Annotated in this window: 50 protein-coding genes (1 of these 50 only partly in view); 27 read left to right on the top strand and 23 right to left on the bottom strand. The window is 74.0% G+C overall.

Annotation, left to right across the window (positions count from 1 at the left end; translation table 11 throughout):
• From ACWGSR_RS18755 to ACWGSR_RS18730, 6 genes are all read left to right on the top strand, one after another.
• Positions 1-205: the 3' end of a hypothetical protein gene (locus ACWGSR_RS18755; protein ID WP_376232545.1), read on the top strand. It extends 215 nt beyond the left edge of the window; only the last 205 of its 420 coding nucleotides appear in the window; its start codon lies beyond the left edge, outside the window; the stop codon is at positions 203-205.
• A gap of 240 nt (positions 206-445) precedes the next feature.
• Positions 446-1,246 (top strand): TIGR03084 family metal-binding protein, encoded by an 801-nt coding sequence (locus ACWGSR_RS18750; protein ID WP_376232544.1) that lies wholly within the window; start codon positions 446-448, stop codon positions 1,244-1,246.
• The gene (locus ACWGSR_RS18745) at positions 1,246-2,946 is read left to right on the top strand and encodes an acyclic terpene utilization AtuA family protein (RefSeq protein WP_453567572.1); all 1,701 of its coding nucleotides are present in this window, start codon (positions 1,246-1,248) and stop codon (positions 2,944-2,946) included. Before ACWGSR_RS18750 ends, ACWGSR_RS18745 begins: the two co-directional genes overlap by 1 nt.
• 46 nt (positions 2,947-2,992) lie before the next feature.
• Positions 2,993-4,597: an acyl-CoA carboxylase subunit beta gene (locus ACWGSR_RS18740; protein WP_453567570.1), complete on the top strand. Its 1,605-nt coding sequence runs from the start codon at positions 2,993-2,995 to the stop codon at positions 4,595-4,597.
• A gap of 8 nt (positions 4,598-4,605) precedes the next feature.
• Complete coding sequence (locus ACWGSR_RS18735; protein ID WP_453567568.1) at positions 4,606-6,552, top strand: ATP-binding protein; 1,947 nt, start codon at positions 4,606-4,608, stop codon at positions 6,550-6,552.
• Complete coding sequence (locus ACWGSR_RS18730) at positions 6,549-7,682, top strand: acyl-CoA dehydrogenase family protein (protein ID WP_453567566.1); 1,134 nt, start codon at positions 6,549-6,551, stop codon at positions 7,680-7,682. The genes ACWGSR_RS18735 and ACWGSR_RS18730 overlap by 4 nt, the downstream gene beginning before the upstream one ends.
• Positions 7,683-7,746: 64 nt before the next feature.
• Here ACWGSR_RS18730 and ACWGSR_RS18725 read toward each other — a convergent pair whose 3' ends face one another.
• Positions 7,747-8,553 carry a sporulation protein gene (locus ACWGSR_RS18725; RefSeq protein WP_453567564.1) on the bottom strand — a complete coding sequence of 269 codons (807 nt, stop codon included), beginning with the start codon at positions 8,551-8,553 and terminating at the stop codon, positions 7,747-7,749.
• Between the two features lie 9 nt (positions 8,554-8,562).
• Positions 8,563-8,793: a hypothetical protein gene (locus ACWGSR_RS18720; protein ID WP_453567562.1), complete on the bottom strand. Its 231-nt coding sequence runs from the start codon at positions 8,791-8,793 to the stop codon at positions 8,563-8,565.
• A 223-nt stretch (positions 8,794-9,016) separates the two neighbouring features.
• Between ACWGSR_RS18720 and ACWGSR_RS18715 the strand changes: the two genes are divergently transcribed.
• The 4 genes from ACWGSR_RS18715 (at position 9,017) to ACWGSR_RS18700 (ending at position 13,395) form a co-directional block, all read left to right on the top strand.
• Positions 9,017-10,603: an AMP-binding protein gene (locus tag ACWGSR_RS18715; protein WP_376232532.1), complete on the top strand. Its 1,587-nt coding sequence runs from the start codon at positions 9,017-9,019 to the stop codon at positions 10,601-10,603.
• On the top strand, positions 10,600-11,325 hold the full coding sequence (locus tag ACWGSR_RS18710; protein ID WP_376232530.1) for an enoyl-CoA hydratase family protein: 726 nt from the start codon (positions 10,600-10,602) through the stop codon (positions 11,323-11,325). The genes ACWGSR_RS18715 and ACWGSR_RS18710 overlap by 4 nt, the downstream gene beginning before the upstream one ends.
• Positions 11,313-11,891 (top strand): TetR/AcrR family transcriptional regulator, encoded by a 579-nt coding sequence (locus ACWGSR_RS18705; protein WP_376232529.1) that lies wholly within the window; start codon positions 11,313-11,315, stop codon positions 11,889-11,891. The genes ACWGSR_RS18710 and ACWGSR_RS18705 overlap by 13 nt, the downstream gene beginning before the upstream one ends.
• Positions 11,892-12,351: 460 nt before the next feature.
• The gene (locus ACWGSR_RS18700; protein WP_376232527.1) at positions 12,352-13,395 is read left to right on the top strand and encodes an isopenicillin N synthase family dioxygenase; all 1,044 of its coding nucleotides are present in this window, start codon (positions 12,352-12,354) and stop codon (positions 13,393-13,395) included.
• On the opposite strand, the gene ACWGSR_RS18695 is transcribed toward ACWGSR_RS18700, so the two are convergent.
• Positions 13,374-14,474, bottom strand: a complete 1,101-nt coding sequence (locus ACWGSR_RS18695; protein WP_030208616.1) for a citrate synthase 2 — start codon at positions 14,472-14,474, stop codon at positions 13,374-13,376. The two genes, ACWGSR_RS18700 and ACWGSR_RS18695, sit on opposite strands and share 22 nt — an antisense overlap.
• 275 nt (positions 14,475-14,749) lie before the next feature.
• Here ACWGSR_RS18695 and pdxH point away from each other — a divergent pair, with 275 nt between their 5' ends.
• Both pdxH and ACWGSR_RS18685 read left to right on the top strand, forming a co-directional pair.
• A complete protein-coding gene (pdxH, locus tag ACWGSR_RS18690; RefSeq protein ID WP_376232569.1) occupies positions 14,750-15,379 on the top strand; it encodes a pyridoxamine 5'-phosphate oxidase in 630 nt (209 codons plus the stop codon).
• Positions 15,380-15,779: 400 nt separating this feature from the next.
• The gene (locus ACWGSR_RS18685; protein ID WP_376232525.1) at positions 15,780-17,114 is read left to right on the top strand and encodes a PAS domain-containing protein; all 1,335 of its coding nucleotides are present in this window, start codon (positions 15,780-15,782) and stop codon (positions 17,112-17,114) included.
• Between the two features lie 159 nt (positions 17,115-17,273).
• Here the strand turns inward: ACWGSR_RS18685 and ACWGSR_RS18680 are convergent, their stop codons facing one another.
• Positions 17,274-17,624, bottom strand: coding sequence for a winged helix-turn-helix transcriptional regulator (locus ACWGSR_RS18680; protein WP_453567560.1), 351 nt, complete (start codon positions 17,622-17,624; stop codon positions 17,274-17,276).
• A gap of 77 nt (positions 17,625-17,701) precedes the next feature.
• On the opposite strand from ACWGSR_RS18680, the gene ACWGSR_RS18675 reads away from it, so the two are divergent.
• Entirely contained in the window at positions 17,702-18,601 is a 900-nt protein-coding gene (locus ACWGSR_RS18675; protein WP_453567558.1) for an NAD(P)-dependent oxidoreductase, read from the top strand.
• 43 nt (positions 18,602-18,644) lie between these two features.
• Here the strand turns inward: ACWGSR_RS18675 and ACWGSR_RS18670 are convergent, their stop codons facing one another.
• A complete protein-coding gene (locus ACWGSR_RS18670) occupies positions 18,645-19,400 on the bottom strand; it encodes an SIS domain-containing protein (RefSeq protein WP_376232520.1) in 756 nt (251 codons plus the stop codon).
• Between the two features lie 162 nt (positions 19,401-19,562).
• On the opposite strand from ACWGSR_RS18670, the gene ACWGSR_RS18665 reads away from it, so the two are divergent.
• Positions 19,563-20,252 (top strand): metal-dependent transcriptional regulator, encoded by a 690-nt coding sequence (locus ACWGSR_RS18665; protein WP_030208665.1) that lies wholly within the window; start codon positions 19,563-19,565, stop codon positions 20,250-20,252.
• 579 nt (positions 20,253-20,831) lie between these two features.
• Positions 20,832-21,743 (top strand): alpha/beta fold hydrolase, encoded by a 912-nt coding sequence (locus tag ACWGSR_RS18660; protein WP_376232518.1) that lies wholly within the window; start codon positions 20,832-20,834, stop codon positions 21,741-21,743.
• Positions 21,744-21,773: 30 nt separating this feature from the next.
• Here ACWGSR_RS18660 and ACWGSR_RS18655 read toward each other — a convergent pair whose 3' ends face one another.
• Positions 21,774-22,007: a DUF397 domain-containing protein gene (locus tag ACWGSR_RS18655; protein ID WP_453567556.1), complete on the bottom strand. Its 234-nt coding sequence runs from the start codon at positions 22,005-22,007 to the stop codon at positions 21,774-21,776.
• On the bottom strand, positions 22,004-22,822 hold the full coding sequence (locus ACWGSR_RS18650; RefSeq protein ID WP_453567554.1) for a helix-turn-helix domain-containing protein: 819 nt from the start codon (positions 22,820-22,822) through the stop codon (positions 22,004-22,006). The genes ACWGSR_RS18655 and ACWGSR_RS18650 overlap by 4 nt, the downstream gene beginning before the upstream one ends.
• Positions 22,823-22,903: 81 nt before the next feature.
• On the opposite strand from ACWGSR_RS18650, the gene ACWGSR_RS18645 reads away from it, so the two are divergent.
• The 3 genes from ACWGSR_RS18645 to ACWGSR_RS18635 all read left to right on the top strand — a co-directional run bounded on the left by ACWGSR_RS18645 (position 22,904) and on the right by ACWGSR_RS18635 (position 24,869).
• Entirely contained in the window at positions 22,904-23,314 is a 411-nt protein-coding gene (locus ACWGSR_RS18645; protein WP_376232513.1) for a hypothetical protein, read from the top strand.
• Between the two features lie 168 nt (positions 23,315-23,482).
• Complete coding sequence (locus ACWGSR_RS18640) at positions 23,483-24,367, top strand: hypothetical protein (RefSeq protein WP_453567552.1); 885 nt, start codon at positions 23,483-23,485, stop codon at positions 24,365-24,367.
• A gap of 64 nt (positions 24,368-24,431) precedes the next feature.
• Complete coding sequence (locus tag ACWGSR_RS18635; RefSeq protein ID WP_453567550.1) at positions 24,432-24,869, top strand: GNAT family N-acetyltransferase; 438 nt, start codon at positions 24,432-24,434, stop codon at positions 24,867-24,869.
• A gap of 32 nt (positions 24,870-24,901) precedes the next feature.
• Here the strand turns inward: ACWGSR_RS18635 and ACWGSR_RS18630 are convergent, their stop codons facing one another.
• A complete protein-coding gene (locus ACWGSR_RS18630) occupies positions 24,902-25,762 on the bottom strand; it encodes a TetR/AcrR family transcriptional regulator (protein WP_376232510.1) in 861 nt (286 codons plus the stop codon).
• Positions 25,763-25,931: 169 nt separating this feature from the next.
• On the opposite strand from ACWGSR_RS18630, the gene ACWGSR_RS18625 reads away from it, so the two are divergent.
• Positions 25,932-26,984 carry a hypothetical protein gene (locus ACWGSR_RS18625; protein ID WP_453567548.1) on the top strand — a complete coding sequence of 351 codons (1,053 nt, stop codon included), beginning with the start codon at positions 25,932-25,934 and terminating at the stop codon, positions 26,982-26,984.
• 62 nt (positions 26,985-27,046) lie between these two features.
• Here ACWGSR_RS18625 and ACWGSR_RS18620 read toward each other — a convergent pair whose 3' ends face one another.
• The 3 genes from ACWGSR_RS18620 to ACWGSR_RS18610 all read right to left on the bottom strand — a co-directional run bounded on the left by ACWGSR_RS18620 (position 27,047) and on the right by ACWGSR_RS18610 (position 30,368).
• The gene (locus tag ACWGSR_RS18620; protein WP_376232506.1) at positions 27,047-28,687 is read right to left on the bottom strand and encodes a transporter; all 1,641 of its coding nucleotides are present in this window, start codon (positions 28,685-28,687) and stop codon (positions 27,047-27,049) included.
• Positions 28,687-29,604, bottom strand: a complete 918-nt coding sequence (locus ACWGSR_RS18615) for an ABC transporter ATP-binding protein (RefSeq protein ID WP_376232504.1) — start codon at positions 29,602-29,604, stop codon at positions 28,687-28,689. The genes ACWGSR_RS18620 and ACWGSR_RS18615 overlap by 1 nt, the downstream gene beginning before the upstream one ends.
• A gap of 74 nt (positions 29,605-29,678) precedes the next feature.
• Positions 29,679-30,368 (bottom strand): bifunctional DNA primase/polymerase, encoded by a 690-nt coding sequence (locus tag ACWGSR_RS18610; RefSeq protein WP_376232503.1) that lies wholly within the window; start codon positions 30,366-30,368, stop codon positions 29,679-29,681.
• 258 nt (positions 30,369-30,626) lie between these two features.
• Here ACWGSR_RS18610 and ACWGSR_RS18605 point away from each other — a divergent pair, with 258 nt between their 5' ends.
• Both ACWGSR_RS18605 and ACWGSR_RS18600 read left to right on the top strand, forming a co-directional pair.
• On the top strand, positions 30,627-32,009 hold the full coding sequence (locus tag ACWGSR_RS18605; protein WP_376232502.1) for a transcriptional regulator: 1,383 nt from the start codon (positions 30,627-30,629) through the stop codon (positions 32,007-32,009).
• Between the two features lie 132 nt (positions 32,010-32,141).
• Positions 32,142-33,548 (top strand): hypothetical protein, encoded by a 1,407-nt coding sequence (locus ACWGSR_RS18600; RefSeq protein WP_376232501.1) that lies wholly within the window; start codon positions 32,142-32,144, stop codon positions 33,546-33,548.
• A 51-nt stretch (positions 33,549-33,599) separates the two neighbouring features.
• Here ACWGSR_RS18600 and ACWGSR_RS18595 read toward each other — a convergent pair whose 3' ends face one another.
• Complete coding sequence (locus tag ACWGSR_RS18595) at positions 33,600-34,883, bottom strand: ABC transporter substrate-binding protein (RefSeq protein WP_453567544.1); 1,284 nt, start codon at positions 34,881-34,883, stop codon at positions 33,600-33,602.
• Between the two features lie 288 nt (positions 34,884-35,171).
• Between ACWGSR_RS18595 and ACWGSR_RS18590 the strand changes: the two genes are divergently transcribed.
• Positions 35,172-35,615, top strand: coding sequence for an SCO4402 family protein (locus ACWGSR_RS18590; RefSeq protein ID WP_366376439.1), 444 nt, complete (start codon positions 35,172-35,174; stop codon positions 35,613-35,615).
• Positions 35,616-35,674: 59 nt separating this feature from the next.
• The gene (gene purU / locus ACWGSR_RS18585) at positions 35,675-36,526 is read left to right on the top strand and encodes a formyltetrahydrofolate deformylase (RefSeq protein WP_366376313.1); all 852 of its coding nucleotides are present in this window, start codon (positions 35,675-35,677) and stop codon (positions 36,524-36,526) included.
• Between the two features lie 4 nt (positions 36,527-36,530).
• Here purU and ACWGSR_RS18580 read toward each other — a convergent pair whose 3' ends face one another.
• Entirely contained in the window at positions 36,531-37,844 is a 1,314-nt protein-coding gene (locus ACWGSR_RS18580; RefSeq protein ID WP_453567542.1) for a maleylpyruvate isomerase N-terminal domain-containing protein, read from the bottom strand.
• Positions 37,841-38,422 carry a sigma-70 family RNA polymerase sigma factor gene (locus tag ACWGSR_RS18575; protein ID WP_376232495.1) on the bottom strand — a complete coding sequence of 194 codons (582 nt, stop codon included), beginning with the start codon at positions 38,420-38,422 and terminating at the stop codon, positions 37,841-37,843. Before ACWGSR_RS18575 ends, ACWGSR_RS18580 begins: the two co-directional genes overlap by 4 nt.
• 539 nt (positions 38,423-38,961) lie before the next feature.
• Here ACWGSR_RS18575 and ACWGSR_RS18570 point away from each other — a divergent pair.
• Positions 38,962-39,414 carry an ATP-binding protein gene (locus ACWGSR_RS18570; protein ID WP_376232493.1) on the top strand — a complete coding sequence of 151 codons (453 nt, stop codon included), beginning with the start codon at positions 38,962-38,964 and terminating at the stop codon, positions 39,412-39,414.
• A gap of 144 nt (positions 39,415-39,558) precedes the next feature.
• On the opposite strand, the gene ACWGSR_RS18565 is transcribed toward ACWGSR_RS18570, so the two are convergent.
• Both ACWGSR_RS18565 and ACWGSR_RS18560 read right to left on the bottom strand, forming a co-directional pair.
• Positions 39,559-40,551, bottom strand: a complete 993-nt coding sequence (locus ACWGSR_RS18565; protein WP_453567540.1) for a GlxA family transcriptional regulator — start codon at positions 40,549-40,551, stop codon at positions 39,559-39,561.
• 100 nt (positions 40,552-40,651) lie between these two features.
• On the bottom strand, positions 40,652-41,089 hold the full coding sequence (locus ACWGSR_RS18560) for a hypothetical protein (RefSeq protein WP_453567538.1): 438 nt from the start codon (positions 41,087-41,089) through the stop codon (positions 40,652-40,654).
• A 70-nt stretch (positions 41,090-41,159) separates the two neighbouring features.
• On the opposite strand from ACWGSR_RS18560, the gene ACWGSR_RS18555 reads away from it, so the two are divergent.
• A complete protein-coding gene (locus ACWGSR_RS18555) occupies positions 41,160-41,759 on the top strand; it encodes a TetR/AcrR family transcriptional regulator (protein WP_376232567.1) in 600 nt (199 codons plus the stop codon).
• Between the two features lie 93 nt (positions 41,760-41,852).
• A complete protein-coding gene (locus tag ACWGSR_RS18550) occupies positions 41,853-43,160 on the top strand; it encodes an MFS transporter (RefSeq protein ID WP_453567536.1) in 1,308 nt (435 codons plus the stop codon).
• A gap of 83 nt (positions 43,161-43,243) precedes the next feature.
• Here the strand turns inward: ACWGSR_RS18550 and ACWGSR_RS18545 are convergent, their stop codons facing one another.
• From ACWGSR_RS18545 to ACWGSR_RS18525, 5 genes are all read right to left on the bottom strand, one after another.
• Positions 43,244-46,894 (bottom strand): hypothetical protein, encoded by a 3,651-nt coding sequence (locus ACWGSR_RS18545; protein WP_453567534.1) that lies wholly within the window; start codon positions 46,892-46,894, stop codon positions 43,244-43,246.
• 336 nt (positions 46,895-47,230) lie between these two features.
• Complete coding sequence (locus tag ACWGSR_RS18540) at positions 47,231-48,427, bottom strand: flavin-containing monooxygenase (protein WP_376232486.1); 1,197 nt, start codon at positions 48,425-48,427, stop codon at positions 47,231-47,233.
• A 90-nt stretch (positions 48,428-48,517) separates the two neighbouring features.
• The gene (locus ACWGSR_RS18535; protein ID WP_453567532.1) at positions 48,518-50,569 is read right to left on the bottom strand and encodes a protein kinase domain-containing protein; all 2,052 of its coding nucleotides are present in this window, start codon (positions 50,567-50,569) and stop codon (positions 48,518-48,520) included.
• 324 nt (positions 50,570-50,893) lie between these two features.
• Entirely contained in the window at positions 50,894-51,145 is a 252-nt protein-coding gene (locus tag ACWGSR_RS18530; protein WP_376232482.1) for a DUF397 domain-containing protein, read from the bottom strand.
• Positions 51,142-52,005 carry a helix-turn-helix domain-containing protein gene (locus tag ACWGSR_RS18525; RefSeq protein WP_376232481.1) on the bottom strand — a complete coding sequence of 288 codons (864 nt, stop codon included), beginning with the start codon at positions 52,003-52,005 and terminating at the stop codon, positions 51,142-51,144. Before ACWGSR_RS18525 ends, ACWGSR_RS18530 begins: the two co-directional genes overlap by 4 nt.
• Positions 52,006-52,095: 90 nt before the next feature.
• Here ACWGSR_RS18525 and ACWGSR_RS18520 point away from each other — a divergent pair, with 90 nt between their 5' ends.
• On the top strand, positions 52,096-52,506 hold the full coding sequence (locus ACWGSR_RS18520) for an ATP-binding protein (RefSeq protein WP_453567530.1): 411 nt from the start codon (positions 52,096-52,098) through the stop codon (positions 52,504-52,506).
• Between the two features lie 22 nt (positions 52,507-52,528).
• Here the strand turns inward: ACWGSR_RS18520 and ACWGSR_RS18515 are convergent, their stop codons facing one another.
• Positions 52,529-54,829, bottom strand: a complete 2,301-nt coding sequence (locus ACWGSR_RS18515) for an FG-GAP repeat domain-containing protein (protein ID WP_453567528.1) — start codon at positions 54,827-54,829, stop codon at positions 52,529-52,531.
• A 170-nt stretch (positions 54,830-54,999) separates the two neighbouring features.
• Complete coding sequence (locus ACWGSR_RS18510) at positions 55,000-55,506, bottom strand: mycothiol transferase (RefSeq protein ID WP_453567526.1); 507 nt, start codon at positions 55,504-55,506, stop codon at positions 55,000-55,002.
• Positions 55,507-55,521 lie beyond the last annotated feature (15 nt).

Below are 55,521 nucleotides of genomic sequence, written 5' to 3'. Positions count from 1 at the left end.
GGTCCTCTGGCTCGGCATGCGGATCACCGGGGAGCGGAAGGTCGGCCCGATGGTGCTGGTGGGGACCGTCGGGTGGGTCGTCGCCGTCGGGAACGGCATCGGCTCGATCGACGACCGGCCCGGCGCGATCCTCCCCCTGGACTCCCTCCTCCTCGTCGTCGGCGTCACCGCGTTCGCCTCGCTGATACGGCGGCACCGGGTGTAGCCGCGCCTCCGCCTCTTCCCCGAGCCCCGCCTCTTCCCCGAGCCCCGCCTCTTCCCCGAGCCCCACCTCTTCCCCGAGCTCTCCCTCTCCCCCCCAGCCCCGCCTCTTCCCCGAGCCCTCCCTCTTCCCCAAGCTCTTTCCAAAACTAAAGCAAGCACGCTTGCTTGTTTCTTTCCCCGCTGCCATGCTCCTCCGCGAAGGCCCGTGACCGGGACCGCCCGTCCCCGAGGGGAGCGCACCGTGTCCGACCCCGTCGTCCTCCTCGACGACCTGCGCGACGAGAGCGAAGAACTCGACCGTCTCGTCGGTGAGTTGAGCAAGGAGCAGTGGGAGGCTCCGACCCCCGCCCCCGGCTGGACGATCGCCCATCAGATCGCCCACCTCGCCTGGACCGACCGGGCCGCCCTCCTCGCCGCCACCGACGCCGAGGCCTTCGCCGCCGAGACGGAGAAGGCCCTCGTCGCCCCCGACCGCTTCGTCGACGAGGGCGCCGAGGAGGGGGCGGCGCTGCCGCCCGCCGAACTGCTCGCCCGCTGGCGCGCCGACCGCGCGCGGCTCCAGGAGGCCCTGCGCACCGCCCCGCCCGGCACCCGCTTCCCCTGGTACGGGCCGCCGATGAGCGCCTCGGCCCTGGCCACCGCCCGGCTGATGGAGACCTGGGCGCACGGCCAGGACGTCGCCGACGCCCTCGGGGTCGTCCGCGCCCCGACCGCCCGCCTCCGGCACGTCGCCTGGATCGGCCACCGCGCCCGCGACTACGCCTACTTCGTCCGGGGCGAGCAGCCCCCCGCCGAACCCTTCCGCGTGGAACTCGTATCGCCCGGAGGGGAGTTGTGGGCGTACGGGCCCGAGGGCGCCGCCCAGAAGGTCACCGGGCCCGCCCTCGACTTCTGCCTCCTCGTCACCCAGCGCGCCCACCGGGACGACACAGCCCTCGTCGCCCACGGCCTCGACGCCGCGCACTGGCTGACCATCGCCCAGGCATTCGCCGGACCCGCGGGAGCGGGGCGCCCGGCCCGCACCGCGCCCGGGGAGGGCTAGTGGTCCTCCGCATCGGCAACGCCTCCGGCTTCTACGGCGACCGCTTCGACGCCGTCCGCGAGATGCTCACCGGCGGCGGCCCCGGCGGTGAGCTGCACGTCCTCACCGGCGACTACCTCGCCGAGCTGACCATGCTCATCCTCGGCCGCGACCAGCTCAAGGACCCGGCCGCCGGGTACGCGAAGACCTTCCTGCGCCAGATGGAGGAGGGCCTCGGCCTCGCCCACGAGCGCGGGACCCGGATCGTCACCAACGCCGGCGGCCTCAACCCCGCCGGACTCGCCGACGCCCTGCGCGCCCTCGCCGACAAGCTCGGCCTGCCCGTACGGGTCGCGCACGTCGAGGGCGACCGGCTGCCCGCCCGGGACGGCGCCCTCGCCGCCAACGCCTACCTCGGCGGCGCCGGCATCGCCGCCTGCCTCGCCGCGGGCGCCGACGTCGTCGTCACCGGCCGCGTCACCGACGCCGCCCTCGTCACCGGGCCCGCGCAGTGGCACTTCGGCTGGGGCCCGGAGGAGTACGACCGGCTCGCGGGCGCGGTCGTCGCCGGGCACGTCCTGGAGTGCGGCACCCAGGCCACCGGCGGCAACTACGCCTTCTTCCACGACCACGACCCCGCCCTCCTGCGCCGCCCCGGCTTCCCCGTCGCCGAACTGCACGACGACGGCTCCTGCGTCGTCACCAAGCACCCCGGCACCGGCGGCCTCGTCGACGTCGGCACGGTCACGGCCCAGCTCCTCTACGAGACGGCGGGCGCCCGGTACGCCGGGCCCGACGTGACCGCGCGGCTCGACACCGTACGGCTCACGCGGGAGGCCCCCGACCGGGTCCGGATCGAGGGCGTCCGGGGCGAGGCCCCGCCGCCCACCCTCAAGGCCGGGCTCAGCCGCCTCGGCGGCTTCCGCAACGAGGTCGTCTTCGTCCTCACCGGCCTCGACGTCGAGGCCAAGGCCGCGCTCGTGCGGGACCAGATCGAGGACGCCTTCGCCCGGGGCGCGTCCCGCCCCGCCGAGGTGCGCTGGGAGCTGGCCCGCACCGACCGGCCCGACGCCGCCACCGAGGAGACCGCGAGCGCCCTGCTGCGGCTCGTCGTCCGCGACCCCGGCCCCGACGCCGTCGGCCGCACCCTGACGGGGGCCGCCATCGAACTGGCCCTCGCCAGCTACCCCGGCTTCCACGTCACCGCCCCGCCGGGCAAGGGTTCCCCCTACGGGGTCTTCGAGACCGTGTACGTGGACGCCGCCGAGGTCCCGCACACGGCGGTGCTCCCCGACGGGACCCGTCAGGGGATTCCCGTACCGGTACGGACCCGCGCCCTGGAACCCGTACCCGAGCCGGAGCTTCCGGAGCCGCCGCCGGCCGACGGGCCCGTCCGCCGCGTTCCCCTCGGCCGGATCGCCGGGGCCCGCAGCGGCGACAAGGGCGGCGACGCCAACGTGGGCGTGTGGGTGCGCACGGAGGAGGAGTGGCGCTGGCTCGTCCACGCCCTCACCGTCGAACGGTTCCGCGCGCTGCTGCCCGAGACGGCGGACCTGCCCGTCGTCCGGCACGTCCTGCCGAACCTGCGGGCCCTCAACTTCACCGTCGCCGGGATCCTCGGCGAGGGCGTCGCCTCCCAGGCCCGCTTCGACCCCCAGGCCAAGGCCCTCGGCGAGTGGCTGCGCTCGCGCGAGATCGACGTACCGGAAGGGCTGCTGTGACCTTCGCCCGCCCCGTACCTCGTCACGTCCCCCGAGAGGAATCCCCGTGACCGTCCTCGCCTCCGCCCTCGACACCGGCGGACCCGACTACGCCGACGCCCGCGCCGCCATGCTCGACAAGCTCGCCGCCCTCGACGCCGAGCACGCCAAGGCCCTCGCGGGCGGCGGCGAGAAGTACACGGCCCGGCACCGGAAGCGCGGCAAGATGCTCGCCCGCGAGCGGATCGAGCTGCTGATCGACCCCGACAGCCCCTTCCTGGAGCTGTCGCCGCTCGCCGCCTGGGGCAGCGACTACACCGTAGGGGCCTCCCTGATCACCGGGATCGGGGTGATCGAGGGCGTCGAGTGCCTGATCACCGCCAACGACCCGACCGTGCGCGGCGGCGCCTCCAACCCGTGGACCCTGAAGAAGGCCCTGCGCGCCAACGAGATCGCGTACGCCAACCGCCTCCCCGTCGTCTCCCTCGTCGAGTCCGGCGGCGCCGACCTGCCCTCCCAGAAGGAGATCTTCATCCCGGGCGGGGCGCTCTTCCGCGACCTCACCCGGCTCTCCGCCGCCGGGATCCCCACGATCGCGGTCGTCTTCGGCAACTCGACGGCCGGCGGCGCGTACGTCCCCGGCATGTCCGACCACGCCGTCATGATCAAGGAGCGGTCGAAGGTCTTCCTCGGCGGACCGCCCCTGGTGAAGATGGCGACGGGCGAGGAGAGCGACGACGAGTCCCTCGGCGGCGCCGAGATGCACGCCCGGACCTCCGGCCTCGCCGACCACTACGCCGTGGACGAGGCCGACGCGCTCCGCCAGGCCCGCCGGATCGTCGCCCGCCTCAACCACCGCAAGGCGCACCCGGATCCGGACCCGGCCTTCGTCGAGCCGCCCAAGTACGACGGGGAAGAACTCCTCGGGATCGTCCCCGGCGACCTCAAGACCCCGTTCGACCCGCGCGAGGTGATCGCCCGGATCGTCGACGGCTCGGACTTCGACGAGTTCAAGCCGCTGTACGGGCCGAGCCTGGTCACCGGCTGGGCGTCCCTGCACGGCTACCCGGTCGGCATCCTCGCCAACGCGCAGGGCGTCCTCTTCGGGCCCGAGTCGCAGAAGGCGGCCCAGTTCATCCAGCTCGCCAACCAGCGGGACGTTCCGCTGGTCTTCCTGCACAACACCACCGGCTACATGGTCGGCAAGGAGTACGAGCAGGGCGGCATCATCAAGCACGGCGCGATGATGATCAACGCCGTCTCGAACTCCAAGGTCCCGCACCTGTCCGTCCTCATGGGCGCGAGCTACGGCGCCGGGCACTACGGCATGTGCGGCCGGGCCTACGACCCCCGCTTCCTCTTCGCCTGGCCCAGCGCCAAGTCCGCCGTCATGGGCCCGCAGCAGCTCGCGGGCGTCCTGTCGATCGTGGCGCGGGCCTCCGCCGCCGCGAAGGGGCAGCCGTACGACGACGAGGCCGACGCCGGACTGCGGGCGCTCGTCGAGGCGCAGATCGAGTCCGAGTCGCTGCCGATGTTCCTCTCCGGACGGCTCTACGACGACGGGGTCGTCGACCCCCGCGACACCCGCACGGTCCTCGGGCTGTGCCTCTCCGCGATCCACACGGCACCGGTCGAGGGCGCGCGCGGCGGCTTCGGCGTCTTCCGAATGTGAGGCGAGTCATGATCTCCAGGCTGTTGGTCGCGAACCGGGGCGAGATCGCCTGCCGCGTCTTCCGCACCTGCCGTGAGCTGGGCATCTCCACCGTCGCCGTGTACTCGGACGCGGACGCCGACGCCCTGCACGTCAGGGAGGCCGACGCGGCGGTACGGCTGCCGGGGGCCGCGCCCTCGGAGACGTACCTGCGCGGCGACCTGATCGTGAAGGCGGCCCTCGCGGCGGGCGCGGACGCCGTCCACCCCGGCTACGGCTTCCTCTCCGAGAACGCCGGCTTCGCCCGTGCGGTCATCGACGCCGGGCTCGTCTGGATCGGCCCGCCCCCGGCCGCGATCGAGGCCATGGCCTCGAAGACCCGCGCCAAGGAACTCCTCGGCATCGAGCCCCTGGATCCGGCCCGGGTCACGGAGTCCGACCTGCCCGTCCTGGTGAAGGCGGCGGCGGGCGGCGGCGGCCGGGGCATGCGGATCGTGCGCGAACTGGCAGACCTGGCAGGAGAGTTGGAGTCGGCGTCGGCGGAGGCGGCGAGCGCCTTCGGGGACGGCGAGGTCTTCGTCGAGCCGTACGTGGAGGACGGGCGCCACGTCGAGGTGCAGCTCCTCTGCGACGCGCACGGCACGGTCTGGGCGCTCGGCACCCGCGACTGCTCCCTCCAGCGCCGCCACCAGAAGGTGATCGAGGAGGCCCCTGCGCCCGGCCTGCCCGCCGCCCTGGAGGCCTCCCTCCTGGACACGGCCGTCCGCGCCGCCAAGGCCGTCGGTTACGTCGGCGCGGGCACGGTCGAGTTCCTCGTCGCGGACGGCCGGGCGCACTTCCTGGAGATGAACACCCGCCTCCAGGTCGAGCACCCCGTCACGGAGGAGGTGTACGGGGTCGACCTCGTCGCCCTCCAGCTCTCCGTCGCCGAGGGCGGGAAGCTGCCGCCGGAGACCCCGGCCCCGCGCGGCCACGCGATCGAGGCCCGGCTCTACGCGGAGGACCCGGCCCGGGGCTGGGCCCCGCAGACGGGCGCCCTGCGCCTCTTCGACGTACCGGAGGGGGTCCGGCTCGACACCGGCTACGCCTCGGGGGACGCGATCGGCGTCCACTACGACCCGATGATCGCCAAGGTCACCGTCCACGCCGCCACCCGCGCCGAGGCCGTCCGCAAGCTCGCCCGCACCCTGGAGCGGGCCCGGATCCACGGCCCGGTCACCAACCGGGACCTGCTCGTCGCCTCCCTCCGCCACCCGGAGTACGCGACGGCGGACCGCCTCGACACCGGCTTCTACGACCGCAACCTGCCCGCCCTCACCACCGCCCCCGGGGGCGGGGAGCTCGCGGCCGTCGCCGCCGCCCTCGCCGCCGCGTCCGCCCGCCGGGGCCGCTTCGGCGGCGGCTGGCGGAACCTCCGCTCGCAGGACGAGACGCGGACGTACGGGGAGCACGGGGGTACGGGCGGGGGGACGGACGAGGTGACGGGCGGGGACCACGAGGTCCGCTACCGGCCGACGCGGGACGGCGGTTACGAGGTCACGGCGCCGGAAGGGGTACGGGTCGTGGCGGCGGCCCCGGACCGGGTGAGCCTCGAAACGGCCGGAGTCGTACGCCACTTCGACGTGACGGCCTACGAGGACGGAACGGTCCACGCGGGCCCGCACCGCCTCGCCGCCCGCCCCCGCTTCACCGACCCCCGCGAGCAGACCGCGCCCGGCTCCCTGCTCGCCCCCATGCCCGGCACCGTCGTCCGCGTCGCGGACGGCCTCGCCGTCGGCGACCCGGTCACCGCCGGGCAGCCGCTCCTCTGGCTGGAGGCCATGAAGATGGAGCACCGCGTCACCGCTCCCGCCTCCGGCACGCTCACCGCGCTCCACGCCGCCCCCGGCCGCCAGGTCGAGGTCGGCGCCCTGCTCGCCGTCGTACACGCACAGGCATCCGTACCGACCGATGCACAGGAGGACCCGTCCGCATGAGCACCATGATCGAGACCGAAGAGCTCACCGCGCTCCGCGCCGCCGTCTCCGCGCTCGGCCACCGCCACGGCCCCGGCTTCGACCGGGCCGGGCTGTGGGCCGAGGCCGGGAAGCTCGGCTACCTGGGCGTGAACCTGCCCGAGGAGCACGGCGGCGGGGGCGGCGGCATGGCCGAGCTGTCGATCGTCCTGGAGGAGGCGGGCGCGGCCGGCGCGCCGCTCCTGATGATGGTGGTGTCGCCCGCGATCTGCGGCACGGTCATCTCCCGCTTCGGCACGGAGGAGCAGAAGCGGGCCTGGCTGCCGGGGCTCGCGGACGGCACGAAGACGATGGCGTTCGGCATCACCGAGCCCGACGCCGGGTCGAACTCGCACCGCATCACGACCACGGCGACCCGCACGGAGGAGGGCTGGGTCCTCAACGGCCGGAAGGTCTTCGTCTCGGGCGTGGACATCGCGGACGCGACCCTGATCGTGGGCCGCACGTCGGACGCGCGCACGGGGAAGCTCAAGCCCTGTCTCTTCATCGTGCCGCGCGACGCCCCCGGCTTCGGGCGCCGTCACATCGAGATGGAACTCGACGCGGACGAGAAGCAGTTCGAGCTGACCCTGGACGACGTGCGCCTGCCGGAGGACGCGCTCGTGGGCGACGAGGACGCGGGCCTCCTCCAGCTCTTCGCGGGGCTCAACCCGGAGCGGATCATGACGGCCGCGTTCGCGATCGGCATGGGCCGGTACGCGCTCGCGCAGGCCGTGAAGTACGCGAAGGAGCGCCAGGTCTGGAAGGCCCCGATCGGCGCCCACCAGGCCGTCGCCCACCCCCTGGCCCAGGCGCACATCGAGCTGGAGCTGGCCCGCCTGATGATGGCGAAGGCGGCGCAGCTCTACGACGCGGGCGACGACTTCGGCGCGGGCGAGGCCGCGAACATGGCCAAGTACGCCGCCGCCGAGGCCTGCGTGAAGGCCGTCGACCAGGCCGTCCACACCCTCGGCGGCAACGGCCTCACCAAGGAGTTCGGCCTCGCGCGCCTGATCACGGCGGCCCGGGTGGCCCGGATCGCCCCGGTCAGCCGCGAGATGATCCTCAACTACGTGTCCCACCAGACGCTGGGGCTGCCGAAGTCGTACTGAGGCGGGTGAGGGCTCCCGCGGGCCGGGGTGGTCCTGCCGTCACGGCCCGCGGGAACGGGAACGGTCAGTCCTCGTCGTCGTCGGCGGGGTGGCTGTCGCCCAGGAGGTCGACCTCGCCGATCCAGCGGCGGACGGCCTCGCCGAAGTCCACCCGGCCGACCTCGTGATGGGCGGCGACGTAGCGGCGCGCCGGCGGCTTCCGCTTCCAGTAGCGCTCGCCGATCCGGGCCTTGCGGAGGAAGATCTCGCAGCCGACCGCGTTGGTGTGGAAGTGCAGTTCCAGCTCCTCGGGGCGGTCCTGCCCGGAGCCCTGTTCGTCGACGAGCAGGAACCCCTGCGTCCGGTAGACGTGGTACTCGGTGCGGGGGATGTTCCCGCTGTGGACGCGCGAGGTCCGCAGGGCGTACCCCTCGGCGGCGAAGGCGTCGAGGACGGCCTCGTGGAGCGGCAGTGCGGTGATGTGCACGAGGTCGTCGTCCGTCTGGGCCTTGACGCCCTCGGCCTCGACCTCGGTGTGCAGGCCGAGGTGGACCCCGAGCTTCTGTCCCTTCACCTCGCTCAGCGGGGTCTCCCACTTGAGCCGGTGGCGGATGCGGAGACGCTTCTCCTCGCCCTTCTCCAGGGTGAAGTAGCCGCTCACGCTCGGGTAGTCGAAGGTGTCACCGCTGTCGCCGTCGCCGTCGCCCTTGTGGGCCACCGGCGCGTCGGTGACGAGCCGCAGATAGATCGACTTCACCTCGATGCGCCGGTCGGGGGCGCGCAGCACGACTTCTCCGCTCAGGATGCCGCCGGGCAGCGCGGGCTCGGTCTGGACGAGGGTGTCGATTTCGAGCGGTATGCCGCCCATGCCGAGAAGACGTTTGAAGACCATGTGGGCAGGCTAACCGGCTGTTGACCTTGGTGGGGGCGGAAGTTCGAACGTGTGCCCGCCCGGCTCCACCAGGGCGTCGTGGAGGCCGTCGCGCCGCAGGTGCGCAGCGAACGCCGTTCCCCGGGCGACGGACACGTCCCCCGGCGCGTCCTTCGCGCAGTGCACCGCCAGGCCGACGGCCCCGCCCCTGCCGGCGCCCTCGGTGCGCTGGTCGGCGCGGTACGGGACGGGCGCACGCAAGTCTTCCGCGCTGCCCCTGCGGGGCGGTAGGGGCCGGTTCCGGTACGGCCCCGCGCTTCGGTTCGGGGCCGTACCGGCTGCCCCGTATGCCCGGGCACGGAAGACCGCCCCGAAATCATGCATGCGTGCTTGATTGTTCTACGGGGTACTGACAAGGTCTCCCCAAGTCGCCGCCCCACCCGCGATCCTGTCGCTCACCTTCCACCTCTCCAGGGGGTCACACATGGTGTTCCACAGCGCGTACGAGGACGTCCGGACCGTCTCGCTCCCCATCCACGACGCGGTCCTCGGCCGCGCCGCCGGGTACGGGGACGCCCCGGCCCTCGTCGACGGCTCCGGCGCGGAGGGCGCGCTCACCCTCACGTACGCCCAGGTCGACGCCTTCCACCGGCTCGTCGCCGCCGGGCTCGCCGAGGCCGGCGTCCGCAAGGGCGACGTGCTCGCCCTGCACAGCCCCAACACCGTGCTCTTCCCCGTCGCCTTCTACGCGGCCACCCGCGCCGGCGCGTCCGTCACCACCGTCCACCCGCTCGCCACCCCCGCCGAGTTCGCCAAGCAGCTCCGCGACTCCTCCGCCCGCTGGATCGTCACCGTCTCGCCCCTGCTCCCCGCCGCCCGCGCGGCGGCCGAACTCGCGGGCGGGATCGAGGAGATATTCCTCTGCGACCAGCCCCCGGAGGGCGAGGCGGTCCGCTCCCTCCAGGCCTTCCTCGCCTCCACCGGACCCGTCCCCGACATCGAGGTCGACCCCGACGAGGACGTCGCCGCCCTCCCGTATTCGTCCGGCACGACCGGGGTACCCAAGGGTGTGATGCTGACGCACACCTCGATCGCCACCAACCTCGCCCAGCTGGAACCGTTCATCCCGATGGGACCGGGCGACCGGATCCTCGCCGTCCTGCCCTTCTTCCACATCTACGGGCTCACCGCCCTCATGAACGCGCCCCTCCGCCAGGGCGCCACCGTCGTCGTCCAGCCCCGCTTCGAGCTCGACACCTTCCTGCGCGCCATCCAGGAACACCGCATCAACGGCCTGTACGTCGCCCCGCCGATCGTCCTCGCCCTCGCCAAGCACCCGGCCGTCGCCGACTACGACCTGTCCTCCCTGGAGTACATCGTCAGCGCCGCCGCCCCGCTCGACGCCGCCCTCGCCGAGGCCTGCTCCAAGCGGCTCGGACTCCCGCCGGTCCGGCAGGCGTACGGCATGACCGAGCTGTCCCCGGGCACCCACGTCGTCCCGCTCGACGCCGAGACGCCCCCGCCCGGCACCGTCGGCAGGCTCCTGCCCTCCACCGAGATGCGGATCCTCTCCCTCGACGACCCCGCGAAGGACGCCGCGCCCGGCGAGGAGGGCGAGATCGCCATCCGCGGACCCCAGGTCATGAAGGGCTACCTGGGCCGCCCCGACGCCACCGCCGCCATGATCGACGCCGACGGCTGGGTCCACACCGGGGACGTCGGACGCGTCGACGACGACGGCTGGCTCTTCGTCGTCGACCGCGTCAAGGAACTCATCAAGTACAAGGGCTTCCAGGTCGCCCCCGCCGAACTGGAGGCGCTGCTCCTCACCCACGAGGGCATCGCCGACGCCGCCGTCATCGGCGTCACCGACGCCGAGGGCACCGAGGTGCCCAAGGCCTTCGTCGTCCGCCAGCCCTCCGCGCCCGGCCTCACCGCCGAGGAGGTCGTCGCGCACGTCGCCGCGCGCGTCTCCCCGTACAAGAAGGTCCGCGACGTGGAGTTCGTCGACACCGTCCCCCGGGCCGCGTCCGGGAAGATCCTCCGAAGGGAACTGAGGGAACGCGCATGACCACACTCGTCACCACGTCCGAGGAACGGGGCGTCACCACCCTCACGCTGAACTCGCCCGCCACCCGCAACGCCCTCTCCGCCGCCCTCGTCGGCGAACTCGCCGACGCGCTCGCCGCGTGCGGCAAGGACCCGGGCGTACGGGCCGTGGTCCTCGACCACGCCGGCGCCACCTTCAGCGCGGGCGCCGACCTGAAGGCGCCCCCGAGCCCGTACGACTTCGTGGCCCTGCTCCGGCGGATCGTCGAGCTGCCGAAGCCCGTCGTCGGCCGGGTCACCGGCCACGCGCGCGCGGGCGGCCTCGGCCTGCTCGGCGCGTGCGACGTGGTGGTGGCGGGGGAGGGGGCGGACTTCGCCCTCACGGAGGTGCGGATCGGGGTCGCGCCCGCCGTCATCTCCCTGACCCTCCTGCCCCGGCTGGAACCGCGCGCGGCGGCCCGCTACTACCTGACGGGCGAGCGGTTCGGCGTGCCGGAGGCCGTCGCCATGGGCCTGGTGACGGCGGGCGACGACGCCCTCGACGGCATCCTCGACGCCCTGCGCGCGGCCTCCCCGCAGGGCCTGCGGGAGTCGAAACGGCTGGTCACCGCTAAAGTCCTGGAGACCTTCGAGAGCGACGCGGAGGACCTGGTGCAGAGGTCGGCCACGCTCTTCGCCTCCGCCGAGGCGCGCGAAGGGATGACGGCCTTCCTCGAACGACGGGACCCCGCATGGCGGCTGTGACCGCACCCAAGCAGGACAGGAGCCGCGCCACCCGGCAGCGGCTCCTGGAGGCCGCCGTGTCCTGTCTGGCCGAGCACGGCTGGGCGGGCTCGACGGTCTCCGTGGTGGCGGAACGGGCCGGCGTCTCCCGGGGCGCCGCCCAGCACCACTTCCCCACCCGCGAGGACCTCTTCACGGCCGCCGTCGAGTACGTCGCCGAGGAGCGCTCCCAGGCGCTGCGGGCACTGCCCTCCGACGACCGCGCGGCGGCCGTCGCCGCCCTCGTGGACCTCTACACCGGCCCCCTCTTCCGGGCCGCCCTCCACCTCTGGGTCGCCGCCACCGGCGAGGAGCAGCTCCGCGCCCGCGTCACCGAGCTGGAGGCCCGCGTCGGCCGCGAGTCCCACCGCATCGCCGTCGAGGTCCTCGGCGCCGACGAGACCCGCCCCGGCGTCCGCGAGACCGTCCAGGGACTCCTGGACATGGCCCGCGGCCTCGGCCTCGCGACCCTCCTCACCGACGACCGCGCCCGCCGCGAACGGGTGGTCACCCAGTGGGCACGGCTGGTGAACGAGGCGCTGGCGTAGCGGTACGGCCCCGACCGGGAGGAGCGCCCGGGCCGGGAGGAGCGCCCGGGCCGGGAAGAGCGTCCGGGCCGGGAGGAGCGCCCGGGCCGTGAGGAGCGCCCCGACCGGGAGGAGCGCCCGGATCAGGAAGAGCGTCCCGATACGTGACCCGCGCCACATCCCTCCTGGGGCCCTCGCAGTATTCTGTTCGCATGCCTCCGCTCGTACGCCGTCGCCACGTGGACTTCGTCCGCGTCACGAGCATGAGCTGTCGACGCTCCGTCTGACCTCCACGGCCGCCCCGGTCCGGGCCCTCCGCCCAGGACCCCCGGCCCCGGCCCTCGCGGCCTCCCAGACCTTCCGGGGTACCACTCCACCCACCCCTCCGGGTCCGTCACCGAGCCCCAGCAGACCGGCACCCGCGGCACCCGCCCCACCCCCGGCGGCCGCCCCGGGCACCCGTAGACCCCGCGGACACCTCATGACCAGCAGCTCGTACTCCTCGCAGCTCCCCATCGTGGACCTCTCCGCCGCCGACCGCGGCCCGCAGGCCCGGAGGCTGCTCCACGCCCAGCTCCACTCGGCCGCCCACGACGTGGGCTTCTTCCAGCTCGTCGGGCACGGGGTGACCGAGGCCGAGACCGAGGCCCTCACCTCCGCCATGCGCGCCTTCTTCGCGCTGCCCGAGGCCGACCGGCTCGCCCTCGACAACGTGAACTCGCCGCACTTCCGCGGCTACACCCGCATCGGCGACGAGCGGACCCGGGGCGCCCGGGACTGGCGCGACCAGCTGGACATCGGCGCCGAGCGCCCCGCGCACGCCCCCGCGCCCTGGGAGGCCCCGTACTGGTGGCTCGAAGGCCCCAACCAGTGGCCCGAGGCCCTGCCCGAGCTGCGCACCGCCGCCCTGCACTGGATCGACCGCCTCAGCGGCGTCGCCGAGCGCCTGCTGCACGAGCTGCTCGCCTCGATCGGCGCGCCCGAGGACTTCTACGACGACATCTTCGGCCCGCACGCCCACCCGCAGCTCAAGCTGGTGCGCTACCCGGGCAGCAGCGGCGAGGGCGACGAGCAGGGCGTGGGCGCCCACAAGGACTACGGCTTCCTGACCCTGCTGCTCCAGGACCAGGTGGGCGGGCTCCAGGTGCAGCGGGAGGACGGGAACTTCCACGACGTGCCGCCGCTGCCGGGCGCGTTCGTCGTCAACCTGGGCGAGCTGCTCGAAGTGGCCACGAACGGCTACCTGATCGCCACCAACCACCGGGTGGTCTCCCCGCCCGGTGCGACGGAACGGTTCTCCGTCCCGTTCTTCTACAACCCGCGGCTCGACGCCCGGATCGCCCCGCTGGACTTCCCGCACGCCTCCACGGCCCCGGGCATCACCACGGACCCGTCGAACCCGCTGTTCGCGGAGTACGGGCGCAACGCCCTGAAGGGGAAGCTCCGCGCCCACCCGTCGGTGGCGGCCCGCCACCACGCGGAGCTCCTGCTGCACCCGGAGGGTCAGCCGGCGATGTCGGCGTAACCCTCGATGTCGCGCGGGTCCCGGCGGCCGGGACCCGTGTAGCGGGCCGAGGGGCGGACCAGGCGGCCGGTGCGCTTCTGCTCCAGGATGTGCGCCGACCAGCCGGCCGTGCGCGCACAGGAGAACATCGAGGTGAACATGTGCGCCGGGACCTCGGCGAAGTCGAGGACGATGGCCGCCCAGAACTCCACGTTGGTCGCCAGGACGCGGTCGGGGCGCCGGTTGTGCAGCTCCTCCAGGGCGGCCTTCTCCAGGGCCTCGGCGACCTCGAAGCGCGGCGCGGCCAGCTCCTTGGCGGTACGGCGGAGCACGCGGGCGCGGGGGTCCTCGGCGCGGTAGACGCGGTGGCCGAAGCCCATGAGCCGCTCGCCCTTGTCGAGGGCCTGCTTGACGTACGCGGTGGCGTCGCCGGTCCGCTCGATCTCCTCGATCATGCCGAGGACGCGGGAGGGCGCGCCGCCGTGCAGCGGGCCGGACATGGCGCCGACGGCGCCGGAGAGCGCGGCGGCCACGTCGGCGCCGGTGGAGGCGATGACGCGGGCGGTGAACGTGGAGGCGTTCATGCCGTGCTCGGCGGCGGAGGTCCAGTAGGCGTCGACGGCCTTGACGTGCTTCGGGTCGGGCTCGCCGCGCCAGCGGATCATGAACCGCTCGACGATGGACTGCGCCTTGTCGATCTCGCTCTGCGGGACCATCGGGAGGCCCTGGCCGCGCGCGGACTGCGCGACGTACGAGAGGGCCATGACGGCGGCGCGGGCGAGGTCGTCGCGGGCCTGCTCGGGCGAGATGTCGAGGAGCGGTTTGAGGCCCCAGACGGGCGCGAGCATCGCGAGCGCGGACTGCACGTCGACGCGGATGTCGCCGGAGTGGACGGGGATCGGGAACGGCTCGGCGGCGGGCAGGCCGGGGTTGAAGGCGCCGTCGACGAGCAGGCCCCAGACGTTGCCGAACGAGACGTGGCCGACGAGGTCCTCGATGTCGACGCCGCGGTAGCGGAGGGCGCCGCCCTCCTTGTCGGGTTCGGCGATCTCCGTCTCGAACGCGACGACTCCCTCAAGCCCGGGTACGAAGTCGGACATCAGGCGGCTCCTCTATCGATGATCGATCAAGTGGGTTGATCGATGGCGGGAATCAACAGTCATCCAGCCGAAGAGTCTGTACGGTTCCGATGATGCGGGGAAGCGTGACATCCGGCACACTCCGCCGATCCGGCGGGGAAGGATTAGGGCCCTCCGGTGCCGGGCAGACTGGCCCGCTGCCGCAGAATGGCCCCGTGACCGATTCCGCGAGCGACGATCCCACGCACCGCCCGGCGACCCGTCCGGCGGCCGGCGGGGTCCCGGACCCCGCCGACATGCGCGAGCAGTACCGCACCACGGAACTCTCCCCGGCCGACCTCGCGCCCGAGCCGGTCGCGCAGTTCACCCGCTGGTTCAAGGAGGCGGCGGAGGACCCGGCGATCCACGAGCCGAACGCGATGGTGGTCTCCACCGCGACCCCCGACGGCCGCCCGTCCTCCCGGACGGTCCTGCTCAAGCACTACGACGGGGCGGGGTTCGTCTTCTTCACCAACTACGACTCCCGCAAGGGCCGGGAGCTGGCGGCCAACCCGTACGCCTCGCTGCTCTTCCCCTGGCACCCGGCGGCCCGCCAGGTCGTCGTCACGGGCCGCGCCGAGCGCGTCGGGCGCGACGAGACGGTGGCGTACTTCCGCACCCGCCCGCACGGCTCCCGGCTCGGCGCCTGGGCCAGTCCCCAGTCCTCGGTGATCGCCTCCCGCGAGGAGCTGCTCGCCCGCTACGACGAACTGGCGGCCCGCTACCCCGAGGACGCCCGGGTCCCGGTCCCGCCGCACTGGGGCGGCGTCCGGGTCGTCCCGGACGCGGTCGAGTTCTGGCAGGGCCACGAGAACCGCCTCCACGACCGCTTGCGCTACGTCCGAGAGCCGGACGACACCTGGCGCGTGGAACGCCTGGCCCCCTGACCGGGAGCGAAAACGCAGACGACCCGTGAGCCTTGGTCCCGTCCGCCTAGGTTCGGACAGGAGCCGGCCGGACTGACCGGCGACTCACGGGTCGGGTGACTGCGTTGGTCTTCGGCAGACTGGCCTGCCGAGGTGCACAGAGTGCGACGGCAGGCCTTAGCCCGCAGTCACCTCACGAGTCCGAAAAGAAACCATTTTTCCGGATCACCTCCTTTCGCGTGTACCCCCACCCTAGGCACCGCCCCGGCACGCTTCAAGGGATTTGTTCGCGCCATCGGAACGCCGTCCGAGGGGCTCGTTCGCTCACTCCCGTTCGTTTCCGGCAGGAAACAATGTGGACGAAGGTGATGTGCTCTGCGTCACGTTCCAGTTGAATGGTTCACAGCATGGGGGGTGTCGGGTGAGTGCTTTCGCGGAGTCCACGAGTGAGGCCGCTTCCGTTCCCGGGGCGGGGGCCGATCTGTTGGCCGCGCTGCTCGACGGGATGGACGCGGCGCTCTGCGCCTTCGACGCCGACGGGACGGTCACGCACTGGAACCGGGAGGCCGAGCGGATCCTCGGGTGGTCCGCCGGGGAGGCCGTCGGGCGGCGCGGGTTCGAGGGGTGGGCGGCGCGGAGCGCGGACGCCGAGGAGACCCTGGGGCGCCTGATGGGGGCCATGAAGGGGGCCGGACGGCAGGTCCACGAGTTCACGCTGTTCCGCAAGGACGGCGGGCGGGTGCTCGTGCGGAGCCAGGCGGCCGGGATGCGGGGTGCGGACGGCGCGCCGGCCGGGGTGTACTGCGCGTTCAGCGAGGTCCACGTCCAGCTCGACCTGGAGCGTTCGGTCGCCCTCAGCGAGGCCCTGTTCGACGACGCCTCCTGGGGCGTCGTCCTGGTCGACGCCGACCTGCGCCCCGCCATGGTCAACGCCCACGCGGCCCGGTCCTTCGGGGCCGGGCGCACGACCCTGCTCGGGCGCCCGCTCGGCGACGTCGTCGTGCACGGGGCCGAGGAGCTGGAGGCCGCCTTCCAGCACGTCCTGGCGGAGGGCACCCCGCCCGCGCCCGCCGAGGTGTGGGTGACGCTGCGGACGCCCTCGGGGGAGCGGCGGCGCTGCTGGCGCAGCGGCTTCCTGCGGCTCGCGTCCCCGATGACGGAGGCGGCGGTGCCGCTGGGGGTCGCCTGGCTGTTCCAGGACGTGACCGAGGAGCGGCTCGCGGCGCGCGAGGCGGACCGGCTGCGGTTCCGGTGGAGCCAGCTCCACCGGGCGGGCGCGGCGGCGGCCGAGTGCGAGGACCCGGCGGAGGCGGCGGCGGTCCTCCTGGAGTTCTCGCTCGCCGGGTTCGCGGACCACGCCCTGGTGGACCGGGTGGCGGGCGACCGCCGTCTGACCCGGGCCCTGGCCGTCCCGGCGACCGCCCCCGGCCCGTCCTCCCCGCCCGTGGGCGGCGGCATCCCGCTGCGGTACGGGCCGAGGCACCCGGCGCTCCAGGCCTGGGACCGGACGGGCACGGTCCGGGCGAGCGCGGGCCGTACCGCCGAGGTGTGGGCGGAGGCCCACCAGTGGCCCGGCGACGCGGCGCACGCCCTGTGCGTGGTGCTGCGCTCCCGGGCCCGGACCCTGGGCGTCCTCACCTTCCTGCGGGCCGCCTGCCGCCCGGCCTTCGAGCGCGAGGACGCGGTCTTCGCGGAGTCGGTGGCGACGGGGGTCGCGTCGTTCCTGGCGCTCGGGGACGGGCCCCCGGCGTACTGACCCGCCCCACCGGCCCGGCATGCCGGGCCGCCGTACCGGTCCGGGCGCCGACAGGGCCCGCCCGCTCCGCGACACCCACTTTTTTGTGGGTACTTGTCGCTCCCCGGCCCCCGGGAGAACCTGGTGTCGGGCCCGGACGGAGAGGGGAGCGACGGGGCCTCAGGAAGCGGCCCGCGCTTCCGCGATCCGGTCGAGGCGCCGGTGGCCCCAGTCCGACAAGGGGCCGAGCAGTCCGGACAGTTCGCGTCCGGCCTCCGTCAGCGAGTAGACGGTCTTCGGCGGCAGGACGTCGTGCGCCTCACGGTGGACGAGGCCGTCCTCCGTCATCTCCCGCAGCGCCTGGGTCAGCACCTTCTCGCTGATCCCGGGGAGCCCGCGGCGCAGTTCGCCGGGCCGTTGCGGTCCGGACTCCAGCAGCCACAGCAGCGACGTCTTCCACTTGCCGTCGATCACGGAGATCGCGGCCGTGACACCGCAGACGTTCGTTTCCTGGCCCCGGCGGCTCGCCATGCGTGCCCCTCTCCTCGTTCGGTCACCCACGTGCCCGCTCCGACACACCCTTCACCACGGACAAAGGAAACACCGCCATGCCTTCTTCCCTCCGGCCCAACGCCGAGCAGCACTCCGTCACCGTCCTCGGACTCGGGCCGATGGGCCGGGCGCTGGCCGGCGCGTTCCTGGACGCCGGGGTCCGGACCACCGTGTGGAACAGGACCCCGGGCCGGGAGGGCGACCTGGCCGAACGGGGCGCGGTCCTGGCCGCGAGCGCCGAGGAGGCGGTCGCCGCGAGCGCCCTGACGGTGATCTGCCTGGTCAACTACGACGCCACCGACTCCGTGCTGCGCCGGCCGGCCGTCACGGACGCGCTCAAGGGCCGGACGGTGGCGAACCTGAGCGCCGACGTCCCGGACCGGGCGCGCGACACCGGCCGCTGGGCCGCGGAGCACGGCATCGGGTACCTGGACGGCGCCATCATGACCCCGACCCCGAGCATCGGGACGCCCGAGGGCGTTTTCCTGTACGGGGGTCCGGAGCCGCTCTATCTCGAACACCGGCCGGTGCTCGACGCGCTGAGCGGCTCCCACACGCACCTGGGCGAGGACATCGGACGGGCCGCCGCGTACGACGTCGCGCTGCTCGACATCTTCTGGACGTCGATGTCGGGGTACGTCCACGCCCTCGCGCTCGCCCGCGCGGAGGGGATCACGGCCCGGGAGCTGGCGCCGTTCGCGCAGGGGATCGGGGCGATCCTGCCGCCGCTGTTCGAGGAGTGGGCGGGGGACGTGGACGACCGCACGTACTCGGGCGAGGGGAACCCGCTCACCTCGGGCCTGTCGACCATGGAGCACGTCGTGCACGCCGCCGAGGGCCACGGGATCGACGCGAGCGTCATGCGCGCCACGGCCGCCCTGACCCGCCGCGCCGTGGACCGGGGGTACGGCACGGACGGCTTCACCCGTGTGACGGAGCTCCTGGACCTGCGCTGAGGGACGCGGAGGGGCCGGGCTCCCGGCCCGGGTCCGCCCGCCGTCAGCGGCGGTAGAAGATCCGGTCCCCGTACTCCGTCATGACGCGCCCGTTCCACTCGTGCCCGCCGTCCACGTTCCCCGAGCGCAGCAGCGGCGGCTCGATGCCGCGGCGTACGAGCTCCTCGGCGGCGGCGGCAAGCGTGGCCTGCATGAGGGCGCTGGTGACGACGGTGGACGCGGGCGCGAAGGGGGCCTCGATGCCCTCGTGGGTCAGCTCCGCGTCGCCGACGGCGATCCGGGAGTCGAGGACGATGTCGCAGTGGTCCTTGAGGTACGTGCCCGAGACGTGCCGGGACTTCGTCTCCGTCGCGTACGCCACCGAGGTGACGCCGATGACGGTGAGGCCGAGCGCGCGGGCGTTCATGGCCATCTCGACGGGCAGGGCGTTGCGTCCGGAGAGGGAGATGATGATCAGGACGTCCCCGGCCTTGACGGGGGAGGAGTCGAGGACCGCGCCCGCGAGGCCGTCGACCCGCTCCAGGGCGGAGCCGAGGGTGGCGGGCATGACGTCGACGCCGACGACGCCGGGGACGGCGAGCAGGTTCATGAGGGCCAGGCCGCCGGCCCGGTAGACGACGTCCTGCGCGGCGAGGGAGGAGTGGCCCGCGCCGAACGCGAAGAGCCGGTTGCCGTTCGCGACGGCCTCGGCGATGGCCGCCCCGGCGGCGGCGATCTCGGCGGAGTCCCCGTCGCGCACCTCCTGGAGCAGGCCGATCGCGGCGTCGAAGAACTGTCCGGCCAGCTTGCTCTCGCCCATCGCGGCGGCTCCTTCTCGTCGTGGTCGCCGATCACGGTGCGGTCTGGACCATTGCTCTGTCAATACCGTCTCCGGTAACGCCTCACGCGGGCGAGGCCCGGTTGTCCGTCCGATGCGTCAGAATTGGGGCAGGGCCAGCGCACGACTCATCGAGGGGCACGTATGTCCGGACTGATCGACACAACGGAGATGTATCTCCGCACCATCCTCGAGCTTGAGGAGGAAGGTGTGGTCCCCATGCGTGCCCGGATCGCCGAGCGGCTCGACCAGAGCGGCCCCACGGTGAGCCAGACGGTGGCCCGGATGGAGCGCGACGGCCTGGTGGCCGTGGCGAGCGACCGCCACCTGGAGCTGACCGACGAGGGCCGCCGCCTCGCCACCCGCGTGATGCGCAAGCACCGTCTCGCGGAGTGTCTGCTCGTCGACGTGATCGGCCTGGAGTGGGAGCAGGTCCACGCCGAGGCGTGCCGCTGGGAGCACGTCATGAGCGAGGCCGTGGAGCGGCGGGTCCTGGAGCTGCTGCGGCACCCGACGGAGTCGCCGTACGGGAACCCGATCCCGGGCCTGGAGGAGCTGGGGGAGAAGGCGGAGGCCGAGGCCTTCCTCGACGACTCGATGGTCTCCCTCGCGGACCTGGACGCGAGCGGCGGCAAGACGGTGGTCGTGCGCCGGATCGGCGAGCCGATCCAGACGGACGCCCAGCTGATGTACACCCTGCGGCGCGCGGGCGTGCAGCCCGGCTCCGTGGTCTCCGTCTCGGAGTCCGCGGGCGGCGTCCTGGTGGGCAGCAGCGGCGAGGCCGCCGAGCTGGACCCGGAGGTCGCGGCGCACGTGTTCGTCGCGAAGCGCTGAGACGCGGCTCCGCCGGAGAGCGGCGGAGCGCGAGGTGGGGCCGCCCGGGCCGAGAGGCCGGGGCGGCCCTTTCGCGTGTTCGCGTACGCGGTTGCGCGTGCGGGGCGGTACGGGGGCCGGGGCGGTACGGGGGCCGGGGCCGCCCGGCGCGCGTGCGGGCCCGGTGGCGGCGGGCCGCCCGGGAACCGGTCGCCGCCCTCCTGAGACACCGCCCCGGTTTACGTCGGAATGGCCACGCCCGCCCCTTCGGCGTGCCACGCTGGTACGAGCCGGGCGTGGAGGGGGTGGGGCCGTGAGGGCCGCGAACGACGCCGCCGAAGACAGAGGGCCCCGGCGCCCTTGGGCGCCGGGGCCTGTCCTCCCCGGTTCCGACCTGGAGCCCCGAGCTCTCAAGGTCGTTCCCCTCGGACCGTTTTTCCCCGAGCGGTCCGCCTCCCGCTCAAGATCTCCCCTCGGTCGTGGGCGTCAATCCTTGAGGCCTGTCACTCGAACGAGGGGTGTTGTGTGGCAGGAGAGCATTTTCGAATGCGAGTTCGATACTCTGGCGAGGTTCGACGGAAAAGAGGGGGTGCCGGAGACATGGCGCGACGACTCGACGTCACCGGGGCCGACGGCGTCCGGCTGACGGCCTGGGACCACACGGCCGGGCCCGCGGACGGCGGCACCGTCCCGCGACCCGGGCGGGGGCGCCCCGCCCCGAAGCCTTCCGCGCCGCAGGCCCCCGCCCCCGGCGTGTTACTCCTCCACGGGCTGATGGGCCACGGCGGCCACTGGGCCCGCGCCGCGAGCCGGCTCACCGGCGGGCACCGGCTCGTCGCCCTCGACCAGCGCGGCCACGGCGACAGCGAGAAGCCCGCCGCCGGACCGTTCACGCGCGAGGCGTACGTGGCGGACGCGGCGGCCGTCGTCGAGCAGCTCGGCCTCGGCCCGGTGACCCTGATCGGCCACTCCATGGGCGCCCTGACGGCCTGGCAGCTCGCCGCCGAGCGCCCGGACCTCGTCCGCGCCCTCGTCATCTGCGACATGCGCGCCTCCGCCCTCGGCGCGGCCTCGCAGCGCGCCTGGCAGGACTGGTTCCGGGGCTGGCCGGCGCCCTTCCCGTCCCTGGAGGCCGTCCACCGCTGGTTCGGCGACGAGGACCCCTGGGTGGAGACTCCGAACCCGGCCCGGGGCGCCTTCTTCGCCGAGGTGATGACCGAGCACGCCGACGGCTGGCGCCCGGTCTTCGACCCGGAGCAGATGCTGACCTCCCGCGAGACCTGGGTCCACGACGCCCACTGGGACTCGCTCGCCCAGGTCCGCTGCCCGACCCTCGTCGTCCGGGGCCTGGACGGCGAACTGGGCCGCGCCGAGGCCCAGGAGATGGTCCGGGTCCTCCCGCACGGTGAGTACGCGGAGATCCCGGACGCCGGCCACCTCCTCCACTACGAGCACCCGGACGCGTGGCGCGAGGCCGTGGAGCCCTTCCTGAACGGGGTCCTCACCCCGTAGGCCCTGGACGGGCCCCTCCTCCGCGCGCGGTCAGACGCCCGAGACGAACGCGGCCCAGGCGGCCGGGGAGACCTCGAAGGAGGGGAGGCCGGTGTCCTTGGAGTCACGGACGTGGACGGCGTGCGCGCAGGAGGCGACCTCGACGCAGGCGCCGCCTTGGTCGCCGCTGTACGAGGACTTCACCCAGGTGACGGCGACCTCGACGCAGTTGCCGCCCTGGTCGCCGCTGTAGCTGCTCTTGAACCAGTTGAGGTCGGTGCTCATAGCTCTCGTGCCACCTGTTCGATGATTCGTGCGGATTCCTCCGGGGTGTGGGCCTGCGCCCGCAGGGTGCTGTAGCGGGCGAAGACGTCTCCCACGTCCGGCTGCTCGCTCAGAAAGTACCTTCCGCCCTGCCCTTCGACATAGACGAGTTGATCTCGGCGTTCCTCGGTTTCGATGAGGATGAAGGGTCCGTTCAGCCCGGCGTGGGTCTTCGGGTCCTCCGGCATCACCTGGATCTCGACGTTGCGCAGCTTGGCCATGTCGAGGATGTGGAGCAGGTTCTTCCGGAGGACGTCCTCCCCGCCGAGCGGCTTGGTGAGCGCGGCCTTCTCCAGGACGAAGGTCACCAGCGGCTGCGGCTTGCGGAAGAACAGCTCCTGCCGCTTGATCCGCGCGGCGACGCCCGCCTCTATCTCTTCGTCCTCCAGCGGCGGGACCGCCGAGTTGAAGACGGCCCGTGCGTAGTCGCCCGTCTGGAGAAGCCCGGGAATCAGGTGGTTCTCGTACCAGTGGATGCCCGCCGCCTTGGCCTCCTCCCACAAGTAGTCCTCGAACCACGCCGCGATCCCGCTCGCCGTCACCTCCTCCGCCACCGCTAGAAGTGCACCTTGTGCACCCGTCATCTCGTCCGCGATGTCGACGAAGTTGCCCTTCGCCCGGCGCTCCCCGCGCTCGATCATTGCCACTTGGGACTTGGAATATCCGGTCTTCTGGCCCAGCACCTCCTGTGAGACGCCCGCGCGCTCGCGGTGGAAGCGCAGGAGTACGCCGAAGGCCTTCGAGGCTCCCGGAGCCTTCTTCTTCTCGTTGTTCACACCCGACCTCCCGAGTGCACAGTCCTGCACAACCGGACTGTGTCGCTGGTCACAGGAGACCACGCCCGGGAAGCTGGCCGCATGAATCTGCGCAAGACGCTTGACAGCGCGCCCACTTGGGTACCCGCGACCGGCCACGCCCTCCGTCACGCGGGCGTGCACTTCGACGCCGTACGGATCGGCGGGTTCCTCGGGGAGGACGTGGCGTACCGCCTGATGGCGTTCACGGACTTCCAGGCGGGCCCGGTCGTCCGGGAGGCGACGGGAGGGCGGAACCTGTACTTCCTGCTGCCGCCCCGCACCGCCGCCGCGTACGCGTGGCCGGCGCCGGTGCGGGCGCTGAGCGGGAACGGCAGGAGCGAGGCGTACGTGGGGATCCCGGCGCTGCACGGGTCGACGTGGCCGCTGGACTGGAGGTCGCGTCCGACGCTCGAAGATCCGTTCGTGGAGCCGAAGTTGTTGCATCAGCTCGTGAAGTCTGCTGTACGGTAAGCGCATCATCACGCTCTGTGAAAAGAGCGACCCCCGAGGGTGCTGCAACACACCTCGGGGGTCTTCACTTCTGGCCACCAAAGGAAATAACCAGAAATGTTTCGTCATGTTATCGCTCCTGTTCGTTCCTACACCAAGGCCGCGAACGAAGTCGTACGCCAACGGGGTATGAACAGCGACGCCAAGCTCCTCCTCCTCTACGTGCAGGGCCTCCCCGAGTCCGAGGCCGACAAGCCGCTCGGGGAGCACGCGGACGAACTGGAGCTGAAGCCCCGGGAGTACCAGCGGGCGAAGAAGCTGCTGACGGCGGGCGGGTACTTCCACGAGTGGAAGGTGCAGGACCACCGGGGCCACTGGAGCACCTCCCAGTTCCTCTCCAACGTCCCCCTCACGCGGGAAGAGGCGGTGGCGATCCGGAACGCCGCACCGGTGCAGCGGGAGGAGGACGGAACCGACCGGCCGAGTGGTGCGAATCCGGCGGTCGGTTCTCCGGAGACGCGGTCGGTCGGTGGCCTTCCTCCGGTAGACGAAGACTGTGGGAAGAACTCTTCCCACCCACCCACCGAAGAGCAGCCGGTCGAAGAGCCGTCGGCCGAGCCCGAAGTCGCCACGGCCGAGCGCCTGCTGCTCTCCCTCCGGCACCAGAGCCGGGACCTGCTGCTCGGCGTCCGGGAGGCCCGGGGCCTCGCCGAGGCGGCGGCGGAGTGGCTGCGGCGCGGGGTGTCGGTCGCGGAGCTGCGGCACGCCCTGACGGCCCATCTGCCGGTCGACGGCGTGCGGTCGGCGGTCGGGTTCCTCCGGCACCGGCTGACGGTGAAGCTCCCGGAACGCCCGTCGGAGACGGCGGCGGCCGTCCCGGCCGGGGGCGGGATCGTGATCTGCGAGGGGCCGGGCAAGGAGCACACGTTCCGGCAGGTGGGCGACGAGACCCACTGCCGCTCCTGCCGCCTGGAACGGGCCCGTACGCGGCCGGAACCGGCGCCGGAGCCGGGCGGCGGGGCGGTGGCCTGGCGGGACCACTTCGACAAGGTCGCCCGTGGGGTCATCACCTGAGCCGTTGAGCCGTTGAGCCGTTGAGCCGCACGGGCGGCGGGCGGCCGTGCCAGACTCGGGCGGCATGACGGAAGACCACCGCGAAGCGGCCCTGAGCGTCGGCGCCGAGGACGCCGAGCTCGGCACGTACCTGGGCGAGCGGCTCGACGCGTACAACCTCGAAGCGACCGGCACCACCACCGACGACCTGGGCGAGCTGTCCGTGAAGGTCGTCGACGCGGAGGGCGTGCTCGTCGGCGGGCTCACGGCCTCGACCTGGGGCGGGCTGCTCTCCGTCGACATGCTGTGGGTGCGCGAGGACAGCCGTCGTGACGGCTGGGGCGGCAGGATCCTGCGCGCCGCCGAGGCCGAGGCCCGGCGACGCGGCTGCGACCGCGCCTGCGTGTCCTCGTACACCTTCCAGGCCCCGGCCTTCTACGAGCGGCACGGCTACGTGGAGAAGGGCCGCGTGCCGGGGGTCCCGGGCGGTGCGGAGGACGTCTACCTGTACAAGGCGCTCTAGGGCCTGTCCGACCCTGATCCGCCGGACACGCCCTAGGAGGCCGGGGGCCGAGTCCCCACGGCCCGCAGGAAGTTGTCGGCGAAGAGCTCGACGGCCTCCTCCGGCGAGGGCAGGTCCGTCACGGGCAGGTGGGCGGCCATCTGGCGCAGGAGGAAGTGGGAGGCCAGGGGGCCGAGCATCTGCTGCACGAGGAGCAGCGGAGGGAGGTCGCGGATGCGGCCGGCGGCGATCTCGCCGGTGAGCCACGTCCCCACGCCCTCGACCATGCGGGAGAAGGCGTGCCGGAAGACGGCCTGGACGGCCGGGTCCTCGGGACGCGCGAGGGCGTCGGCGAACATGGCGGGCACGACGCGCGGTTCGCGGACGAAGGCCTCGGTCAGCAGGCGGTAGAGCGTGCGGACGGTCTCCTGGAGGTCCTCGTGCGGCGCGGCGAGGACGGCCTCGACGTCCAGGATCGGGCTGTGGCGCTCGTACACGGCGTGCAGCAGGCCGTCCCGGCCGCCGAAGGCCGCGTACAGGCTGTGCACGGAGCATCCGGCGCCGTCGGCCACCCGCTCCAGGGTGGCCGCGACGAGTCCGTGCTCGCTGATGAGGTCGGCGGCGGCGGCCACGGCCCGCTCGCGGACCGGCCGCTGCCCGCCGGGGTCCACTCCGGCGGCGCGCACCGCCTCGTCCAGGGCGCGACGGGAGCCCCCGAGGCGGCGCATCAGGGTGCTCCGGGAGATCCCGGCCTCCTCGGCGACCGCGATCAGGGGGACGTCGGCGACGGGGACGTCCCGGGCGCGCGCGACGCGCAACGCGGCCCGCACCAGGTCGTCGGGGACGGCGTGCGGCGGCGGATCGCCGGGGAGGCGCGGGCCACCGAGGGGCGACGGGTCACTGAGGTTTGACACATGGATAAGTCTACCCTGTAATCGTGTGTCATGCCGGATGTTCCCTCCGGCCGTCCTCCGCGACGCGGTGTTCCTCCGCGCCGGCTCCCGTTCACTCCCGTCCTGTCGACCGCCCGGTCCGCTCCCGCCGTGCGGGGCGGTCGCCGGACGGACCGGAAAGAGGCCCCCCATGCCCGAGCAGCACCGCACGCCCCCGGTGGAAGCCGTGGAGACCGACGCCCCCGGCCCGGGCCCGGGCACGCCCCGCAAACTGGCGGCCGTCCTGCTCGGCCTGACCGCCGTGGTCGTCCTGATGCTCTGCGCCTTCGCCCTGCCCGGCGTCAACGGCGGCCCCCACCAGGTCCCCATAGGAGTGACCGGCCCCCAGACCGCCGCCCAGGGGCTCGCGGAGAAGCTCGACGGACCCGAGTGGGACGTCACCGTCTACGAGGACACCGCCGCCCTCACCACCGCGATCCGGGAACGCGAGGCGGTGGGCGGCCTGGCCCTCGGCACCGGCGGGCTCGACGTCTACACGGCCACCGCCGGAGCCCCGACGGCCACCGGCGCCCTGACCGCCCTCGGCAACGCGGCGGCGGCGCAGCAGCAGGTGAAGGCCACCGTCCACGACCTCGTGCCCTTCCCCGGGGACGACCCGCGCGGCGCCGGACTCGCCGCCGCCGGACTGCCGCTGGTCTTCGGCGGGATCTTCCCCGCCGTCGTCCTCACCCGGCTCTTCCCGGGCCACTCCGGCCTGCGCACCCGCTTCGCCGGTGTCGTCCTCTTCTCGCTCCTCGCCGGACTCGCCGTCGCCGGGTGCCTCCAGTACGGAACGGGGTCGCTCGCCGGGAACTACTGGCTCACCGCCCTCGGCCTCGGCCTCGGCGTGGCCGCCCTGTCCATGACGTTCATCGGCCTGGAGGCGCTCACGGGCTTCGCGGGCCTCGGCGCCGGGGCCGCCGTCATGATGCTCCTGGGCAACCCCCTGTCCGGCCTCGGCAGCGGCCCGTACTGGCTCCCCTCCGGCTGGTCGACCCTCGGCCAGGTCCTGCCGCCCGGCGCCTCCGGCAGCCTGCTGCGCTCCCTCGCCTTCTTCGACGGCACCGGCGCGGCGGTCCCGGCCCTGACCCTCGCCGCCTGGGTCGCCCTCGGCCTCGTCCTGCTCCTGATCGCCGACCGCCGGGGCGGAAAGGCCGGGCGTGACGCGGTGGCGGAGGCGGAGCCGCGCACCGTCACGGCCTGAACCCCCTCCGCCGGGTCCGGGTGGGCGCGGTCGCCCACCCGGACCCCACGGCCGTCGGGGCGTCAGCCCTTGCTGACCGCCGCCAGGATCTCCGGCAGCCGGTTCGCCGTGCGCGGCGCCGCCGTCTTGAGGCCCGCCCACACGAGGAGCGCGCCGTAGAGGGCGCCCGCCGGCAGGAGGGTCCAGAGGAGGGACTGGCGGTCGGCGACGTGGAAGTAGACCGCCGCGCCGATCAGCGGGGCGCACAGCAGCGCCGCCGCCAGCATGCCGCCGAAGATCGAGATCCAGGCCAGGCCCGCCTGCCCCGGCACCACGTTCTTGTAGCCGCTGTCCTGCGGGATCGAGTACGGGTAGGCGGCCGAGGCCACCGCGCCCGTCGCCAGCATCGCGCCGAGCAGGCCGAACGCCAGGCCGAGCCCCTCCGCGAGGCGCCCCCAGTCGCCCAGGACGGCGGTCGTCAGGACCGTCACGAGCACCGTGAACGGCAGGGTGACGGCGAGCAGCGCGAGCGTCCGCGCCCGGAGTTCCGCGTACGCGTCGGCCGGTGTCGAGATGGTCTGCGCGACCATCCAGAACGCCGACGTGTCCTGCCCGAACTGGTTGTACATCAGCATGCCGAGCATGCCGGAGGCGAAGCACGCCCAGTAGATCGAGCCCGCGCCCTGGAGCGCGTTGAACACCGGCACGATCAGGCCGAGGGCGAGCGAGGTCACCCACGCGGCCTTCGTCTTCGGGTCCCGCCACACGTACCGCAGGCTGCGCTCCATGACCGCGCCCGTCCGCCCGCCCGGCAGGACCCGGCCGAGGAGGCCCGTGCCGCCGTCCTTCCCCCGGGCGCCCGCGTCCGGGGACGCGCCGATCGTGGAGCCGTCCGGCTCGACCATCAGCCGCACGAGGCTCCGCTCCCACCAGTACAGGAGCCCGGCGAGCGTCGCCGCCGTGAGCAGCAGCCGCACCGCCGCCACCGCGTGGTCGCCGTCGCTCGCCGCGTCCACCGCGCCGATCGCGGCGGCGGGCGGCAGCCAGCCGACGACGGACGCCGCCGGCTCGATCGCGCTCAGCCCGCCGGGCTCGCTGAGCCGCTGCGCCGCGAAGTTCACGACCTGGATGCCGACCGCGATGACCAGCCCGCTCAGCAGCGCCAGGTCCCGGCCCTTGCGGGAGGTGAGCAGCCGGATGTTGGCGGCGGCCACGGCCCGCGAGAGCGCCACGCACGTGACCGTCACCAGCGGCACGGCGAGCACGGCGACGAGCGTCGCGGCGGTGCCGTGCGCCACGGACAGCGCCGCGCCGAACGCCAGGAACAGCGTCAGTACGGGGCCGATGCCCACGAGCGAGGCCACGAGCAGCGCCCGGATCAGCGGACGGGGGAGCAGCGGCAGCATCACGAGCCGCGACGGGTCGAGGGTCTCGTCGCCGCCCGGCATGAACAGCGGCATCACCGCCCACGAGAGCGCGACCATCCCGGTGAGCAGGACCGCGACCGTGCCGGCGTTGCCGTTGCCCCGGAGAAGGACGAAGGACAGCACCATCCCGGCCGCGAAGAGGGCGCCGAAGACGGCGGAGACGACGTACGCGGCGGTCCGCCCGCCCGACTGCCGCAGCCCGTTGCGCAGCAGCGACAGCTTGAGCCGTACGAAGACGGAGGTGAGGGAGGGGACGGCGGCGGTGGCCGCGCCGGACGCGGGGGCGACGGCGCTCATCACTGCGCCCCGCCCGTACCCGTACCGCCCGCCACGCCCGTACCCGCACCCGCACCGCTCGCGGAGCCCGTGCCCGTACCGTTGCCGCCGCCGAGCCAGTCCAGCGAATCCCCCGCCGCCGCGCGCTCGTTCGCGCCCACCAGTTCCAGGAAGGCCGCCTGGAGCGAGGGCGCGTCGCCCCGGACCTCGGCCAGCGGGCCCTGGGCGCGGATCCGGCCCGCCGCCATGACGGCGACCCAGTCGCAGAGCGACTCGACCAGCTCCATGACGTGGCTGGAGAAGACGACGGTCGCGCCGGACGCGGTGTACCGCTCCAGGACGCCCCGGATGGTCTGCGCGGAGACCGGGTCGACGCCCTCGAAGGGCTCGTCGAGGAAGAGGACCTCGGGGTTGTGCAGGAGGGCCGCCGCCAGGCCGATCTTCTTCCGCATGCCGGTCGAGTAGTCCACGACCAGCTTGTGCTGCGAGCCGGTCAGGCCGAGCACGTCCAGGAGCTGGTCGGCGCGCTTGTCGACCTCGGCGCCGGGCAGGCCCCGCAGCCGGCCGCTGTAGGCGAGGAGTTCACGGCCCGAGAGGCGCTCGAAGAGCCGCAGGCCCTCCGGCAGGATGCCGATGCGGGCCTTGACCCGGGCGACCGACTCGGGGTCGGCCCACACGTCGTCCCCGGCGACCAGGATCCGTCCCTGGTCGGGCCGCAGCAGGCCGGTGATCATGGAGAGCGTGGTGGTCTTGCCCGCTCCGTTGGGCCCCACGAGCCCGATGAACTTCCCCGCGGGCAGGACCAGGTCGACCCCCTGCACCGCGATCTGCTGCCCGAAGCGCTTCCACAGCCCCTCGACCCGCACGGCGGGCACGGCACCGTCCCCCGGCGCCGTGCCCGTCTTCTCGAACACTCCCTCTGATGCCTGGTCAGGCATGCTCCGTCAGCCCCTCGGTCGTCCCCGTCGTTACGGGGCCCACCCTACGGGCGGGCCCCGCGGGGGCCCAGGAGTCAGGAGGCCCGGGCCGTCCTCGCGTCCGCCGCCTCGCGGCCGCACGCGTAGGCGAGGGCGCTGATCAGCTCCTCCGCGTCGGGCAGCCAGCGGTTCGCCGGGGTGGGGCGGCGGGCCCACTGCACGGCGCCCCGGCCGCCGACCCGGGTCGGCGGGGCCGCCACGTAGTACCCCTCGCCGCGCGTGACGAGGTCGAGAGAGGACGGGATCCAGCCCAGCTTGCGGACGAGGTCCGGGACCTTCGCGACGGCGCCCGGCAGGACGAAGAAGTACATCCGGCGGTCCGGGGCGCAGGTCACCGGGCCGAGCGTCAGCTCCATCCGCTCCATGCGGGCGAGCGCGAGGAAACCGGCCGACTCGGAGACCTCGATCGCGTCGAAGGTGCGGCCGGTCGGCAGCAGGATCGAGGACCGCGGCTGCTTCGTCCACATCCGCCGGGCGCCGACCCCGCTGCCGGTGGCCTGGGTCGACCAGTCGGGCCGGGACGGATGGGCGCCCGGCAGCGCGCAGTCGTCCGCGCCGCAGGAGCAGCGCTCCCGGCCCTCGGCGGCTTCCAGCCAGGTCCCTGGAACCACGTCCCAGTGCCGCTCTTCCGCGTACCGCACGGCGCTGTCCAGCAGCGGCTCGCTCCGCTGCTCGGGGACCCGCGCGGCCTCCGTGACTCCGATGGTCTCTTCCACGGTGAGCACAACTCCCGGCACCACCCGGGGTTACGGGCGGGGACGGGAAGCGGGGTGACGCAACGATTCCGCACGCGGGGCGCACCGGTGCACGGACGGGGGCGCGCGGAGGACCGGGGCGCGGGGGCGGGTACGCACAGGTGGGGGCGCCGGCGGGGCTCGCGGCCGACGTGTCCGGTTTCGCGTGTTCACATCGGCATTGACCGGATATCCGCCGGGCAGTGATCCCTTCCCAGTGATCACCCGCACGGCCTCAGGGGGTACTTCATGGCAGCCAGGCCACTCGTTCCGCGCCAGGTCAACGAACGGCTCCAGTCGCTCATCCAGGAGGCGGCCTGCTCCAACGCCGGCCTCGCCCGCAGGGTCAACACGGTCGGCGCGGAGCGCGGCCTCGACCTGAGGTACGACAAGACGTCCGTGGCGCGCTGGCTGCGCGGGCAGCAGCCGCGCGGCCGGGCGCCCGGGATCATCGCGGAGGCGCTGAGCCGCAAGCTGGGCCGCACGGTCACCATCGACGAGGTCGGCATGGCCAACGGCCGGAACCTCGCCGCCGGGGTGGGCCTCCAGTTCGCGCCGACCGTCCCCGGGGCGATCGAGCAGGTCTGCGAGCTGTGGCGCAGCGACGTGGGGCGCCGCGAGTTCCTGTCCGGCTCCACGGTGGCGGCCTCCGCCCTGGTCGAGCCCAGCCGCGACTGGCTGATCACGGTGCCGGACGCGCACGTGGCCCGGACGGCCGGGGCCCGCGTCGGGGTCGCGGACGTGGCGGCCGTCCGGGAGACGACGGCCGCGCTCGTCGACCTCGACCGGCGGTTCGGCAGCGGGCACGTGCGCCCGGTGGTGGTGCACTACCTGGACAGCGTGGTGGCGGGGATGCTGTCCGGCTCGTACCGGGAGGCGGTGGGCAGACAGCTCTTCGCGGCGGCCGCCCGGCTGACCGAGCTCGCCGGGTACATGGCGGTGGACACCGGCGAACCGGGCCTCGCCCAGCGGTACTACATCCAGGCGCTGCGGCTCGCGCAGGCGGCCGGGGACCGGGGCTACGGCGGCTACGTGCTCGCCGCCTCGATGAGCCACCTCGCCGCGCAGCTCGGAAACCCCCGGGAGATCGCCCAGTTGGCGCGGGCGGCGCAGGAGGGCGCGCGCGGGAAGGTGCCGCCGCGGGCGGAGGCGATGTTCTTCGCGGCGGAGGCGCGCGGGCACGCCCTGATGGGCGACGACCGCGCCTTCGAGGCCGCGGCGGGCGCCGCCGTGCGGGCCCTGGAGCTCGCCGACCCGGAGGCGGGCGACGAGCCGGTGTGGATCACCCACTTCGACCGGGCGTACCTGGCGGACGAACTGGCCCACTGCTACCGGGACCTGGGCCGCGCGGAGGCGGCGGCGCGGGCGGCGGAGGAGTCGGTCGCCGGGCACCCGGAGACGCGCGCGCGGCGGCGGGCGATCGGCCTCGCCCTGCTCGCGGCGGCGCAGATCCAGCAGCGGGAGGTGGAGCAGGCCTGCCGGACGGGGACGCGGGCGCTCGAACTCCTGGGCACGCTGCGGTCGTCGCGCGGCATGGAGTACCTGGAGGACCTGAGGGACCGCCTGGAGCCGTTCTCCGGGGAGCCCGCGGTACGGGAGTTCGGGGTGCGGATGGAGCTGTACGCGGCCTGAGCCCGGCCGGAAGAGCGCCGGGGAAGGCCGCGTGAACCAGTTCTGTAACCGGCCTCACACGTGTGTGCGGACCCCCGGGCCCACCCGGTAGCGTGAACCGACGATTCCGTAGGTCCATCAGTAGGAGTCCCGGTGACGCAGAACGGACAGGGTCCGGAACCGCAGTACCCGGCGGTGCCCCCCGCGCACGACGGTGCCCACGGGGGAGCGCGGTCGTGGGACGGCGGCTGGGCCCCCGCCGGCGGTCAGCCGGGCGGACAGCCGCTGCCGCCCGCGCAGCCGCTGCCCCCGGAGGCGGCACCGGGCGCCGCCGACATGCAGTCCACGCAGTACCTGCCGCCGATACCCCCGCAGCCCGGCTACGGCTACCCGGGCCCGGGGCCCGCCGCCGACATGCAGGCGACCCAGCACATCGCGCCGGTGCCGGGCGCGATGCCGCCGGCCCAGTCGCCGCAGCCGGGGTACGGCTACCCGCACCCGGCCCAGGCCCAGGCGCCGCAGCCGGGCTACGGCTACCCGCACCCGGCCGCCGCCGACATGCAGGCCACGCAGCACATCGCGCCGGTGCCGCCGCAGCAGGACGGCGGGGCCTCGACCCAGTTCCTGGGCACGGGCCCGCTGCCGCACCAGGGCGGGCCCGGCCCGGCCGGGGCCTCCGACGCGACCCGGTACATCGACCCCGTGCCCCCGGCCGCGTCCGGCGAGCGCCAGCCGCCCGCCGAGTTCGACAGCCTCTTCCGCACGGAGGCGCCCCGGGCCCCGCAGCAGCCGCAGGGCCACCGGACGCCGCCCCCGGCCCCCGCCCCGTACCAGCAGCCCCCGCAGCACCAGCAGCCGCCGCAGCCCCCGCAGCAGGGGTACGGCTACGACGGGGCGTACTACGAGGAGGAGCCCGCGCCGCGCCGCAAGTCGCCGGTCGCCCTGATCGCGGCCGTCGTCGTCGGCTGCGCGGTCGTCGGCCTCGGCGCCGGAGCGCTGCTCAGCGGCGACGGCGACGAGAAGAAGCCCGAGAAGAGCGGCGCGACCGCGGCGGCGCCCTCCTCCGCGCCCGCCGCCGGACAGGCGTCGGAGAAGCCGGCCGACCCGGCGCAGGGCCAGGCCCAGGAGCTGAGCAAGCTCCTCGCGACCAGCAGCGACAGCCGCGACACGGTGATCAACTCGGTCGCGGCCATCAACCAGTGCAAGAACCTGGACAAGGCCGCCGCGGACCTGCGGGGCGCCGCCGAGCAGCGCCGGGGCCTGATCACCAAGCTCCAGTCGCTGTCGGTCGACAAGGTCCCGGACAGTGCCGGGCTGACCGCCGCGCTCGTCGAGGCCTGGAAGGCCTCCGCGTCCGCCGACGACCACTACGCCGCCTGGGCCGACCAGGTGAAGGCGAAGGGCGGCTGCAAGGGCGGCAAGGCCGGCAGGACGAACCACTTGGGCGCGGCCGAGAGGGACAGCGGCACCGCCACCAGGGCCAAGAAGAAGGCGGCCGGGCTGTGGAACCCGACCGCCGACACGTACGGGCTGGAGAAGCGCGCCTACCACCAGCTCTGAGGCGCCCGCCCCGGCCCCGGGGGACCGGGACCGGGGATCGGTGACCGGGGATCAGGGGACGGCGAGGAGCGTCGCGCCGACGTCGACGAAGCCGGGCTTCTGCGCCACGAGGCGTCCCTGGCGCACCACCTGGAAGGTCACCTGGTGGTTGACGATCCGGGGGAAGCCGGAGGCGCCGAGCAGGTCCGTGTACTTCCAGCGCAGGGCCGGGGTGAGGCCGCCGGTGTCGATCCGCTCGCCCCGGTCGAGGGCGTGGGCGATCTCCGTCCCCGTGATCCGGTCCCGGTCCAGGGACTCCACGACCGCCTTGAGGACCGTGTACGCGATCCAGGTGGTCTGGACGCCCGTGTCGGCCGGGTCGACCCGGTTGTCGACGAACGCGTGCTCCTGGACGACCTTGCGCATCGGCGCCCAGCTCTTGTCGCCCGCCTCCGGGTACCAGCCGGTGACGAACGCGCCCTCGAAGGGGCTGTGGGCGCCGCCGGTGCGGTCGATCACGGGCTGGTCGACGCTGCCGAGGACCGAGGAGATGCGGACGCCGCCGCCCTTCCCGTCCTTCCCGCTCCCGCCCCGCCCCTCCTTCTCCGGCAGGCGCCGGAAGGAGTCGAAGAAGGTCTGGGTGCGCTCGCCGAGGACGGCGGCCACGCAGCCGCCCGCGCCCTTCGCCCCGGCCCTGGCCCGCCCGGCCGGCCGGGTGTACTCGGCGGCGTCCTCGGCGGCCGGGATGTCGAGGGCCCCGCCGTGCTTCGCCCCGCGCAGGCCGGAGTCGAGGAGGGCGGGCAGCCTGTCCCCGCCGACGGTGTCGGGCCGGACGAGCGCGACCTTCCCGCAGGCGTCGGCGAGCTGCATGCCGTGCCCGGCGACCAGCGAGGCCTGCCCGCCGTTGACGGGGTACGACAGCGGGCTGGTGAACTCGTCGTCCGTGACGCCGTAGCCGCCGATGTACGGGATGCCGGCCGCTTCGAGGGAGTTCATGAAGACGCGCCCCTGCTGGCTGTACGAGCCGACGACGGCGACCGCCTTCTCGTCGATGGCCCGGCCGGCGCAGTCGGCGGCCCCCTCGGAGGTGTTGCGCTCGTTGCAGGTGAGGACGCGCAGTTCGTGCCCGTCGATGCCGCCCCGGGAGTTGACCCAGCGGGCGAAGGCCTGCGCCATGGCGGGCATGCCGGGCATGTTGGTGGCCTTGGTGCGGTCGGGTGCCCAGGTCATCACGGTGATGGGCTCCCTGGAGCCCCCCGTGGCCCCGGGGATCACACCGCATCCGGTGAGCAGCGACGCACCGGCCGCCGTGGCCGTGACGTACGCGAGGAGTGGGGTCAGTCGCCTACCGGTCATGGACACGCACATTTCCTCCCCAGGGGTAACGCGGGAGTGAGCGCGGATCGACGGTGGGTGACGGGAGGGTGAATTACGGGGGTCGGCCGGGGGCGGGTCCGCCCGCCGGGCAGGGGAACGTACGATCGAAACGTGTCCAGTCCAGCCATCGACCCCACCACCGGTCCCGGCCCCGGTCCCCACGCGGGCCGGACCTCCGAACCGCCCCTCGAACCACCCCTCGGTCCGTCCCCCGGTCCGGTCTCCGGTTCGGGGAACCCTTCCCGTCGCGGCCGTCGCTCCTCCACCATGGGCGGCATGCCGCTCAACGACATGCCGTGGTGGCGCTGGCGCAGCAACGTGCGCTCGGCGCTGCACATGCTCTCCGACCCCGCGTTCCACGAGACGACCTGGCTGGCCGGCCGGGAGGGATACGGCGACGTCACCGACGCCGTCTACCGCCTGGTCGAGGACACCTGGCTCGACAGCTGGTCCGCCGAGAAGTACGTCGGCGCGATCTTCCGGGACTCCGGCGAGGCCGCCCTCGTCGACGTCGCCGTCCTGCGGGTGCTGCGCATCCTGCACCAGGTCGGACCCGACGCGCCCGTCTCCGCCTACCTGGAGCACCAGGGCTGGCCGGAGGCCGTACGGGCCGCCCGCGAGGCCCACGTGCGCCTCGCGCTCGCCGACGGCGAGGACCCCGACACGCCCCCGCGCTCCCTCGACCTGCTCCGTATCATGACGCGGTCCTGAACCGTTCCGCCTGACGGACGGTGCGCCTCGCCCCCGGCCCGGTGTGGCAGGCTGACGGGATGACCGACCAGTACGTCCTCACCCTCTCGTGCCCCGACAAGCAGGGCATCGTGCACGCCGTGTCGAGCTACCTCTTCATCACGGGGTGCAACATCGAGGACAGCCAGCAGTTCGGGGACCGGGACACCGGGCTCTTCTTCATGCGGGTCCACTTCTCGGCCGAGGCGCCGGTGAACGTGGAGAAGCTGCGGGCCAGCTTCGCGGCGGTCGGCGACGCCTTCGGCATGGAGTGGCGGATCGACCGGGCCGACGAGCGCATGCGGGTCGTGCTCATGGTGTCGAAGTTCGGGCACTGCCTGAACGACCTGCTGTTCCGCTCCCGGATCGGGGCGCTGCCGGTGGAGATCGTGGCCGTGGTCTCCAACCACACGGACTTCGAGGAGCTGGTCGGCTCGTACGGGCTGCCGTTCCGGCACATCCCCGTCACCAAGGACAACAAGGCGGAGGCGGAGGGCGAGCTGCTCGACCTCGTGCGCGAGGAGGACGTCGAGCTGGTCGTCCTCGCCCGCTACATGCAGGTCCTCTCCGACGACCTCTGCAAGCAGCTCTCCGGCCGGATCATCAACATCCACCACTCCTTCCTGCCGAGCTTCAAGGGCGCCAAGCCGTACCACCAGGCGCACACCCGGGGCGTGAAGCTGATCGGCGCGACCGCGCACTACGTGACGGCCGACCTCGACGAGGGGCCGATCATCGAGCAGGAGGTCGAGCGGGTCGGCCACGAGGTGACCCCGGACCAGCTCGTCGCGATCGGCCGGGACGTGGAGTGCCAGGCGCTCGCCCGCGCGGTCAAGTGGCACGCGGAGCACCGCATCCTGCTGAACGGCAGCCGCACGGTCGTCTTCGCCTAGGTTCCTACAGCCGGCTGAGGGAGGCCGCCGCGCCCAGGACGTCGCGGATCGCCTCGCGGTCGCCGTCCTGGCCCGCCGCCGCTTCCTCCGGGGAGATGCGGCCCGCCACGAGCTGGCAGAACTCGACGCCCTCCATGGCGACCTGGGCCACCGCCTGGTCCGGGTCGCCGATCGCGGCCGGGGAGTCCAGGGCGATGTACCAGTGGCCGCCGCCCGCGCCCTCGACCTCCAGGTGCAGCGAGCGGCCCGGCGCGCCCGCCGCGACCAGCCGCTTGGCGGGCGAGGCGAGACCGGTGCGGCGGCGGCCGGCCAGGGCCGCCGGGAGCAGCCGCGTCGCCAGGCCGATCATCTCGTGCAGATGGGCGCCGCAGGGCGGGTCGTACGGGTACGCCACCGCGTTCGCGATGTCGTCCGCGTGCAGCCAGCACTCGAAGGCCCGCTCCAGGAGCGAGTCCCGCAGCGGCAGCGCGAAGTCCTTGTAGGTGACCGTGAGGTCGGCCACCCCGCGCCCGGCGAAGGAGACCGTGCGGATCAGGGTGTGGCTCTGGTCCCGCCAGGGCTCCCGCAGGGCCCGGCCCGGCGGCCGTCCCAGGCCCGACCAGAACGCCTCGGTCCGCTCGGACGGCGACAGCTCGGGCGTGCCGGTGCCCAGCGGGTCGTCGAGCCCGAGGGCCCCGGCCACCAGGCCGTCCACGGCGAAGAGGTGGCCGATGACCCCGGCGACGGTCGCCTTGCGGCGGACCGGCCGGTCCTCCTCGTACCACTTGAGCCGCACCGGCGCGTGCCACTCGGAGTCGCCGATGTCCCGCAGCAGCGCGTCGAGCCGGGCGGTCTCCGCGTCGTACGGCGTGACCCAGCCGGGGACCGGGATGCGGGCGGGGCGGCGGCCCAGACAGTTCTCCAGGACCCGGGAGCGCAGCAGCGGATCGAGGTCCAGGTCGCGGTCCCGGTGGAGCAGGGCGACGGCGTCGCGCAGCCGCAGGGCCTCGTCGGCGCACGGGCCGCACTCGGTGAGGTGCGCCTCGACGGCCGCGGTCTCCCCGGCGGAGCACGCGGAGAGCGCCCAGGCCCCGAGCAGGGACTTGAGCACTCCGTGGCTGAGGACGGGCACGTCCGGCTCCGGCTCCTCCACGAGCCCCTCCAGCCCTTCCCGCTCCGGCTCCTCCACCGGCCCTTCCCCCTCCGGCTCCTCCGGCTCCTCAGGCTCCTGCGGTTCCGGGCTCGCCGTCAGGTCCGCGTGGTCGTCCGCCGACCGGCGGGGGCCCGGTATCCGGGGAGTGCGCGCGACGCCGTCCGCGTCGTCGTCCGCCCCGGTCACAGGGCCCGTCCGTAGCCGGGCGGGGAGGTCCCTTCGAGCGGCCGGGTGTTCGCCGTGGAGAGGAGCTGGAGGCCGAGCCGGAGGCGCCGGCGCGCCTCGTCCTCGGTGACCCCGAGGTCGGCGGCGGTCTGGCGGTAGTCCCGCCGCTGGAAGTGGGCGAGTTCGAGCGCGGCCCGCAGCGGCGCGGGCATCGACGTCACGATGTAGTCGGCGCGGGCCGCGATCGAGGCCCGGCGCACCTTCTGCTCCAGCTCCTCGGCGGAGCCGATCCCCGTCTCCGCGTACGCCGTCGCCTCCGCGATCCGCAGCCGGTGCACGGCCTGCCGCTGGGCGAGTCCGGCCACCCACGCGCGCATGTTCCCCTGCCGGGGGTCGTACGCGTCGGGGTTCTCCCAGATGTAGCCGAAGACCTCGCGGGTGACCTGGTCGGCCGCCGCGTCGTCGTCGAGGACGCGGTGCGCGAGGCTGTGCACCAGCGAGGCGAAGCGGTCGTACAGCTCGCCGAGGGCGGCGGCCTCCCCGCGCGCCAGCCGCTGCTGCATCCTGCGGTCCCAGCGCGGTGGTGTGTCCTTCGCCATCCGACCCTCCGCCCGTGCCGACCCCTCCGGTTCCCCTCCAAAGTAATGCGCCGTGCCGACGGCGCACCCCTGTTTGCCGCAAGTGCGCCCTTGACGGAGGCCCGGGTGATAAGGGAGGCGCCGCTCTCGGGTCCGCCGGTCCGGCGGTCTCACCGCGTGACGGAACGTCGATACCGGGTCGTGTCCCGCGGCGGGGCCGTCACGGCCCGGAGTCGGCCTCCGGCTCCGGTACTCTGCGTGGGATGCGAGCGCACGTTGACCCGGATCGTCCCGGTGTCGCCCCTGCGGTGACTCCGCGCCCCGGAATGCGCCCCGCTCGCGCCCCCTGGAGGCGCCCCGCGCCCTCCTGTTCGACTCCCCGCAGCGTGCGTCGCACAGTATGGACCATGCGTACTCCTTCGCGCTGGAATATGCCCGAAGCGCTTGTTGCGGTGACTGTACGTCAACCATGCTGTCTCGCAAGGGAATCACGTTCCGTAAGGGCGTCGATGGCTGTGGGGCGCGAGGCGATGTGTCCGCCGGTTCGGATGGTGTGAACGGTGCAGGTGCTTCAGGTTCAGTTGGAGGTCGGGCCGGACCCGGCGGAGGTGGGGCGAGCCCGGAGGTGGGCCCGGTCGCGGCTCGCCGGCTCGGGCATAAGGGAGGACGAACCGCTGGCGGAGACGCTGGTGCTGATCATCTCCGAGCTCGTGACCAACGCCGTGGTGCACACGGGCTGCCCGGCCGTGCTGCGGATGCTGTTCGCGGCGGAGGGCGGGGTGCGGGTGGAGGTGGCCGACGCGAGCGACTGCCCGCCGAAGCCCCGGCACGCGCAGGGCGACGACACCAACGGGCGCGGCCTGGAGCTGGTGGACGGCCTCGCGGACCGGTGGGGCTGGCAGCCCGAGGGCCTCGGCAAGAGCATCTGGTGCGAGGTGGACCGGGCGCCGGTCGCGCCCGCGTCCGCGGTGACGCCGACGGGCGTGGTCTCGCCGGGGCGCGTGCCCGCCTGACGGCGGGAGGCCGTCGGGGCCCCGGGGGGCGGTGTCGTCCGTCCGGGCACCTCCCCTCCGGGCCTTCGGGGGTCCGGGCGCCTCCCCTTCGGGCCTTCGGGGTGCGGGCGTCCCCTCCCTCCGGGCCTTCGGGGCGCGGGCGGTTCAGCCCCCGGGCACGGCCTCCGCGCCCGTGACGCGGAACGTGCGCCGGTAGGAGGTGGGGGTCACCCCGATCGCGCTCATCAGGTGCGTCCGCAGCGACTGGGCCGTGCCGAAGCCGGCGTCCCGCGCGACCCGGTCGACGGGCAGGTCGGTGGACTCCAGGAGGTGCCGGGCGCGTTCGACGCGCTGCCGGGTGAGCCACTGGCCGGGGCTGACGCCGACCTCGTCGCGGAACCGGCGGGTGAACGTCCGCACGCTCATCGCCTCCTGCTCCGCCAGGTCCCGCAGCTGGATCGGCTCGTGGAGGCGGGCCAGCGCCCAGGCGCGGGCCGCGGTCGTGGTGTGCGTCCCGGTCTGCGGCAGGGGCCGCGCGACGTACTGGGCCTGGCCGCCGTCCCGGTGCGGCGGCACGACCGTCCTGCGGGCCACCTCGTTGGCGACGCCCGTCCCGTGGTCGCGGCGCACCAGGTGCAGGCACAGGTCGATCCCGGCGGCCACGCCCGCCGAGGTCAGCACGTCGCCGTCGTCGACGAAGAGGACGTCCGCGTCGACCCGCACCTTCGGGAAGAGGCGCTGGAAGTGCTCGGCGGAGGTCCAGTGGGTGGTGGCCGGGCGCCCGTCGAGGAAGCCCGCGGCGGCGAGCACGTACCCGCCGGTGCAGATGGAGACCAGCCGGGTGCCGGGCCGGATGTGCGCGAGGGCGGCGGCCAGGTCGGCGGGCAGCCTGCCCTCCTCGTAGACCGGCCCGAGCTCGTACGAGGCGGGCACCACGACCGTGTCGGCGGTGGCGAGGGCCTCCGGGCCGTGCTCCACCTGGACGGCGAAGTCGGCGTCGGTGCGGACCGGGCCCGCGGCCGTCGCGCAGGTGACGATCTCGTACAGGCGCCGCCCCTCGGAGTTCCGGGCGCCGCCGAAGATGCGGTGCGGGATGCCCAGTTCGAAGGGGAGGATGCCGGGCAGGGCGAGGACGGCGACGCGGTGCGGCGACGACACGGGCGGTGCTCCCTCCGAGAGCGGCGGCGGTGAGGACCGGTGGTGGTCCGGACCGGTTTTCGGTGACTGTCCTGAAACCGTAACCTCCGCGTGCGCCCGGTCAGGACGCCGCCGAGGGCGTGAGGCGCGCGGGGGCGGCGCCCGCCAGGAGCACGGCGAACAGGAGGGGCGCGACCGCCTGGTAGCCGATCCAGACCTCGCCCCCGGCGGTGCCGCCCCGCGCCGCCACCAGGACGCCGACGAGGGTCGCGAGCGCCCAGCCGGTGTCGTAGCCGACCATCAGGCGGACGTACGCGCGGGCCGGGCGCACGCGCGCGTACCCGAGTTCCGCCGCGCCGCCGGCGAGGAGCGCCGCGCCGGAGACGACGAGCAGCCAGAGCGGCACGCCGAGCGGTCGGGAGAGCGGGGCGGCGCCGAGGGCGAAGGCGGCGCCGAGCAGCACCTTGAAGCCGCCGTCGGCGACGATGCCGACGGCGGTGGCTCCGGTGGCGGTGGCTCCGGTTGCAGGGGTCCCGGTGGCGGGGGCGTGGCGGTCCATGGGCGTGTTCCTCCTCGTGCGGACGTCCTCTTTCTCGTAACTCGATTACTGTAATAATGAAGTTATGCGAATGACGAGGGCCGAGACGAAGGAACGCAACCGGCGGGCCCTGCTGGACGCGGCGTTCCACGTGGTCTCCCGGGACGGGCACCGTGCCGCGCTGGCCGAGATCACCGAGCGGGCCGGGCTGACCACCGGCGCCGTCTACTCGCTCTTCGGCAGCAAGAACGGCCTGGTCGTCGCCCTGGTCACCGACCATCTGGCGCCGCACTACGAGGAGATCGAGCGGGCCGTGCCCGCCGGCGCGGACCTGCTCGGAGCGGTCGACGCGCTCGCCCGACGGCAGCGGCGCGACTGCGACGCCCCCGGCGCCCGCGCCGCCGTCGCGCTCCAGGTCACCCTGCTCGACATGGCCCTGCGCGACCCGGAGCTGGGCGAGCGGCTCGCCGCGTCCGTGCGGGCGCAGGAGGAGCACCTGATCGCGCTGCTCTCCGGGCGGGACCACCGGGGCGGCACGGTCGGACCGGAGCGGGCGCGGCGCCTCGCGGTCGCGCTCCGGGCCCTGTTCGTCGGCCTCGGCCAGGGCGTCGTCCTCGGCCTCGCGGGGGACGCGGACGAGGAGCACTGGGCGGAGGCGGCGCGGGCGCTGGCGGACGGCGCGCACGGCTGAGCCGCCCTTCCGGCCGGGGATGGCCCGATCCGTTGGAAAGCTGTCGTCCGGGCCAATGGCAGGGGGGCGGGAGCGGCCGGGATGCTCGATGGCATGGCTCAGACAACCGAGACCCCCACCCGCACGCCCGACGGCGGGCCGGTCCGCACCCCCCGCTTCCACCGCGCCTGGTCCGTCGCGGCGGTCACCTTCGTCACGATCATCGGAGCCGCGGCCTTCGCCTCCCTGCCCGGCCTCCTGATCGAGCCGCTCCACGGCGAACTGCACTGGTCGCGCGGCACGATCGGGTTCGCGGTCTCGGTGAACCTCGCCCTCTACGGCCTGACCGCCCCCTTCGCCGCCGCGCTCATGGACCGCTTCGGCATCCGCCGGGTCGTCGCCGTCGCCCTCGCCGTCATCGCGCTCGGCTCGCTCCTCACCGTGTGGATGACCGCCGCCTGGCAGCTCGTCCTCTACTGGGGGATCCTCGTCGGCCTCGGCAGCGGCTCCATGGCCCTCGCCTTCGCCGCGACCGTCACCAACCGCTGGTTCGTCGCCCGCCGGGGCCTGGTGACCGGCGTCCTCACCGCCGCCGGGGCCTCGGGCCAGCTCATCTTCCTGCCGCTGCTCTCCTGGCTGGTCGAGCACCACGGCTGGCGGCCCGCCGCCGTGACCGTGGCCCTCGCCGCGCTCGCCGTCGTCCCGTTCGTCTGGCTGCTGCTCCGCGACCACCCGGCGGACGTCCGGCTCGCCCCGTACGGCGGGGAGTACGTGGAGAAGCCCGCGCCCGTCACGGGCGCCGCCCGCCGGGCCGTCACCGTCCTCCTCAAGGCGGCCCGCACCGGCCCCTTCTGGCTGCTCGCCGGATCCTTCGCGATCTGCGGCGCCTCCACCAACGGCCTGATCCGCACCCACTTCGTGCCCGCCGCCCACGACCACGGCATGCCGATCACGGCCGCGGCCGGACTGCTCGCCGTCATCGGGGTCTTCGACGTGGTCGGCACGGTGGCCTCCGGCTGGTTCACCGACCGCTTCTCCGCCCGCCGCCTGCTCGCGGTCTACTACGCGCTGCGCGGGATCTCGCTCTGCTTCCTGCCGATCCTGCTCGCGCCGTCCGTGCACCCGCCGATGTTGTTCTTCATCGTCTTCTACGGCCTGGACTGGGTGGCCACCGTCCCGCCCACGATGGCCCTGTGCCGCGAGCACTTCGGCGCGGACTCGGCGATCGTCTTCGGCTGGGTCCTCGCCTCCCACCAGGTCGGCGCGGCCGTCGTCGCCTTCGCGGGCGGCCTGGCCCGCGACGTCTTCGGCACCTACGACGTCGTCTGGTACGCCTCGGGCGCGCTGTGCGCGGCGGCGGCCCTGATGGCCCTGGTCGTCGGGCGGCCCCGGACGGAGGAGGGGCTTCCGGCGGGAGCGTGACGTCCGGGCCCGTACGCGGAGAAGCCCCCGGGGGAGGCGGTTCGTCCGCCGCCCCCGGGGGCTTCCCGTCGTTCCGGAAGGGCTCAGCCCGCGACCGCTCCCGTGGACCGGGTCCACGCGACGCCCGAGGCGTGGCCGGTCCGGTGGGCCATCACCCGGACGGAGATCTTCAGCCCGCGCTGGGCCTGCGACGGCGTGAACGTGGCCTTCGTCGCCCCGCTGATCGCCCGCCCGTTCGCGTACCACTGGTACGCGTACGAGGTCGGCGCGGGAGTCCACGTCCCCGGGTTGAGGGTGAGCGTCCGCCCCGCCTTCACCGTGCCCGTGAGGGACGGGGCCTTGGTCGCCTTCGGGGCGAGGCCCGCGGCGACGGCGTACGCGGCCGACGCGGACGCGCCGCTCAGGTGCCCGGTGCGGTGCGCCGTCACCGTGACCGTGAGCTTCTTGCCCCGCACCGAGGCGGACGGCGTGTACGTGGAGGCGGTGGCCCCGGCGATCACGGCTCCGTTCGCCCGCCACTGGTACGCGTACGAGGTCGGTGCGGGCGACCAGGTGCCGACCACGGCCGTCACCTTGTTCCCGACCCGCACGGCGCCGGACACGTACGGCGCCTTCGTCGCCTTGGGGGCGAGCCCCTTCACCACCGTGGCGGCGCTGACGGCGGTCACCGTCGGCTGCCCCGCCGCGCGGGCGGTGACGGCGACGGAGAGCTGCTTGCCCTGGAGGGACGCGGGCAGCGTGTACGCGGAGGCGGTGGCTCCGGCGATCGCGGTCCCGTTCGCCCGCCACTGGTACGCGTACGAGGCACCGGACGGCGACCAGGCGCCGGCCGACGCGGTCACCTTGCCGCCGACGACCGCGGTGCCGGTGACGACGGGGGCGGCGGTGGAGCGGAGCGCGGCGACGACGGTGACCGGACCCCTGCCGTACTCCGTCCCCTGCGCGATCACGCTCACGGACAGCGGTCCGAGCGGGGCGTTCGTCAGGTCGAGGGCGACCGTCATGCTCCGCCGGTCGGGAGCGACCGAGACGGGCGTCGACCGGGCGCTGAAGCCCCCGGAGTACACCTGGACCACGGTGCTCTCGTGCAGCGCGCTTCCGCCGACGGTCATCGTGACCCTGCCCCGGCCGACGGTGGCCGGGCCGACGGTGCCGACGGTCCGCTCGTCGAGGCCGCAGAGGGAGGAGGCGCAGGAGAAGTCGGCCCGTACGGCCGTGGAGGCCTGGGCGGGCTGCTCCGGCAGTCCGATCACGAGCGTGCTGGGCCGGGCCGCCTTCGGGTAGGCGCTCGGCAGGTAGCACTGGTAGTTCTGGCCCTCGCTGGAGTACGACCCGTAGCAGTTGCCCTTCAGGCCGGCCTGGTCGTACATCCAGGGCGTCGGCGACTGCTCGAAGGTCCCCGCGGGCGTGAACCGCACGTCGAAGCGGTCGCCCGACGCGGTCGGCAGCACCGCGCAGATCGCCGTCCTCTGCTCGGACAGGGTGCCGGTCAGCGGGCCGAAGCCGTAGCTGACGTTCGGGACCCTGACGCACTCGGGCGCGGGCCCGGCCGCCGTGCCGATGCGCAGCGCGTCGAGCCGGTAGGCGGGCGCGGCGGCCTTGCCCTCCGGGACCTGGACGAGGACCTGGTAGCCGGTGGACCCGGTGGCGGCGCAGCCCGCGGCGAAGTAGTCGCAGACGACGTCGCCGCTCGCGTTGTACGCGAGGAGCCGCGCGGTGCCCCGTGCGTCACGGACGTTCAGGTGCAGGGTGTCCCCGGCACCGGCCGCGGTCACCCGGTGGCACAGGAAGGTGCCGGGCGCGGCCGGGACGCCGCCGGCGGACGGGCCGCCGACGGGCACGGCCGGGGTCGTGACGCAGCCGCGCGCGGTGGCGGTGACGTCCAGGCGGGTCAGGGCGAACTCGCCGGGCACGTCACGGCCCTGGACGAGGACCGTGTGCGCGAGGCCCGGCGTCAGGTGGCAGGTGGAGAAGGTGTTGTAGGAGGAGCCGATGGAGCAGACCTGCTTGCCGGTCGCGTCGAGGACGCCGACGGAGGCGACCGAGTCCCCCGACACCTTCTGGATCTGCAGGAGTTCACGCGCGGAGTGGCCGTTCGCGGGGACGGTCAGGCAGTCCGCGAAGGCGCCTCCGCCGTTCTTGACGCTCATCCGGGCCGGCTTGCCCGAGAAGTCGCCGGGCAGGAAGGCGCGGCAGGCGCTCGGCGCGTCCGTGCGGTGGACGACGAGACCGTAGCCGTCGCCCTCCCGGTACGGGTCGTTCTCGGCGACGAGGGCGCGGTACGGGGCGGTGCCGTCCAGGGCGCAGGTGCCCTCCGTCAGGCCCTCGGAGCAGAGGGCGACGCCCTTCGCGTCGACGACGGTGACGTCGGCGGCGCGGTCGGTCAGGACGGCGATGCGGGCGCCCTTCGGCACCGGCAGGTTCAGGCAGTCGACCTCACCGGGGGCGGCGAACGTGCCCCGGTGGTCGCGCGCGAGCACGAGGCCGTTCTCGCAGCCCCGGGTGGCGGTGCGGTCCAGGATCCGCACGGCGGACCCGGTGAGCAGGGTGTACGGGGCGCCCGCGGTGAGCGCGCAGTTCTCCCCGGACGCGCAGACGGTGGAGCCGTCCGCCGCGTACACCTCGACGTCGGAGCCGGAACCGTCGGCGTCGACGGCCCGCACGTCGTAGCGGCCGGTCACCGCCGGGGTGAACGTCCTGCACCCGGTGCCCGGTGCGGCCTGGGCGGGGGCGGAGCCGTACGCGGTGACGGCGACGGGCACGCAGCCCGCCGGGTGCGACAGGCGCCGGACCTTCAGGGCGTACGCGGCGGGGAAGCCGTTCTCGGCCGACCGGACCTCGGCGAGGACGCGGTAGCCGCCCGTGCCCTCGGGCAGGACGCAGCCGTCGCTGCCGTCCTCGTTCCAGGAGGGGCACAGGCGCTTGCCGGTGCCGTCGGTGATCCAGTGCAGGGAGTCGCCGTACTCGTCCAGCCGGAAGTCGGCGGTGATCCGCTCGCCGGGGGCGGCGGTGAACGCGTGGCAGACGATGCCCAGGCGGTCGGTGGCGCGGCCCGTCGTCGGAGCGGAGTCGTAGCCGGTGCCGGCGACGTCCGGACAGCCGGGGGCGGCCGCCAGCGGGACGAGGGCGACGCGGGTCTCGACGGGCTCCCAGTGCGGGCTGAGGACCTTGAGGGTGTACGTCCCGGCGGCCAGCTCGCACCAGGAGTCACGGTAGTTGGAGTCCTCGCACGTGACGTGCTCCTCGCCCGCGTACAGCGACGGGTACGAGTACTGGTCGGAGACGAGCAGCCGGTGCAGGCCCGGCTTCTCCAGGGTGACCGTGAAGCAGGCGGTGACGTCCGGCCGCAGCGTGACGGTGCCGACCGCGTCGCCCGGGTCGCCGAGCGGGGCGAGCGCGAGGGGCGCGCAGGGCTCGGTGGTGGGTGTGGGGTCGACGGTCTCCGTCGGGTCGGGTGACGGCTCGTCGGTGGGGTCCTGCGTGGGTTCCGGCGCCGGATCCTGCGTGGGTTCCGGCGCCGGGTTCTGCGTGGGCCCTGTCGTCGGGCCGCCCGACGGCGCGGGCGCGGGCGCGGCGGGTGTCGACGCGGCCGGAGCCGACGCGGTGGCCGGTACCGTCGCGGCGAGCGCCGTACCGGCCGGGAGCATCGGGCCGAGCAGGGCCGTCAGCAGTGCGGGAACCAGAAGAACGGATCTTCCGGTTCTTCGCGGTCTGGTGCGCGAACGCGCGGACATGGGCATTCCGTTCCCCCCGGAGCGGTGTTGGCATATGCGTGTCACACCCTACGGGCCGCTTCGGACACCCGTCGCGCGACTATTCCGCCCCGGAGGCCCGCTCGGGCCGCTCACGCCGCCGGGGCCGTTCCCGTCGCTCCCGGACGGCGTCCGAAGCGATCGCCCCCGGGACCGGAGCGCCCGGGGGCGGGAGCCTCCGAGGCCGGAACGTCCTGGGTCAGAGCCTCCGAGGCCAGAACGTCTCAGGCCGGAGCCTCCGTGGCCGGAGCGTCCGTGGCCGGAGCGTCCGAGGCCGGAGCGTCCGAGGCCGGAGCCTCTGCGGGGAGGGCGGGGCCGTCACCCCTTCGCGCTCTTGGCCGCCTTCGCGTTCGCCCGCGCCGCCCGGCGCGCGATCGCCCGTGCGATCTTCTCCGCGTCGATCGCCAGCTCCCGGAACATGCCGCTGATCGGGTTCGTGAAGCCCGTGAAGTACAGGCCCGGGGCGTCGCGGGAGCAGCGGGCGCCGTGGACGACCGGGCGGCCCCGGGCGTCGAGGACGCCCAGGTCGCCCACCAGGGGCTCCAGGGCGCGGCGGTAGCCGGTCGCGGCGATGACGGCGTCCGGGGCGATCCGGGTGCCGTCCGCGAGGAGCACCTCGCCGCCCTCGAAGCCCTCGACGGCCGCGACGACTTCGACCTTCCCGGACCGCACGGCGTCGACCAGGCCCACGTCCTGCACCGGGATCGCGCCCTGCCGCTGGCGGGTGGCGAGGCCGGTGTCGGGCCGGGGCAGTCCGTACGCCGTGAGGTCGGGCGCGGCGACGCGGGCCATCACGGCCCCCAGCCGGTCGACCACGGGCACCGGCAGCCGCCGTATCAGGATGCCGGTGCGCTGGGCCGGCCACCCGGCCGTCGTGCGCCGCACGATGTGCGGGACCGTCCGCACCGCGAGCCGCACCCGCTTCGCGCCGCCCCCGGCGAGGTCGGCCGCGATCTCGGCGCCGGTGTTCCCGACGCCCACGACCAGGACGTCCTTGCCCGCGTACGGCTCCGGGTCGCGGTACGCGCGCGCGTGGCTCAACTCGCCCTCGTACGCGTCCAGACCGGGCCACTCGGGCAGGTTCGGGGTGTGGTTGAAGCCGGTGGCCACGACCACCGCGCCGCCGACGAGCCGGCGCCCGCCGGTCGCGTGCAGGACCCACTCCGCGCCGGACCGCTCGATGCCGAAGACCTCGACGCCGGTCACGACCTCCAGCTCGTGCTCCTCCGCGTACTTCTCCAGGTAGCGGACCACGTCGGCGCGGGCGACCCAGCGCCCGAACGAGCGGGGCATCTTCAGGCCCGGGAGCCCGGAGAGCCGCCGGGTGGTGTGCAGCCGCAGCCGGTCGTAGTGGGCGCGCCAGGAGGCGCCGACGGCGTCGGACTTCTCCAGGACGACCGCCCGGACGCCCCGCCCGCGCAGGGCGGCGGCGACCGCGAGCCCGCCGGGGCCGCCGCCGACGACGTACACCGGAGGAACGGGGTGGGCGGGGGGCTCGTGCGGGGTGGTGACCATGAGAACCGAGCGTAATGACGTGTACACGTAGTGGGTCTCGACCGGGCGGGGTTTCGGTTGCGAATCGGTATACACGCGCCCGCGTGCCGGTTACAGGGCCCCGATGTTCCGCCAGACCTGGCTGCTCTGGGCCCCGCCGCAGGTGTAGGTCATCGCCATCGACCCGGCCGTCAGGCACGCTCCGTCGCTCATGTTCTTGATGGTCCGTCCGGAGGACGTCGAGGAGAGGACCTTCCAGGACTGGGCGGAGGAGCCGTTGCAGGGGTTGGTGGTGAGCCCCATGCCGCCCGTGGGCTGGAGGCAGCGCCCGCTCGTCCGGTTGACCAGCCGGAACGTTCCGTTCGACCCGGACCGGTAGGTCCAGGAGTACCAGTAGGCGGTGCCGTTGGGGTTCTTGGAGCCGCAGGCGGCGGCCGTGATGACGTTGCCGAACCCCGAGTTGTACTCCGCCAGGCAGTTGCCGCTCGTCCCGTTCTCCAGGGAGTACGTCCCCGAGGGCGCCGAACCGCCGCCGGTCGACGGGGGAGGGGCCGGCTTCTGGGTCGTCGGCTTCGGGGCCGGGGGCCGGGTCGTCTTCGTGCCACCGGAGGGCGTGGTGGGAGCCGTCCCGCCGCCGGACCCCGAATCCGAACCCGACCCCGACCCCGACCCCGAACCCGACCCGGACCCCGACCCCGAGCCGCCCGGCAGGACACCTCCGCCGCCACCGCCACCTGCACCCCCACCTGCACCCCCACCTGCACCCCCGCCACCGCCATCACCCGCCGGCGGCGGAACCGCCCCCGGCGGCTGCTGCCCGGACGGCGCCCCGGACGGAACCCCCGACGGCGCCCCCGACGACGGCTTCGGCGCCGAAGGAACGGAGGACCCGGCCGACGGCCCGACCGCAGAAGGCACCGCCGCCGGCTGCGAGGCCACGGCGGACGGCGGCGCGGAGTCCTGCGGGGCCGCGCCGAGCCGCCCGACCTCGTACGGCCCGAGGGCGACGGTCAGGGTGGTGCCGGTCGCCACGACGACGGGCACGGCGAGCATGACGAACTGGTTCCGCCGCTTCTCCGGCTTCCCGGAACCCCCGGCGGCGGTCACGGCGAGCACGTCCGGCGAGGCCGTCGCGGGCTCCTTCCCGGCCTGCGGGGTGAGCGAGGCCGTCGGAACGTCCCGGGCGGGGTCGGCCGCCTCCAGCTCCGCGAGCTGCTCGGCCGTGGGCGCCCCGGCGGCGAAGGCCGCCCGCTCCCCGATCCGCGCGGCGAGGGCGTCCGGCCAGGCGGCCCCCGCCGCCCCCTCCTCGGCGAGTTCCACCAGCTCGGCGGCGGTCGGCCGATCCGCCGGATCCTTCGAAAGACACTTCTTTACGAGCTCCGCGAGCGCGGGGTCGGCCTCGGCCAGGCCCCCGAAGTCGGGCTCGCCGTGGACCACCCGGTAGAGCAGGTCGGGGCCGGAACCGTCGCCGAACGGAGGCCGCCCGTTCGCCGCGTACAGCAGGAGGCTGCCGAGCGCGAAGACGTCGGCCGCGCCGGTCAGGACCCGTTCCGCGACGGCCTGTTCGGGCGCCATGTAGGCGGGGGTGCCGATGACCATGCCGGTCCTGGTCAGCCGGCTCTGGTCGGCGGCGCGGGCGACGCCGAAGTCGATGAGGGAGAGCCCGTCGCCGGTCAGCATCACGTTGGACGGCTTGAGGTCGCGGTGCACCATGTCGGCGCCGTGCACGACCCGGAGGCCCGCCGCCGCGCTCCGCAGCAGCCGCCACAGGGCTCCGCCGGTCAGCGGACCGCCGTTGAGCCGGATGGCCTCGTTGAGGGTGACGCCGGGGATGAACTCGGTCGCGAACCACGGGGGCTTCGAGGTGCGGTCGCTCGCGAGCAGCTTGGTGTTGGCCCCGCCGGGCAGCCGGGCCAGGTTGTCCAGCTCGTGCCCGAAGTGGCTCAGGAAGTCCGCGTCCTCCGCGAGGATCGGCAGCACCCGCTTCACGGCGGCGAACTTCCCCGGCACGGCGCCGAGGTAGACCCGCCCCATGCCGCCGGACCCGAGCACGCCGAGCAGCCTGAACGCCCCGATCCTGCGGGGATCCTCGGCGTCCAGCGGCATCGCTCCGCTGCCGCTCAGACTGCCCGCACTGGAATTGTTCTTCGGTTCCCCCTGCATGCGCGCCACGATAACCGAGCGGTTCGCCGCCCGGGTGTCCTTCAACTGCTCATTGATGCAAGGCGGTTGAAGGAACGATGGAGAGGTGATGAAAGAACCCGGCGACGACCGCGTCGGACCGGCGCGCAGGGGCGCGGAGGTCCGCGCGGGACACGGCCGGTTCGGGAGAAAGGTGCCGGCGACCGCCCGTCATGAGACGGACCCCACTCCTAGAGGGAGTTAGGCGGACGCGGTCGCCGGTCGGTTCCCCGAATTTGTCAGCACCCGGGGACGGCAGGAGCGTAACCGGGATCAGGAGCCCGGGGCACGTGAATTACGCCTGGGTCAGGCGTCCACGGCGGAGGCCACGCCCACGAACGCGGCCCAGGCGGCGGGGGCCACAGCGAGCTGGGGGCCGTGCGGGACCTTGGAGTCACGGACGTGGACGGTGGTGGGGTGAGCGGCGACCTCGACGCAGTTGCCGCCTTCACCGCTGCTGTAGCTGGACTTGCGCCAGTCGTAGGCGACCTCGATGCACTCGCCGCCCTCGCCGTCGCTGTAGCTGCTCTTGAACCAGGCCAGATCTGCGGTGCTCATAGCTCTCCCAGCATTTTCTCGATCCGCTCCAGGGACTCGCGGGGCGTGAGTGCCTGTGCCCGGATAATCCCATAGCGCTCGGTGTACGCGCGCACCTCCTCCGGGTCGGTGATCAGGCGGGCATGCCCGTAGATCTCGGTGTACGCCACCTCCCGCCGCCCCTTGGGGGTGAGAAGGGTGAACGAGCCGCCCAAGCCGGGATGCTCATCGCGGTCGATCGGCATGATCTGGAAGTGCACGGTCCGCAGCCGGGCGACCTCGCCGATGCGCCGCAGCTGTTCCCGGAAGGCGTCCATGCCGCCCAGCGGCCTTCGCAGCACAGCCTCTTCGACGACGAAGCTCATCGTCGGGCCCGGCCACGTGTCGAAGATGGCTTGTCGCGCCAGCCGGTCGGCCAACCGCTTTTCGATGGTCTCCTCGTCGTACAGCGGGCGCCGATGTCGGAACACGGCTTCGGCGTACGCGGGTGTTTGCAGGATGCCCGGCACCGCCTGGACGGCGTAATAGTGCAGGGCAACCGCTTCCGCCTCCGCCTTCGCGAAGTCCCGGAACCAGTCCGGGTGTCGCACCCGCGCCCGCGCCAGCGCCTCCCGTACGTCGTCCGCCGCCACGGCAAGCGCCCCGCCCGCCTTCACCAGCGGATCCACCCGCACCAGGAAGTCCGGCTGCGGAGTCCGTACCCCCCGTTCCACCGACGAGATCAGGTCCTCGCTGCAATGGGCCAGGCCGGACAGTTCCGCCTGGCTCAGCCCCGCGTTGTGGCGCAGGACCTTCAGGATCTTGCCCAGCGCCTGGAAAAGATGCGCCGTACCGTCCACCTCGGAGGGCCGTTCCGGCCTCTCCTCCTCGTTTCCCGACATCCGTACCGCCCTCTTGGCGTGCCCGTACCGTTACGCAGCGTCGTCGCGTCGCTGCTGGTCAGCGTAGGGGCGGGGGCCCACTCTCGGGGCATGAAGTCAGAAACCACCACCCCGACCGGTGAGTTCGTGCTCCGTCTCTCCGCGACGCGCCGGGGCGCGCGCCTGGCGCGTCTGCTGGCCGTGCAGCAGCTCCGGGACTGGGGCGTGACCGGCCCGGCGACCGAGGCCGCCGAACTGGTCCTCGCCGAGCTGGCCAACAACGCGGCCCTGCACGGGCGGGTGTCCGGGAGGGACTTCGAGGTGCGGATGGAGCGGGGCGACGACCACGTACGGATCGAGCTGTCCGACGCGCGCGGCGAGCGCCGGCCGTTACCGTCCGCGACGCCCGACGAGGGCGGCTACGGGCTGCTGCTCGTCGCCGCCCTCGCCACGGCGTGGGGCGTGAAGGAGCGGGAGGTCGGCAAGACGGTCTGGGCGACCGTCCCGCTGACCTCCCGCTGACCCCTCAGAGGTAGCTGACCCCTCAGAGGTAGAGGTTGCGGGCGGGATCGTTTCCGGTCGTCGAGTACACCGCGACCGTCGACTTCGGTCGGAACGGTCGCTTCCAGTCCCCGGTTCCCTTGTAGAGGACGACATCGGCGGGGTTGCCGTCGGTGCCCGACGCGTACAGGTCGGGCCGTCCGTCGCGGTCGGCGTCCCCGATGCCGACCAGGTGGCCGTACACGCCCCAGCCGCCGCCGATCCGCGCGCGGGGCGCGAACGTGCCGTCGCCCTTGCCGAGGTACAGCCAGAGGACACCGGCCCGGTCGCGGGCGACGAGGTCCCCGGCGGGCCCGCCACCGATGTTCCCGGTGGCGGCGAGCTGGTTGTAGGCGCCCCAGCCGCCGCCGATCCTCTTGCGGGCGCCGAAGGGGGCGCTCGTGTCGCCGGTGGCCGGGTGGAGCCACAGGACGCCCGAACGGTCGGCGGTCACGAGGTCGGGACGGCCGTCGCCGGTCAGGTCGGAGCCGCCGGTGAACGTGTCGTACGTCCCCCAGCCGCCGCCGATCCGCGTCCGCCCGCCGAGCGGGGCCTTGCCGTCGCCCGTGCCCCGGTACAGCCACAGGACGCCGGACCGGTCCCGGGCCACCACGTCGGACACCGCCGAGCCGCCGAGGTTCCCGGCCGCCTCGATCCGGTCGTAGGCCTGCCAGCCGCCCCCGACGAGCCGGCCCGGGTTCTGGTCGAGCTGGTCCGCGTACGGCGAGAAGAGCGTGTCGCCGATCCACAGGCGGCCCGCCGTGTCCCGGGACAGGACGTCCGGGGAGCCGTCGGCGTCGTAGTCGTGGAGACCGGGCCTGCGGGTCACCGTGAACGAGCCGGAGGACCGCAGTTCGGGCCCGATGCCGTTGAGCGGCTTCGCCGTGATCTCCCAGGTGTACGGGCCGTCCGACGCGCCCGTCCACAGGTCGCGGGTCCCGTTCCAGGCGAGCTGGCCCTCCCAGGTGTACGGCGCCGCGTGCGGGTCGTACTCGGGCACGTCGAGCGGCAGGACGTCGTCCGACAGGGTCTCGCCCGTCCGGGTGTTGCGGATCTTGACCCGCATCTCGACCTCGGACCGGCTGAGCCGCCAGACCATGGTGAACCGGCCGCCGGTCCTGTCGAGGTCGAGGGCCGACGGGATGTTGTGCCCGAGCAGCGTGACCTTGGTCGAGAGGCCGGAGGAGGCGACCCGGGTGACGGCCGGGACGCCGCCCGTGCCGGGGACGATCCGGTACAGGCCCTCGCCGCCGTCGATCGTGCCGCCCTGCACGACCAGCGCGCCGTCGGGGGCCACGGCCGAGAGCGTCATGTCGTCCATGAGCTTCCGGGTCGTGTCGTTCCCCAGGTGGCGCGCGGTCACGGCGTACGCCGGGGACGGGTTGCGCTCCTCGTAGCCGCGGCTCTGCGCGTACGTCAGCCAGTCGCCGATCAGGCCGACGGAGTCGACGCCGACGGGCAGGGCGATCCGCCGGGTGCCGGTGGCGGGGCCCCGCTCGGTGACGACCGCCGTGGCCCCGCCCGTGGCGCCGGACTCCAGCCAGGCGACGTGCCTGCCCGACAGGGCGATCGAGGGCTGCCGGTCCGGAGCGCCCGCGAGGGGCGCGGTCTCCGTGAGCGCGGCGGAGGCGAGGTCCACGGTGGCCCAGTGCAGCCGCGCGCCCGCGCCCGTACCGGTGAGGTACGTGAGCAGGACGGTGTCGGACGTGCCCTGCCGGACCACCGGGTTCCTCGCGTCCTTCGGCAGGCCGGTCACGGTCCGGTCCGCGAGCCCGCCCCCGTCGCCCTGGGAGAGCAGGTGCACGTCGTGTCCGCCCGAGGCGTTGGACACCTTGACGACCACGGTCCGGCCGACGGCCCCGACGTAGCGGCCGTCGCGACCGGCGACCCCGGACGAGAAGGACAGGACGTCCTGGTCCGTCGTCATGTCCCGGAGCGTGACGTACTCGTCCGGCGTCACGCGCACGGCCACGTCGGAGGCGTGCGCGACGGTGACCAGGTCGCCGCCCGGCCACGGCTCCTGCCTCCTGCCGTCGGAGTACCGCGTCCAGACGGCGTGGTGGCCCTGGTCGTCCAGGGTCCAGGTCATGAACCCGGTGGTGCCGGCTCCGGCGAGATCCGCCCGGCCGACCGGGTAGGGCACGACCGCCGGGGCGGTGGCCGTGGCCGGGGCGGCGGAAGGAGCCGCGGCCGGCGCGCCGACCGCCGCGGCCGGGGCCGTCAGGCCGGTGCCGGTGGCGGTGGCGGCGAGGACGGCGACGACGGCCGCGGCGAGACGCCGCCGGGGCGTACGCGTGTGGATCAAAGGGGTCCCTCTCCCGGAAGGCGTGGTGCGGTGGTGGTCCGCCGTCGCGGAGGGGACCCGCGGGGAGGGCGAATGGTTGTGCGACGGTGCGACGGGCGTTCCGCACCGCCTCCTTCCGACCGGGAACCGACCGGAAGGAGACGGTACGGGAGGGCGGCACCGGCCCCCGGCTAACCCCGCTCCACCACGCCCCGCACGTACGCCGCCTGCCCCGCGTGCTGGAGGTCGTCCGAGATCACCGACACCAGCCGCACGCCGAGGGTGACCGGCGGGTCCCAGGCGGTGTCGACGACCCGGTCCAGGTCCGCGTTCGTCACCGCCCCGACCAGCTCCGCCGTCCGGTCGTGCACGGCGTCGTGGTAGCCGAGGAGGAGATCCGCCGGGGCCCGGACCTGCCCCGTCTGCGCGCTCGTCTGGCCGTACCCGGTGGCCTTCTCCGGGAAGGGCAGCCCGAAGCGGTCCGCCCAGCCCTCGGTGGTCCACAGCTGCTCCGTGCCGAAGGCGCCCGCCAGGTGGTCGTCCTGGATGCGGGTGAGGTGCCAGACGAGCCAGGCGATCGAGTTCGCCTCCGGATCGACCCGGGTGGCCAGCTCGTCCTCCGTGAGGCCCTCCACGGCCCCGTGGACGGCCTCGCGCACCCGGCCGAACGAGTCGACCAGCAGACCGGCGCTGTTCATGCGGACTCCTTGCGG

It is taken from the genome of Streptomyces sp. NPDC055632, assembly GCF_053618675.1.
The sequence above is the reverse complement of the archived record's forward strand: the minus strand, read 5'-3'. Positions and strand labels throughout refer to the sequence as shown.

Excerpts from the sequence above, each read along its gene's own strand:
- ACWGSR_RS18735 (WP_453567568.1), top strand. The coding sequence starts at position 4,606 with ATGATCTCCAGGCTGTTGGTCGCGAACCGGGGCGAGATCGCCTGCCGC.
- ACWGSR_RS18730 (WP_453567566.1), top strand. The coding sequence starts at position 6,549 with ATGAGCACCATGATCGAGACCGAAGAGCTCACCGCGCTCCGCGCCGCC.
- ACWGSR_RS18725 (WP_453567564.1), bottom strand. The coding sequence starts at position 8,553 with ATGGTCTTCAAACGTCTTCTCGGCATGGGCGGCATACCGCTCGAAATC.
- ACWGSR_RS18715 (WP_376232532.1), top strand. The coding sequence starts at position 9,017 with ATGGTGTTCCACAGCGCGTACGAGGACGTCCGGACCGTCTCGCTCCCC.
- ACWGSR_RS18710 (WP_376232530.1), top strand. The coding sequence starts at position 10,600 with ATGACCACACTCGTCACCACGTCCGAGGAACGGGGCGTCACCACCCTC.
- ACWGSR_RS18705 (WP_376232529.1), top strand. The coding sequence starts at position 11,313 with ATGGCGGCTGTGACCGCACCCAAGCAGGACAGGAGCCGCGCCACCCGG.
- ACWGSR_RS18700 (WP_376232527.1), top strand. The coding sequence starts at position 12,352 with ATGACCAGCAGCTCGTACTCCTCGCAGCTCCCCATCGTGGACCTCTCC.
- ACWGSR_RS18695 (WP_030208616.1), bottom strand. The coding sequence starts at position 14,474 with ATGTCCGACTTCGTACCCGGGCTTGAGGGAGTCGTCGCGTTCGAGACG.
- pdxH (WP_376232569.1), top strand. The coding sequence starts at position 14,750 with ATGCGCGAGCAGTACCGCACCACGGAACTCTCCCCGGCCGACCTCGCG.
- ACWGSR_RS18680 (WP_453567560.1), bottom strand. The coding sequence starts at position 17,624 with ATGGCGAGCCGCCGGGGCCAGGAAACGAACGTCTGCGGTGTCACGGCC.
- ACWGSR_RS18675 (WP_453567558.1), top strand. The coding sequence starts at position 17,702 with ATGCCTTCTTCCCTCCGGCCCAACGCCGAGCAGCACTCCGTCACCGTC.
- ACWGSR_RS18670 (WP_376232520.1), bottom strand. The coding sequence starts at position 19,400 with ATGGGCGAGAGCAAGCTGGCCGGACAGTTCTTCGACGCCGCGATCGGC.
- ACWGSR_RS18665 (WP_030208665.1), top strand. The coding sequence starts at position 19,563 with ATGTCCGGACTGATCGACACAACGGAGATGTATCTCCGCACCATCCTC.
- ACWGSR_RS18660 (WP_376232518.1), top strand. The coding sequence starts at position 20,832 with ATGGCGCGACGACTCGACGTCACCGGGGCCGACGGCGTCCGGCTGACG.
- ACWGSR_RS18655 (WP_453567556.1), bottom strand. The coding sequence starts at position 22,007 with ATGAGCACCGACCTCAACTGGTTCAAGAGCAGCTACAGCGGCGACCAG.
- ACWGSR_RS18645 (WP_376232513.1), top strand. The coding sequence starts at position 22,904 with ATGAATCTGCGCAAGACGCTTGACAGCGCGCCCACTTGGGTACCCGCG.
- ACWGSR_RS18640 (WP_453567552.1), top strand. The coding sequence starts at position 23,483 with ATGAACAGCGACGCCAAGCTCCTCCTCCTCTACGTGCAGGGCCTCCCC.
- ACWGSR_RS18635 (WP_453567550.1), top strand. The coding sequence starts at position 24,432 with ATGACGGAAGACCACCGCGAAGCGGCCCTGAGCGTCGGCGCCGAGGAC.
- ACWGSR_RS18625 (WP_453567548.1), top strand. The coding sequence starts at position 25,932 with ATGCCCGAGCAGCACCGCACGCCCCCGGTGGAAGCCGTGGAGACCGAC.
- ACWGSR_RS18620 (WP_376232506.1), bottom strand. The coding sequence starts at position 28,687 with ATGAGCGCCGTCGCCCCCGCGTCCGGCGCGGCCACCGCCGCCGTCCCC.
- ACWGSR_RS18615 (WP_376232504.1), bottom strand. The coding sequence starts at position 29,604 with ATGCCTGACCAGGCATCAGAGGGAGTGTTCGAGAAGACGGGCACGGCG.
- ACWGSR_RS18605 (WP_376232502.1), top strand. The coding sequence starts at position 30,627 with ATGGCAGCCAGGCCACTCGTTCCGCGCCAGGTCAACGAACGGCTCCAG.
- ACWGSR_RS18595 (WP_453567544.1), bottom strand. The coding sequence starts at position 34,883 with ATGACCGGTAGGCGACTGACCCCACTCCTCGCGTACGTCACGGCCACG.
- ACWGSR_RS18590 (WP_366376439.1), top strand. The coding sequence starts at position 35,172 with ATGGGCGGCATGCCGCTCAACGACATGCCGTGGTGGCGCTGGCGCAGC.
- purU (WP_366376313.1), top strand. The coding sequence starts at position 35,675 with ATGACCGACCAGTACGTCCTCACCCTCTCGTGCCCCGACAAGCAGGGC.
- ACWGSR_RS18575 (WP_376232495.1), bottom strand. The coding sequence starts at position 38,422 with ATGGCGAAGGACACACCACCGCGCTGGGACCGCAGGATGCAGCAGCGG.
- ACWGSR_RS18560 (WP_453567538.1), bottom strand. The coding sequence starts at position 41,089 with ATGGACCGCCACGCCCCCGCCACCGGGACCCCTGCAACCGGAGCCACC.
- ACWGSR_RS18555 (WP_376232567.1), top strand. The coding sequence starts at position 41,160 with ATGACGAGGGCCGAGACGAAGGAACGCAACCGGCGGGCCCTGCTGGAC.
- ACWGSR_RS18550 (WP_453567536.1), top strand. The coding sequence starts at position 41,853 with ATGGCTCAGACAACCGAGACCCCCACCCGCACGCCCGACGGCGGGCCG.
- ACWGSR_RS18545 (WP_453567534.1), bottom strand. The coding sequence starts at position 46,894 with ATGTCCGCGCGTTCGCGCACCAGACCGCGAAGAACCGGAAGATCCGTT.
- ACWGSR_RS18540 (WP_376232486.1), bottom strand. The coding sequence starts at position 48,427 with ATGGTCACCACCCCGCACGAGCCCCCCGCCCACCCCGTTCCTCCGGTG.
- ACWGSR_RS18535 (WP_453567532.1), bottom strand. The coding sequence starts at position 50,569 with ATGCAGGGGGAACCGAAGAACAATTCCAGTGCGGGCAGTCTGAGCGGC.
- ACWGSR_RS18530 (WP_376232482.1), bottom strand. The coding sequence starts at position 51,145 with ATGAGCACCGCAGATCTGGCCTGGTTCAAGAGCAGCTACAGCGACGGC.
- ACWGSR_RS18525 (WP_376232481.1), bottom strand. The coding sequence starts at position 52,005 with ATGTCGGGAAACGAGGAGGAGAGGCCGGAACGGCCCTCCGAGGTGGAC.
- ACWGSR_RS18520 (WP_453567530.1), top strand. The coding sequence starts at position 52,096 with ATGAAGTCAGAAACCACCACCCCGACCGGTGAGTTCGTGCTCCGTCTC.
- ACWGSR_RS18510 (WP_453567526.1), bottom strand. The coding sequence starts at position 55,506 with ATGAACAGCGCCGGTCTGCTGGTCGACTCGTTCGGCCGGGTGCGCGAG.